The 55,158-nt window shown below is 52.2% G+C and carries 71 protein-coding genes, 1 rRNA gene and 1 other annotated feature (1 of these 73 only partly in view); of the genes, 68 read left to right on the top strand and 4 right to left on the bottom strand.

The window, feature by feature from the left end; genetic code table 11:
• From gltX to tuf, 22 genes are all read left to right on the top strand, one after another.
• On the top strand, nt 1-1,297 hold the 3' portion of the coding sequence (gltX, locus tag FPZ45_RS23155; protein ID WP_144706975.1) for a glutamate--tRNA ligase. Its footprint begins 167 nt before the window's first position; 1,297 of the gene's 1,464 nt are visible here — the last part of the coding sequence; its start codon lies off the left edge, out of view; it ends in the stop codon at nt 1,295-1,297.
• A gap of 624 nt (nt 1,298-1,921) precedes the next feature.
• Complete coding sequence (cysE, locus tag FPZ45_RS23150) at nt 1,922-2,749, top strand: serine O-acetyltransferase (protein WP_246120555.1); 828 nt, start codon at nt 1,922-1,924, stop codon at nt 2,747-2,749.
• 6 nt (nt 2,750-2,755) lie between these two features.
• Nucleotides 2,756-4,168, top strand: coding sequence for a cysteine--tRNA ligase (gene cysS, locus FPZ45_RS23145; RefSeq protein ID WP_144706973.1), 1,413 nt, complete (start codon nt 2,756-2,758; stop codon nt 4,166-4,168).
• Nucleotides 4,165-4,602 (top strand): Mini-ribonuclease 3, encoded by a 438-nt coding sequence (locus FPZ45_RS23140; RefSeq protein WP_144706971.1) that lies wholly within the window; start codon nt 4,165-4,167, stop codon nt 4,600-4,602. The genes cysS and FPZ45_RS23140 overlap by 4 nt, the downstream gene beginning before the upstream one ends.
• Before the next feature lie 19 nt (nt 4,603-4,621).
• Complete coding sequence (gene rlmB, locus FPZ45_RS23135; RefSeq protein ID WP_144706969.1) at nt 4,622-5,530, top strand: 23S rRNA (guanosine(2251)-2'-O)-methyltransferase RlmB; 909 nt, start codon at nt 4,622-4,624, stop codon at nt 5,528-5,530.
• Nucleotides 5,523-6,071, top strand: a complete 549-nt coding sequence (locus FPZ45_RS23130) for an NYN domain-containing protein (protein WP_246120554.1) — start codon at nt 5,523-5,525, stop codon at nt 6,069-6,071. The genes rlmB and FPZ45_RS23130 overlap by 8 nt, the downstream gene beginning before the upstream one ends.
• Before the next feature lie 172 nt (nt 6,072-6,243).
• Nucleotides 6,244-6,891, top strand: a complete 648-nt coding sequence (gene sigH, locus FPZ45_RS23125; RefSeq protein WP_144706965.1) for an RNA polymerase sporulation sigma factor SigH — start codon at nt 6,244-6,246, stop codon at nt 6,889-6,891.
• A gap of 115 nt (nt 6,892-7,006) precedes the next feature.
• The gene (locus FPZ45_RS23120; protein WP_246120553.1) at nt 7,007-8,434 is read left to right on the top strand and encodes an aldehyde dehydrogenase family protein; all 1,428 of its coding nucleotides are present in this window, start codon (nt 7,007-7,009) and stop codon (nt 8,432-8,434) included.
• Nucleotides 8,435-8,758: 324 nt separating this feature from the next.
• Nucleotides 8,759-8,908: a 50S ribosomal protein L33 gene (gene rpmG, locus FPZ45_RS23115; RefSeq protein WP_094050645.1), complete on the top strand. Its 150-nt coding sequence runs from the start codon at nt 8,759-8,761 to the stop codon at nt 8,906-8,908.
• Between the two features lie 18 nt (nt 8,909-8,926).
• The gene (gene secE, locus FPZ45_RS23110) at nt 8,927-9,136 is read left to right on the top strand and encodes a preprotein translocase subunit SecE (RefSeq protein ID WP_144706961.1); all 210 of its coding nucleotides are present in this window, start codon (nt 8,927-8,929) and stop codon (nt 9,134-9,136) included.
• Nucleotides 9,137-9,161: 25 nt separating this feature from the next.
• Entirely contained in the window at nt 9,162-9,695 is a 534-nt protein-coding gene (gene nusG / locus FPZ45_RS23105; RefSeq protein WP_144706959.1) for a transcription termination/antitermination protein NusG, read from the top strand.
• An 86-nt stretch (nt 9,696-9,781) separates the two neighbouring features.
• Nucleotides 9,782-10,207, top strand: coding sequence for a 50S ribosomal protein L11 (gene rplK, locus FPZ45_RS23100; protein WP_144706957.1), 426 nt, complete (start codon nt 9,782-9,784; stop codon nt 10,205-10,207).
• Between the two features lie 124 nt (nt 10,208-10,331).
• Nucleotides 10,332-11,024: a 50S ribosomal protein L1 gene (gene rplA, locus FPZ45_RS23095; RefSeq protein ID WP_144706955.1), complete on the top strand. Its 693-nt coding sequence runs from the start codon at nt 10,332-10,334 to the stop codon at nt 11,022-11,024.
• A gap of 68 nt (nt 11,025-11,092) precedes the next feature.
• Nucleotides 11,093-11,315: a sequence feature (ribosomal protein L10 leader region), on the top strand.
• Between the two features lie 53 nt (nt 11,316-11,368).
• On the top strand, nt 11,369-11,869 hold the full coding sequence (gene rplJ / locus FPZ45_RS23090; protein ID WP_144706953.1) for a 50S ribosomal protein L10: 501 nt from the start codon (nt 11,369-11,371) through the stop codon (nt 11,867-11,869).
• Nucleotides 11,870-11,927: 58 nt separating this feature from the next.
• Nucleotides 11,928-12,293, top strand: a complete 366-nt coding sequence (rplL, locus tag FPZ45_RS23085) for a 50S ribosomal protein L7/L12 (protein ID WP_144706951.1) — start codon at nt 11,928-11,930, stop codon at nt 12,291-12,293.
• A 108-nt stretch (nt 12,294-12,401) separates the two neighbouring features.
• A complete protein-coding gene (locus FPZ45_RS23080) occupies nt 12,402-13,016 on the top strand; it encodes a class I SAM-dependent methyltransferase (protein ID WP_144706950.1) in 615 nt (204 codons plus the stop codon).
• 245 nt (nt 13,017-13,261) lie between these two features.
• Nucleotides 13,262-16,807, top strand: coding sequence for a DNA-directed RNA polymerase subunit beta (gene rpoB / locus FPZ45_RS23075; protein ID WP_144706948.1), 3,546 nt, complete (start codon nt 13,262-13,264; stop codon nt 16,805-16,807).
• Between the two features lie 125 nt (nt 16,808-16,932).
• Nucleotides 16,933-20,556 carry a DNA-directed RNA polymerase subunit beta' gene (gene rpoC, locus FPZ45_RS23070; RefSeq protein WP_144706946.1) on the top strand — a complete coding sequence of 1,208 codons (3,624 nt, stop codon included), beginning with the start codon at nt 16,933-16,935 and terminating at the stop codon, nt 20,554-20,556.
• Between the two features lie 682 nt (nt 20,557-21,238).
• Complete coding sequence (gene rpsL / locus FPZ45_RS23065) at nt 21,239-21,661, top strand: 30S ribosomal protein S12 (RefSeq protein WP_144706944.1); 423 nt, start codon at nt 21,239-21,241, stop codon at nt 21,659-21,661.
• 59 nt (nt 21,662-21,720) lie between these two features.
• Nucleotides 21,721-22,191, top strand: coding sequence for a 30S ribosomal protein S7 (gene rpsG / locus FPZ45_RS23060; protein WP_144706942.1), 471 nt, complete (start codon nt 21,721-21,723; stop codon nt 22,189-22,191).
• Between the two features lie 38 nt (nt 22,192-22,229).
• On the top strand, nt 22,230-24,302 hold the full coding sequence (fusA, locus tag FPZ45_RS23055; RefSeq protein ID WP_144706940.1) for an elongation factor G: 2,073 nt from the start codon (nt 22,230-22,232) through the stop codon (nt 24,300-24,302).
• A gap of 101 nt (nt 24,303-24,403) precedes the next feature.
• Nucleotides 24,404-25,597: an elongation factor Tu gene (gene tuf, locus FPZ45_RS23050; protein ID WP_144706938.1), complete on the top strand. Its 1,194-nt coding sequence runs from the start codon at nt 24,404-24,406 to the stop codon at nt 25,595-25,597.
• 64 nt (nt 25,598-25,661) lie between these two features.
• Here the strand turns inward: tuf and FPZ45_RS23045 are convergent, their stop codons facing one another.
• Complete coding sequence (locus tag FPZ45_RS23045) at nt 25,662-26,240, bottom strand: YitT family protein (RefSeq protein WP_246120556.1); 579 nt, start codon at nt 26,238-26,240, stop codon at nt 25,662-25,664.
• A gap of 164 nt (nt 26,241-26,404) precedes the next feature.
• Nucleotides 26,405-26,611: a DUF1657 domain-containing protein gene (locus tag FPZ45_RS23040; protein WP_144706935.1), complete on the bottom strand. Its 207-nt coding sequence runs from the start codon at nt 26,609-26,611 to the stop codon at nt 26,405-26,407.
• Nucleotides 26,612-26,806: 195 nt separating this feature from the next.
• Here FPZ45_RS23040 and FPZ45_RS23035 point away from each other — a divergent pair, with 195 nt between their 5' ends.
• The 42 genes from FPZ45_RS23035 (at nt 26,807) to FPZ45_RS22830 (ending at nt 51,204) form a co-directional block, all read left to right on the top strand.
• A complete protein-coding gene (locus FPZ45_RS23035; RefSeq protein ID WP_144706933.1) occupies nt 26,807-27,667 on the top strand; it encodes a DUF421 domain-containing protein in 861 nt (286 codons plus the stop codon).
• Between the two features lie 12 nt (nt 27,668-27,679).
• Complete coding sequence (gene spoVAC / locus FPZ45_RS23030; protein WP_144706931.1) at nt 27,680-28,165, top strand: stage V sporulation protein AC; 486 nt, start codon at nt 27,680-27,682, stop codon at nt 28,163-28,165.
• 2 nt (nt 28,166-28,167) lie between these two features.
• On the top strand, nt 28,168-29,184 hold the full coding sequence (gene spoVAD, locus FPZ45_RS23025) for a stage V sporulation protein AD (RefSeq protein ID WP_144706929.1): 1,017 nt from the start codon (nt 28,168-28,170) through the stop codon (nt 29,182-29,184).
• A complete protein-coding gene (spoVAE, locus tag FPZ45_RS23020) occupies nt 29,181-29,531 on the top strand; it encodes a stage V sporulation protein AE (protein ID WP_144706927.1) in 351 nt (116 codons plus the stop codon). The genes spoVAD and spoVAE overlap by 4 nt, the downstream gene beginning before the upstream one ends.
• A 288-nt stretch (nt 29,532-29,819) precedes the next feature.
• Nucleotides 29,820-30,128, top strand: coding sequence for a 30S ribosomal protein S10 (rpsJ, locus tag FPZ45_RS23015; RefSeq protein ID WP_116065558.1), 309 nt, complete (start codon nt 29,820-29,822; stop codon nt 30,126-30,128).
• A gap of 41 nt (nt 30,129-30,169) precedes the next feature.
• Nucleotides 30,170-30,796 (top strand): 50S ribosomal protein L3, encoded by a 627-nt coding sequence (rplC, locus tag FPZ45_RS23010; protein WP_144706925.1) that lies wholly within the window; start codon nt 30,170-30,172, stop codon nt 30,794-30,796.
• A 31-nt stretch (nt 30,797-30,827) separates the two neighbouring features.
• Nucleotides 30,828-31,451, top strand: a complete 624-nt coding sequence (gene rplD, locus FPZ45_RS23005; RefSeq protein ID WP_144706923.1) for a 50S ribosomal protein L4 — start codon at nt 30,828-30,830, stop codon at nt 31,449-31,451.
• Nucleotides 31,451-31,744, top strand: a complete 294-nt coding sequence (gene rplW, locus FPZ45_RS23000; protein WP_144706921.1) for a 50S ribosomal protein L23 — start codon at nt 31,451-31,453, stop codon at nt 31,742-31,744. The genes rplD and rplW overlap by 1 nt, the downstream gene beginning before the upstream one ends.
• Before the next feature lie 29 nt (nt 31,745-31,773).
• Nucleotides 31,774-32,604, top strand: coding sequence for a 50S ribosomal protein L2 (gene rplB / locus FPZ45_RS22995; RefSeq protein ID WP_144706919.1), 831 nt, complete (start codon nt 31,774-31,776; stop codon nt 32,602-32,604).
• A gap of 61 nt (nt 32,605-32,665) precedes the next feature.
• Nucleotides 32,666-32,947 (top strand): 30S ribosomal protein S19, encoded by a 282-nt coding sequence (gene rpsS / locus FPZ45_RS22990; protein WP_135153599.1) that lies wholly within the window; start codon nt 32,666-32,668, stop codon nt 32,945-32,947.
• A gap of 85 nt (nt 32,948-33,032) precedes the next feature.
• Nucleotides 33,033-33,371, top strand: coding sequence for a 50S ribosomal protein L22 (gene rplV / locus FPZ45_RS22985; protein WP_094050623.1), 339 nt, complete (start codon nt 33,033-33,035; stop codon nt 33,369-33,371).
• 13 nt (nt 33,372-33,384) lie between these two features.
• Entirely contained in the window at nt 33,385-34,047 is a 663-nt protein-coding gene (gene rpsC / locus FPZ45_RS22980) for a 30S ribosomal protein S3 (protein WP_144706917.1), read from the top strand.
• A 2-nt stretch (nt 34,048-34,049) separates the two neighbouring features.
• A complete protein-coding gene (rplP, locus tag FPZ45_RS22975) occupies nt 34,050-34,487 on the top strand; it encodes a 50S ribosomal protein L16 (RefSeq protein ID WP_144706915.1) in 438 nt (145 codons plus the stop codon).
• The gene (gene rpmC, locus FPZ45_RS22970) at nt 34,474-34,671 is read left to right on the top strand and encodes a 50S ribosomal protein L29 (protein ID WP_144706913.1); all 198 of its coding nucleotides are present in this window, start codon (nt 34,474-34,476) and stop codon (nt 34,669-34,671) included. Before rplP ends, rpmC begins: the two co-directional genes overlap by 14 nt.
• 23 nt (nt 34,672-34,694) lie before the next feature.
• Nucleotides 34,695-34,958: a 30S ribosomal protein S17 gene (gene rpsQ / locus FPZ45_RS22965; RefSeq protein WP_144706911.1), complete on the top strand. Its 264-nt coding sequence runs from the start codon at nt 34,695-34,697 to the stop codon at nt 34,956-34,958.
• 34 nt (nt 34,959-34,992) lie between these two features.
• Nucleotides 34,993-35,361: a 50S ribosomal protein L14 gene (gene rplN / locus FPZ45_RS22960; RefSeq protein WP_135153603.1), complete on the top strand. Its 369-nt coding sequence runs from the start codon at nt 34,993-34,995 to the stop codon at nt 35,359-35,361.
• Nucleotides 35,362-35,406: 45 nt separating this feature from the next.
• A complete protein-coding gene (rplX, locus tag FPZ45_RS22955) occupies nt 35,407-35,760 on the top strand; it encodes a 50S ribosomal protein L24 (RefSeq protein WP_222430805.1) in 354 nt (117 codons plus the stop codon).
• 35 nt (nt 35,761-35,795) lie between these two features.
• Nucleotides 35,796-36,338, top strand: coding sequence for a 50S ribosomal protein L5 (rplE, locus tag FPZ45_RS22950; protein ID WP_144706909.1), 543 nt, complete (start codon nt 35,796-35,798; stop codon nt 36,336-36,338).
• A gap of 51 nt (nt 36,339-36,389) precedes the next feature.
• Nucleotides 36,390-36,575, top strand: coding sequence for a type Z 30S ribosomal protein S14 (locus tag FPZ45_RS22945; protein ID WP_027087364.1), 186 nt, complete (start codon nt 36,390-36,392; stop codon nt 36,573-36,575).
• A 30-nt stretch (nt 36,576-36,605) separates the two neighbouring features.
• On the top strand, nt 36,606-37,004 hold the full coding sequence (gene rpsH, locus FPZ45_RS22940) for a 30S ribosomal protein S8 (RefSeq protein ID WP_115995324.1): 399 nt from the start codon (nt 36,606-36,608) through the stop codon (nt 37,002-37,004).
• A gap of 30 nt (nt 37,005-37,034) precedes the next feature.
• Nucleotides 37,035-37,577, top strand: a complete 543-nt coding sequence (gene rplF / locus FPZ45_RS22935; protein WP_144706907.1) for a 50S ribosomal protein L6 — start codon at nt 37,035-37,037, stop codon at nt 37,575-37,577.
• 55 nt (nt 37,578-37,632) lie between these two features.
• Nucleotides 37,633-37,998, top strand: a complete 366-nt coding sequence (rplR, locus tag FPZ45_RS22930; RefSeq protein ID WP_144706905.1) for a 50S ribosomal protein L18 — start codon at nt 37,633-37,635, stop codon at nt 37,996-37,998.
• Nucleotides 37,999-38,028: 30 nt separating this feature from the next.
• Nucleotides 38,029-38,526, top strand: coding sequence for a 30S ribosomal protein S5 (gene rpsE / locus FPZ45_RS22925; RefSeq protein WP_094050613.1), 498 nt, complete (start codon nt 38,029-38,031; stop codon nt 38,524-38,526).
• 13 nt (nt 38,527-38,539) lie between these two features.
• Nucleotides 38,540-38,719: a 50S ribosomal protein L30 gene (gene rpmD, locus FPZ45_RS22920; protein WP_144706903.1), complete on the top strand. Its 180-nt coding sequence runs from the start codon at nt 38,540-38,542 to the stop codon at nt 38,717-38,719.
• Nucleotides 38,720-38,761: 42 nt separating this feature from the next.
• Nucleotides 38,762-39,205 carry a 50S ribosomal protein L15 gene (gene rplO, locus FPZ45_RS22915; RefSeq protein ID WP_144706902.1) on the top strand — a complete coding sequence of 148 codons (444 nt, stop codon included), beginning with the start codon at nt 38,762-38,764 and terminating at the stop codon, nt 39,203-39,205.
• Complete coding sequence (gene secY / locus FPZ45_RS22910; protein ID WP_144706900.1) at nt 39,205-40,503, top strand: preprotein translocase subunit SecY; 1,299 nt, start codon at nt 39,205-39,207, stop codon at nt 40,501-40,503. Before rplO ends, secY begins: the two co-directional genes overlap by 1 nt.
• 27 nt (nt 40,504-40,530) lie before the next feature.
• Nucleotides 40,531-41,175, top strand: a complete 645-nt coding sequence (locus tag FPZ45_RS22905) for an adenylate kinase (protein WP_144706898.1) — start codon at nt 40,531-40,533, stop codon at nt 41,173-41,175.
• Between the two features lie 6 nt (nt 41,176-41,181).
• On the top strand, nt 41,182-41,934 hold the full coding sequence (gene map, locus FPZ45_RS22900) for a type I methionyl aminopeptidase (protein ID WP_144706896.1): 753 nt from the start codon (nt 41,182-41,184) through the stop codon (nt 41,932-41,934).
• Between the two features lie 9 nt (nt 41,935-41,943).
• A complete protein-coding gene (locus tag FPZ45_RS22895; protein WP_144706894.1) occupies nt 41,944-42,288 on the top strand; it encodes a KOW domain-containing RNA-binding protein in 345 nt (114 codons plus the stop codon).
• Between the two features lie 61 nt (nt 42,289-42,349).
• A complete protein-coding gene (gene infA / locus FPZ45_RS22890; protein ID WP_035121186.1) occupies nt 42,350-42,565 on the top strand; it encodes a translation initiation factor IF-1 in 216 nt (71 codons plus the stop codon).
• 34 nt (nt 42,566-42,599) lie between these two features.
• Complete coding sequence (gene rpmJ, locus FPZ45_RS22885; RefSeq protein ID WP_003333770.1) at nt 42,600-42,713, top strand: 50S ribosomal protein L36; 114 nt, start codon at nt 42,600-42,602, stop codon at nt 42,711-42,713.
• A gap of 23 nt (nt 42,714-42,736) precedes the next feature.
• On the top strand, nt 42,737-43,105 hold the full coding sequence (rpsM, locus tag FPZ45_RS22880) for a 30S ribosomal protein S13 (RefSeq protein ID WP_144706892.1): 369 nt from the start codon (nt 42,737-42,739) through the stop codon (nt 43,103-43,105).
• A gap of 18 nt (nt 43,106-43,123) precedes the next feature.
• Nucleotides 43,124-43,522 carry a 30S ribosomal protein S11 gene (rpsK, locus tag FPZ45_RS22875; RefSeq protein WP_094050605.1) on the top strand — a complete coding sequence of 133 codons (399 nt, stop codon included), beginning with the start codon at nt 43,124-43,126 and terminating at the stop codon, nt 43,520-43,522.
• A gap of 169 nt (nt 43,523-43,691) precedes the next feature.
• A complete protein-coding gene (locus tag FPZ45_RS22870; RefSeq protein WP_144706890.1) occupies nt 43,692-44,636 on the top strand; it encodes a DNA-directed RNA polymerase subunit alpha in 945 nt (314 codons plus the stop codon).
• 21 nt (nt 44,637-44,657) lie between these two features.
• Entirely contained in the window at nt 44,658-45,023 is a 366-nt protein-coding gene (gene rplQ, locus FPZ45_RS22865) for a 50S ribosomal protein L17 (RefSeq protein ID WP_144706888.1), read from the top strand.
• Nucleotides 45,024-45,134: 111 nt separating this feature from the next.
• A complete protein-coding gene (truA, locus tag FPZ45_RS22860) occupies nt 45,135-45,968 on the top strand; it encodes a tRNA pseudouridine(38-40) synthase TruA (RefSeq protein ID WP_144706886.1) in 834 nt (277 codons plus the stop codon).
• 286 nt (nt 45,969-46,254) lie between these two features.
• Nucleotides 46,255-46,692, top strand: coding sequence for a 50S ribosomal protein L13 (gene rplM, locus FPZ45_RS22855; RefSeq protein WP_144706884.1), 438 nt, complete (start codon nt 46,255-46,257; stop codon nt 46,690-46,692).
• A 17-nt stretch (nt 46,693-46,709) separates the two neighbouring features.
• Nucleotides 46,710-47,102: a 30S ribosomal protein S9 gene (rpsI, locus tag FPZ45_RS22850; RefSeq protein WP_144706882.1), complete on the top strand. Its 393-nt coding sequence runs from the start codon at nt 46,710-46,712 to the stop codon at nt 47,100-47,102.
• A 172-nt stretch (nt 47,103-47,274) separates the two neighbouring features.
• Nucleotides 47,275-47,967, top strand: coding sequence for a phosphoadenylyl-sulfate reductase (locus FPZ45_RS22845; protein WP_144706880.1), 693 nt, complete (start codon nt 47,275-47,277; stop codon nt 47,965-47,967).
• 45 nt (nt 47,968-48,012) lie between these two features.
• Nucleotides 48,013-49,191: a sulfate adenylyltransferase gene (gene sat / locus FPZ45_RS22840; protein ID WP_144706878.1), complete on the top strand. Its 1,179-nt coding sequence runs from the start codon at nt 48,013-48,015 to the stop codon at nt 49,189-49,191.
• A gap of 120 nt (nt 49,192-49,311) precedes the next feature.
• Complete coding sequence (cwlD, locus tag FPZ45_RS22835; RefSeq protein ID WP_144706999.1) at nt 49,312-50,049, top strand: N-acetylmuramoyl-L-alanine amidase CwlD; 738 nt, start codon at nt 49,312-49,314, stop codon at nt 50,047-50,049.
• Nucleotides 50,050-50,085: 36 nt separating this feature from the next.
• A complete protein-coding gene (locus FPZ45_RS22830; RefSeq protein ID WP_144706997.1) occupies nt 50,086-51,204 on the top strand; it encodes a P-loop NTPase in 1,119 nt (372 codons plus the stop codon).
• Between the two features lie 54 nt (nt 51,205-51,258).
• Here FPZ45_RS22830 and gerD read toward each other — a convergent pair whose 3' ends face one another.
• On the bottom strand, nt 51,259-51,942 hold the full coding sequence (gene gerD / locus FPZ45_RS25450) for a spore germination lipoprotein GerD (RefSeq protein ID WP_186438528.1): 684 nt from the start codon (nt 51,940-51,942) through the stop codon (nt 51,259-51,261).
• Nucleotides 51,943-52,076: 134 nt separating this feature from the next.
• On the opposite strand from gerD, the gene FPZ45_RS22825 reads away from it, so the two are divergent.
• Nucleotides 52,077-52,691, top strand: a complete 615-nt coding sequence (locus tag FPZ45_RS22825) for a KinB-signaling pathway activation protein (protein WP_144706876.1) — start codon at nt 52,077-52,079, stop codon at nt 52,689-52,691.
• Here the strand turns inward: FPZ45_RS22825 and pdaB are convergent.
• On the bottom strand, nt 52,684-53,484 hold the full coding sequence (gene pdaB, locus FPZ45_RS22820) for a polysaccharide deacetylase family sporulation protein PdaB (protein ID WP_144706874.1): 801 nt from the start codon (nt 53,482-53,484) through the stop codon (nt 52,684-52,686). The two genes, FPZ45_RS22825 and pdaB, sit on opposite strands and share 8 nt — an antisense overlap.
• A 310-nt stretch (nt 53,485-53,794) precedes the next feature.
• Between pdaB and FPZ45_RS22815 the strand changes: the two genes are divergently transcribed.
• The 3 genes from FPZ45_RS22815 to FPZ45_RS22805 form a co-directional block, all read left to right on the top strand.
• Nucleotides 53,795-54,406, top strand: coding sequence for a stage II sporulation protein M (locus FPZ45_RS22815; RefSeq protein ID WP_144706872.1), 612 nt, complete (start codon nt 53,795-53,797; stop codon nt 54,404-54,406).
• A gap of 111 nt (nt 54,407-54,517) precedes the next feature.
• Nucleotides 54,518-54,748 carry a hypothetical protein gene (locus FPZ45_RS22810; protein ID WP_144706870.1) on the top strand — a complete coding sequence of 77 codons (231 nt, stop codon included), beginning with the start codon at nt 54,518-54,520 and terminating at the stop codon, nt 54,746-54,748.
• A 295-nt stretch (nt 54,749-55,043) separates the two neighbouring features.
• Nucleotides 55,044-55,158, top strand: a 16S ribosomal RNA gene (locus FPZ45_RS22805); the annotation flags it as partial.

The raw sequence follows: 55,158 nt of genomic DNA, 5'->3' as shown, positions 1-55,158 counted from the left end.
AGAAAGCCAGCTTAAATACTTGAAATGGCTAGGAGTCGATTGGGACGAGAGTGTCGACCGCCCGGGAGAATACGGTCCGTACCGGCAGACCGAGCGTCTGGACATCTACCGTGCGCACACGCAGCAGTTGCTTGACAGAAAGCTGGCGTATCCTTGCTATTGCACGGAAGAAGAACTGGAGAAGGAACGCGAAGAGCAATCGGCACGCGGCGAGACACCGAAGTATTCGGGAAGATGCCGCCATCTCAGCGCCGAAGAACGGGCGAAGTTCGAAGCGGAAGGCCGCGTGGCAAGCACTCGGTTTACCGTTCCGGCCGATCGGACGTATACGTTCCATGACATCGTGAAGGGCGAAATTTCTTTCCGTTCGGATGATTTCGGCGACTTCGTTATCGTCAAGAAAGACGGAATTCCAACCTATAACTACGCAGTAGCTGTGGACGACCATCTGATGGAAATCTCGCACGTGCTGCGCGGCGAGGACCATATTACGAATACGCCTCGTCAGTTGATGATCTATGAAGCTTTCGATTGGGCGCCTCCGCAATTCGGGCATATGACGCTGATCGTGAACGATCAGCGCAAGAAGCTGTCCAAGCGCGACGAGTCTATCGTGCAATTCATCCAGCAATATGACGATCTGGGTTATTTGCCGGAAGCGTTGTTCAACTTCATCACCTTGCTGGGCTGGTCGCCCGAAGGGGAAGAAGAGATTTACGGTCGCGAACAGTTGATCGAAATCTTCAACGAGAACCGGCTTTCCAAGAGCCCGGCCGTATTCGATACTGCCAAGCTGAGCTGGCTTAATCAGCACTACTTGAAGCAAGCGGAGGCGGAGCGGGTAATTAGGCTTTGTATTCCGCATTTGCAATCGGCCGGCCGCATCTCGTCGGAGCCGAGCGAACGGGAGCTGGAATGGTCGACTGCGCTAGTGACGCTATTCCGCGATCATTTGCGGTTCGGGGCGGAGATCGTGGCGCAGTCGGATTTGTTCTTCCAGGAATCGTTGGCGTTCGACGACGAAGCGAAAGCCGTGCTAGCGGAAGAAACGGTTCCCGCTGTTCTAGGCGCTTTCCTGAAGGAGATCGAGGGCGCCGGCGAGGAAGGCTTCTCCATCGACAACATGAAGAGTTTGATCAAAGCGGTGCAGACCGCGACCGGCGTCAAGGGCAAAGGCTTGTTCATGCCGATCCGCGTCGCCTTGACGGGACAAACCCACGGGCCGGATCTGAACGGCACGATCTGGCTGCTCGGCCGCGACAAAGTGCTGAAGCGGCTGAAGGAGCAGCTCGCTTGAGGAAAGCGCGAGCATAGATAGGCTCCCGCGCAGATGGCTGGTCTTCTCTTGTCACCTATGCGGGGTTCGGCTATACTTGAGCTATATCGAAAACGTGCGACGAACAGGAAAAGTAAGTTTGGCGAAGGAATGCCCAGAGAGGGCGGACACGGCTGAGAGCCGCCTCATTCCCGCGAAACCGAAATGCGCCTGGGAGCCGCGCCGCCGAGCGGACAACCGACGGTACCGCGAATTTCCTCGCGATACGGAAGGCAGATGCCGTTAAGCGGCGCCGGGGGGAACCCGTTACCATCCCTAGAGGGGCCAGGCGAGATTTCCGACGCCGGCTCGAGCAGAGTGGGACCACGTCAAGACGTCTCTGCAGCATTTGCTGCAGGGACTTTTTTTATTTAACGATGAAAAACATCGCTATCAAGCGGGGGAGTCCTGAACAGCAGGCCGATAACGATGAAGAACATCGTAATTAGCGTCGCCAACGTGGACAGGAGACCTGGTTTCCCGCTAATAACGATGTAAAACATCGCTTCTGCAGGAACAAAACGGGTAAACGATTAGATTAGCGATGTTAAATATCGTTATTCACGAAGTCGCGTCTTAAAGAGAGAGAGACAGGGGGGAAGGAACATGGGAGTATGGAGAACGGTCAAATTGGATATCGAAGCGGTCTTTGAGAATGACCCCGCTGCCCGAAGCTGGTTCGAAGTGGTGTTTACGTACGCGGGGTTGCACGCGATCTGGGCACATCGTATAGCTCATTTCTTCTATCGCCGCAGATTCTTTTCCATTGCCCGCGTCATTTCGCAGATCAGCCGATTTTTTACCGGTATCGAGATTCACCCCGGAGCACGAATCGGCAAGAAGCTGTTTATCGATCACGGGATGGGCGTTGTCATCGGCGAAACGTGCGAGATCGGCGACGAAGTCGTCATCTACCAAGGCGTCACGCTTGGCGGTACGGGTAAGGAAAAAGGCAAGCGCCACCCGACGATCGGCAACCGGGTCGTCATCGCTTCCGGGGCTAAAGTACTCGGATCGTTCACGGTGGGGGATTACTCTAATATCGGCGCCAATTCCGTCGTGCTTCGCGAAGTTCCGGCCAACAGCACCGTCGTCGGCATCCCCGGCCGCATCGTCAAGCGCAACGGCAAGAAAATCGGGGACCGTCTTGACCACACGAGTCTGCCGGACCCGGTCATTGAGACGTTCCGTTTCATGCAGAAGGAAATCAACGAGCTTAGAGACGAGATCGAAGCGCTTAAAGGAAATGATATTAGCGGGAGCAGAAAGCACGGATCGGGGCTGGCGGGTCAGCATGACAATCCGACGCCAGAGATTCCGACCTGCGTGGCCGAGCATCCGGAATTCGCCGCCAAGCATCGGTCGAATCCCCCCGCAACGGAAGAGAAGAATGAGTCCGTCAACGTGCCGGAACTCGAAAATAAAAGGAGCTAACGTAACGTGAACTTGAAAATCTACGATAGCATGACCCGGGATCTCCAACCTTTCGTTCCTCGCGAACAGGGAAAGGTGAATATGTACGTATGCGGGCCGACCGTATACGACTATATCCATATCGGAAACGCGCGTCCGGTTATCTTCTTCGACGTCGTCAGACGCTACTTGGAAGCGGTCGGATTCGATGTCAATTACATCGTGAACTATACGGACGTCGACGACAAAATGATCCGCAAAGCGGCGGAGATGGGAATCACCGTGCCCGAGCTAGCGGAGAAGTTCATCGCCGCCTTCAAAGAAGACCGCGAAGCGCTAGGTGCCAAGACGCCTACTGTGGCGCCTAGGGTCACCGAGACGATCGAGGAAATCGTAGCGTTCATCGGCGAGCTGGTGGAACAGGGCAAAGCTTACGAAAGCGGTGGGGACGTCTATTTCCGCACGAGCACATTTCCGGAATACGGCAAGCTCTCCCACAAAAACCTGGACGAATTGCAATACGGCATCCGGATCGACGTCGACGAGCGCAAGGAGAATCCACAGGACTTCGTGCTCTGGAAAGCAGCCAAACCAGGCGAGATCCATTGGTCCAGCCCATGGGGCGAAGGACGTCCCGGTTGGCATATCGAATGCTCCGCGATGGTTCGCAAATTCGCGGGCGACACGCTCGATATTCACGGCGGCGGACACGATCTGCAGTTCCCGCATCACGAGTGCGAGATCGCCCAATCCGAATCGCTCACTGGCGAACCGTTATCCCGCTATTGGATGCACAACGGATTCGTCAATATCAATAACGAGAAAATGTCGAAGTCGCTCGGCAACGGCATAAACGTAAGGCAATTGTTGAAAAATACGAGCCGTTACGCGATTCGATATCTGATGCTGGCGACACACTACCGCAGCCCGCTGAACTTCAGCGACGAGACAATCCGGCAAGCGAACAACAGCGTGGAAAGATTGACGAACAACCGCGACAACGTAAAGCACCGGCTTTCGACCGTGGCTAAGGGGAGCTTATCCCTACCGGCAAACGAGGGTCTTCGTTCGCGCCTAGAGCAGCATAGAGCGGATTTCCATTCCCGCATGCAGGACGACTTCAGCACACCGGACGCGATTACGGCCTGGTTCGGCGTCGTATCCGAAGTTAATGCGTATTTGCAGCGGGAAGCGGTCAGCGAGTCGGACCTGCTGTTCATTCTCGACTTGATCGCGGAGATGAACGGCGTCCTCGGCTTGTTGCCTTCGGAAGAGGAAGCGGGCCTGTTGGACGAAGAGGTGGACGCGCTGATCGCCGAGCGGACGCTGGCCCGCGCCAACCGCAATTTCGCCCGGGCGGACGAGATCCGAGATCTGCTCGCGGAACGGGGCATTCTGCTCGAAGACACGCCGCAAGGCATCCGTTGGCGGCGCAAATGACGGAACGTGCAGTGAGTCCAGCTCAGCCGCCCGTTATTTCGCCTGTCGTTCCCGAGGACGTTCCCGTCCATTTGCTGTCTCCAATCGTTCTGGCGTATGTCGGAGACGCGGTTTTCGAGATCTATATCCGGCAGCGGCTCGTGGCGGGCTATAACCGAAAGCCCCACGAGTTGCACCGGGCAGCCACCGGCTACGTGTCCGCCGCCGCTCAGGCGAAGCTTCTTCAACGCTGGATGCCTCATCTCACAGAGGAGGAATCGGACATCGTCCGCAGGGGGCGGAATACGAAATCCGGCCAGCCGCCGAGAAACGCCGACCCCGGCGACTACCGCCATGCGACCGCTTTGGAATGCTTGGTCGGCTACTTGTACTACAAAGGAGAAAAAGAGCGCTTGGAGCAGCTGATCGATATGGCCTTCTCCGAAGCGCATTAAACGATAAAGGAAGATGAACATGGGCAATAATCATCCGAGATCGCCGGGCGGCAACCGTTCCTCCGGCAACTCGAAACCGCATGCCAAGGGCGATCGTAAACACGACGAGCCATTCGTGGAACCCTATTCGGAGGGCTCTGCCGAAGAGTACGTGGCCGGCAAGCATCCTGTGCTAGAGGCTCTCAAGGCAGGCCGCTCGATCAACAAAATATTTATGTCCAATCAAGCGCAGCGTTCACTCGTGCAGCCGATTATGGACGAGGCGAAAGCCCGGGGCATCGTCGTGCAGCAAGTGGATAAGAGCAAGCTAGACCGGCTAGTTCCGGATATGCAGCACCAGGGCGTGGTCGCGCAAGCGGCGGCGGTCTCCTATGCGGACGTGGACGAGCTGCTGGCACGAGCGGCGGAGCGGGGCGAAGATCCCTTGATCGTGCTGCTCGACGAGATCGAGGACCCTCATAACTTGGGCTCGATTCTTCGTACAGCCGATTGCACCGGCGTACACGGCGTGATCGTTCCAAAGCGCCGCAGCGCGGGGCTGACGGCGGTCGTCGCCAAAACGTCGGCCGGAGCGGTGGAATACGTGCCGGTCGCGAGAGTCGCGAATCTGGTGCAAACGATGGAGAAGCTGAAGGAAGCGGGCTTGTGGATCGCAGGCGCGGATGTCGGCGCCAAGGAAGGCTTCTATGAGTCGAACCTGACCGGACCGCTCGCTATCGTCATCGGCAACGAAGGACAGGGCCTATCCAGGCTCGTTAAAGAAAGATGCGATTTTATTTTGTCGCTTCCGATGGTCGGACAGATCAACTCGCTGAACGCTTCCGTCGCGACCGGCGTCATCTTGTACGAGGTCGTTCGCCAGCGTCAGCAGGCTGCTCTGAAGAAAAGAGGCGCGGCGCAGGCGGGTATCGAATCGGATCATGCGTGACCGGAGAATGTTCCAGAAGGAAGACGTTCTGCTCGTCGACGGCTACAACATGATCGGAGCTTGGCCGGAATTGGCCGAACTCAAGGAAGAGAAGCTGGAAGATGCGAGAGATCGGCTGCTGGACATGCTTTCCGATTATCAGAGTTACGCTGGGCTTATCCTGATTGTCGTTTTCGACGCCTTCCGCGTATCCGGGGCGGGCGTGGAATATCGACATCGGAAGAAATTCAGCGTCGTATACACTCGCGAGCGCGAGACCGCGGACGAATGCATCGAACGGTTGGTCGGAGAGTGGACGTCGGTGAAGCGCGATATATACGTGGCCACTTCCGATCTGGTCGAACAGCACGTGGCGTTCGGACGCGGAGCTCTCCGCGTCTCGGCGCGCGAGCTTTTTCATGCGGTTAAGCAAAGCCGGACAGATATCCAAACGGCCATCAAGAACGATAAACAATTGAAAAAAAATCCGCTTGAAGGCGTTCTTCCCGAAGACGTGCAGCAACGACTGGAACGCATGCGGAGAGGACTTGGGGATTCCTGACAGTCTGTGTTGGATTATGTCGAAATGTGGATTCCGATTACATTTTTACCATTCTGGTCGCGGGGGCGCCAAGCTCAAATTGATTGACGCTATGCGCTAGATCAAGTATATTGATTATAAGTTTGGTAGAGTAAGAGGTTCCAGTACGCCATTGCAGACCGGAGGGATGTTCGTGAGCGTCGACTTGGAGAGGCTGGCAACGCTTGATTACGACTTCAAGGCCGACGAGGACATCGTTGAGTTCGTTCGTTTGGGCGATAGCGGAGCGTTGGAGTACCTCATTAACAAATATCGTAATTTCGTGCGGGCCAAAGCGCGTTCTTATTTTCTTATCGGAGCGGAACGGGAAGATATCGTACAAGAAGGAATGATCGGCCTTTACAAGGCGATTCGCGACTTCAAGGGAGATAAGCTCGCTTCGTTCAAGGCTTTTGCCGAGCTGTGCATCACCCGGCAGATTATTACGGCGATCAAGACGGCGACCCGCCAGAAACATATTCCTTTGAACTCCTACGTATCTTTAGATAAACCGATCTACGACGAAGATTCCGACCGAACGCTTCTGGATGTCATTTGCGGTTCGAGAGTATGCGATCCTGAGGAAATGATCATCAATCAAGAGGAATTCTACGGCCTTGAGGATAAGATGACCGAGATTCTTAGCGATCTCGAGCGCAAGGTGCTAATGCTATACTTGGACGGACGCTCGTACCAGGAGATTGCCGTTGATCTCGACCGTCATGTGAAGTCGATCGACAACGCTCTCCAACGGGTGAAACGCAAGCTCGAACGGTATCTTGAAGTGCGGGACATCGTATAAGCAGATATATAGGACTGAACAAGACGGCAGCCGCCCTACGAGCTGCTTTTTTAATTTTTATTAGGGAAACTACATTCTGTTCCCAGGCCGTTGCGAAATAAGGAGGAGGGAGCTCGTGAGAAAGCATTTGTTTATCGGGGGAGAATGGCGCGAGGCGAAGAAATATCAATCGCTGCGTTCTCCGTATACGGGGGAGACCCTCGCCGAGATTCCCGTCGCGGACGAAGAGGAAACGGACGAAGCGATTCTAGCAGCCTATGAAGCCAGAGCCGTTATGGCGCGCATGCCGGCTCATGAAAGAGCCGCGATCCTGGAGAAGCTCGCCTCGTTGTTGGAGATAAGATCGGACGAAGCGGCGCGCCTGCTTGCGCTCGAGGCGGCGAAACCCGTTACGACGGGTAAAGCCGAGATCGCCCGCACCGTGCAGACGTACAAGTTCGCCGCCGAAGAAGCCAAAAGAATCCACGGCGAGACGATTCCGATGGATGCCGCTCCGGGGGGAGAAGGCAGAATAGCATACACCGTGCGAGAGCCGACAGGCGTGATCGGGGCGATTACGCCTTTCAACTTCCCTTTTAATCTGGTCGCCCACAAGATCGGTCCAGCGATCGCGGCTGGCAACACGATCGTATTGAAGCCGGCTTCGCAGACGCCATTGTCCGCCTATTTCATCGCCGAGCTCCTGCAGGAGGCGGGGTTGCCGGCGGGCGCGCTGAATATCGTTCCCGGGCCGGGCGGCGTCGTCGGCAACCGGATCGTGGAGGACGATCGGGTTGCGATGGTGACCTTTACGGGAAGCCCCGAAGTGGGCATCGGCATCCGCAACAAAGCGGGGCTTAAACGGGTTACGCTGGAGCTGGGCTCGAACGCGGCCCTGATCGTCGACAAGGACGTCGATCCGGATGCGATCGTGCCGCGATGCGTAACGGGGGCGTTCTCCAATCAGGGGCAAGTCTGCATTTCCTTGCAGCGCATTTACGTGCACGAAGAAATTTACGAGAGTTTCGTAAGCAAGTTCGCCGAAGCGGCCGGCAAGCTCAAGCAAGGCGATCCCCTCGATCCGCTGACCGATCTGTCCGCGCTCATCTCCGGCAGGGAATCGGAACGGGCTTTGTCATGGATCGAAGAAGCGGTCTCCGGCGGCGCCCGCGTTCTGACGGGCGGAACGATCAAAGACGGCGTGCTAGGGCCGACGGTCATTACGGAAGCGGCCCGCGAGCTCAAGGTCGTCTGCCGGGAGGCGTTCGCGCCTATCGTCGTGATCGGCAAAGTCAAGTCCGTGGAAGAGGCGATCGATCAGGTGAACGATTCGAGATACGGACTTCAGGCCGGCATCTACACGAAAGATCTGAATACCGCACTGTTCGCGGCTGAGCAGCTGCGCGTAGGCGGCGTGATCATCAATGACATTCCGACTTTTCGGGTCGATCATATGCCTTACGGCGGCGTGAAGGAAAGCGGAACGGGACGGGAAGGCGTCAAGTACGCGGTCGAGGAAATGACAGAGATGAAACTTGTCGTCATTAACAAGCAACGGCTATAAAGAAGAATCCTCTCTATCGGAATTCATCGGCTGCAAAAGTATTTTGGGTGCGAATGGTTAAATAGAGCGTAATTTGGAAGAATGGTATTAGGCGGGTTGCGACGGTTTTCGTTGACATCGATTTCCCCCTGTGATAAATTATTTTAGTAACCTTAACGTGGTTTCTTATGCGCTGGCTCTGAATCATCGGCGAAACACCAGGAATTGTTGTCTTGATGGCGTGCCATTGGGACGCAATTTCAAACTCAGCCTTGGTTCGCCAAGCTGGAGTTTCCGCCGAATGGTTGTATTTTTATGAAGTCATGATCCCGGGAGGTGGAAGGGATGCGGGTGATCATCACGCTGGCTTGCACAAGCTGCAAGCAACGGAACTACACGTCGAGCAAGAATAAACGGACTCACGCCGATCGCATCGAGTTGAAGAAGTTCTGCAAATTTTGCAATGAACATACTCCTCATCGCGAAACGCGCTAACTCCTAGGAGGTATGAACGTGACTTTCCTGGCCAAAATGAAACAAAACTTTGGGTCCTTTTTTTCGTTTTTTGCCGATAGCTGGAACGAACTAAAGAAAGTCCGTTGGCCCAACCGGAAAGAACTCGTTAGCTACACAGTCATCGTCATCGTGACCGTGATTCTGGTAACGATCTACTTCTGGGTGCTGGACATCGGTATTTCATCCCTCGTCGATATGATCATCTGACGCAGGAACCAAAGGTGGCTTTTCCATGGAGAAGAGATGGTATGTAGTGCACACGTACTCCGGATACGAGAACAAGGTTAAAGCGAATCTGGAGAAACGCGTGGAATCTATGGGTATGCAAGACAAAATCTTCCGCGTGCTTGTTCCGATGGAAGAAGAGATCGTCAACAAGGACGGCAAGAAAAAGTCGGTTATGCGCAAAGTATATCCTGGCTATGTTCTTGTGGAGATGATCCAAACGGACGATTCTTGGTATGTGGTGCGCAACACTCCGGGCGTAACCGGATTTGTCGGCTCCACAGGTTCGGGATCGAAACCGACGGCTCTGCTGCCGGATGAAGTGGAAGGCATTCTGCGTCATATGGGCATGGACGAGCCAAAGCCGGTCGTCGAGTACGAACTGAAAGAGAACGTTCGCGTCAAAGTCGGACCTTTCGCTAATTTCGTCGGGTCCATCGAAGAGATTCTGCCCGACAAGAGCAAGCTTAAGGTTCATGTCAACATGTTTGGCAGGGAAACCCCGGTTGAGTTGGATTTCACTCAAGTGGAGAAGGTATAAGTATCTTTGAAGTATTGGGTTTCTTGAAAGAGCGGGAGGAACGAGAGTTCCGTTAAACCGCATTATGGGTCAGGGAGGTGTGCAACATGGCAAAGAAAGTCATCAAGCTGGTAAAGTTGCAAGTTAATGCGGGTAAAGCGAACCCTGCGCCGCCGATCGGTCCTGCGCTTGGTCAAGCTGGCGTTAACATCATGCAATTCTGTAAAGAGTTCAATGCTCGCACTGCGGATCAAGCGGGTCTGGTCATTCCAGTCGTTATCTCCGTATTCGAGGATCGTTCCTTTACGTTCGAGACGAAGACGCCTCCGGCAGCGGTATTGCTTCGCGTCGCAGCAGGTATCCAAAAAGGATCCGGCGAGCCGAACAAGAAGAAAGTCGCTACTGTGAAACGCGCCAAAGTACGCGAAATCGCTGAGCAAAAAATGCAAGACTTGAATGCGGCATCCGTTGAAGCGGCTATGCGCATGGTCGAAGGTACTGCCCGCAGCATGGGCGTTACGATCGAAGACTAATCGTCGCTGTCCTTGAGATAGCGCGGAGCGGTTCGCTTGAACCGCGCGTGGGAGGAGATCCTGTCGTTCCCGTTCCCGGGAACTTGGATTGAAACCGTTAAAACCACAAAAGGAGGAGAACAACTTGGCTAAACACGGTAAGAAGTACAATGAGTCCGCAAAGCTGATCGACCGCGACGCAACCTACGAATCGTTGGAAGCGATCGAGCTCGTGAAGAAAGCGGCAACGGCCAAATTCGACGAAACCGTCGAAGCTGCCGTCCGTCTCGGCGTCGATCCGAGAAAGCAAGACCAAGCAGTGCGTGGCGTAGTCGTCCTGCCTCACGGCACCGGCAAAACGCAACGCGTCCTCGTATTCGCAAAAGGCGAAAAGCTGAAAGAAGCTGAAGCTGCTGGAGCGGACTACGTAGGGGATGCCGACCTCATCAACAAAATCCAACAAGGATGGTTCGAGTTCGACGTCTGCGTCGCTACTCCGGACATGATGGGCGAAGTTGGTAAACTCGGCCGTATTCTCGGGGGTAAAGGTTTGATGCCTAACCCTAAGGCGGGCACCGTAACGAACGATGTTGCGAAAGCAATCGCCGAGATCAAAGCCGGTAAAATCGAATACCGTCTGGATAAGCAAGGACAAATTCACGCTCCGATCGGCAAGGTATCGTTCGACGCTGAGAAGCTCAACGACAACCTGAAAGCTCTGATCGACGCGTTGAACCGCGCAAAACCAGCATCCTCCAAAGGTATTTACCTGAAGAACATCGCGGTATCCTCGACGATGGGACCAGGCGCTCGCGTTAACGCGGCGGCATATCGCTAATCCTTCCGGATAGCTGGCAACAAACGGTCTTTGACATTGGATGGCCTTCGTGGTAATCTGATGGAGTTGACAAATGAATATGGATACCGTAGACCGTAGGTGCTATCGTGCTACCGCTACCCGGCGTCGATCGACGCGTGTCGGTAGTCACAGGGGCATGAGAGCTTAATTTCCTACCGAGGTGTGTGAATAGAGCTTTTCTTGTATGCCGGGCGTCATGTGCGCCCCTGCGTAGAAGCGAGATCGTGCCATGCCTCCGCAACGTCTGCGGAGGCATTTCTTATGTCTTCGGGAACGAGCGGGACAACATACGGTTCTATTCTAATCTATAGGAGGTGTACACAATGGCAAATGCGAAAATCATTCAAGCGAAACAGCAGGAAGTCGATGCGATCGCAACGAAACTGCGCGAAAGCAGCAGCACTGTTGTGGCCGACTATCGCGGCCTGAACGTCGCGGAAGTGACCCTACTTCGCAAGCAATTGCGCGAAGCCGGCATTGAATTCCAAGTGTTGAAAAACTCCTTGGTTAGCCGTGCTGCGGCAAGCGCCGACTTGAACGATCTGGATTCCGTTCTGACAGGCCCTACAGCCGTTGCTTTCAGCAGCGACGCAGTAGCTCCTGCCAAAATTTTGAGCGACTTCGCTAAGAAGAACGACGCGCTCAAAATCAAAGGCGGTATCGTAGATGGGCGTTTCTATGACGCTGCTGAAATGAAGGCTCTTGCAGAGCTTCCTTCCCGCGAAGGCTTGCTCTCCATGTTGCTTAGCGTTCTGCAAGCTCCAGTTCGCAACTTCGCGCTCGCTGTCAAAGCGGTGTCGGAGAAGAACGAAGCAAGCGCGTAATTCAATCAATCATCAAAATAAGAAGATCATATGATCTCAATACATGGAGGAATATCAAATGAGCAAAGAGCAAATCTTGGAAGCCATCAAAACGATGACTGTTCTTGAACTGAACGATCTGGTAAAAGCAATCGAAGAAGAATTCGGCGTAACGGCTGCAGCTCCTGTTGCTGTAATCGCAGGCGGCGGAGCTGGTGAAGCTGCTGCTGAACAATCCGAGTTCGACGTTATTCTTACGGATGCTGGCGCATCCAAGATCAACGTTATCAAAGCAGTTCGCGAAATCACAGGCCTTGGTCTGAAAGAAGCGAAAGACCTCGTAGACAACGCACCAAAACCGATCAAAGAAAAAGCTTCTAAAGAAGAAGCAGAAGCTCTTAAAGCTAAGCTTGAAGAAGCTGGCGCTAAAGTAGAAGTGAAGTAAGAAGCGGATCGTCAAACCCCTTGAAGATTTTCTTCGAGGGGTTTGTTCATATGGAAACTTGATCATGCTTAATAAAGGGCATCCTATCAGAATTGTGGAGGAGCTTGGGTGAACGATCATTACTATTCAGCTAAGCCTAAGTCGGCAAGCAACCGACAGGCGTTCGAGACAGAGCTTCGTGCAAATCGTTTGCGATTGACGTCGGACGCTGGCGTGTTTTCGCGGGACGGGGTGGACTACGGCAGCCGGGTGCTCATCGAGCACATGGAGATTCCGCGCGATGCGCGGGTACTCGACATTGGTTGTGGATACGGTCCGATCGGATTGATCGCTGCCCGCCTTGCGCCGCAAGGACATGTAAAGCTGATCGACATTAACGAGCGTGCCGTCGAACTGGCGAGGTTAAACGCGGAAGCGAACGGAATACGGAACGTCTCCTTCGCGCAGAGCGATCTGTACCGCGCGGTGGAAGACGAGACCTTCGACGCGATTCTGTCCAATCCGCCGATAAGAGCGGGGAAAGCGGTCGTGCATCAATTGTTCGCGGAAGCCTGGGACCGGCTCAATCCGGGAGGATCGCTCTGGATCGTCATCCAGAACAAGCAAGGAGCTCCTTCGGCAAGGGCAAAACTGGAAGAAATTTTCGGTGAGGAAGAAGTCCGCGAAGTCGCTAAGGATAAGGGATTTCGGATTTATAGAGCGATAAGGAAAAATGGGAATTAAAAAATTTGACTTGACATTTTCGCTGTGGTATTATTAAAAAATGTCAGTATTAGGATGGGCTAATTGTCTTCAACACAATAAACCAGTAAGCCCCTGTTTTTTCCCAGGAATAAATTCATGTCGGTTGGCGTATAATGGGTTTGTTTTGGGGTTGAGGCAGGGTGAGGTGCCATTGTGCCGCCTACCGGCGCATAAGGGCTTTTCTTTATTTATGTGTTGAAGCAGACTTAAGGGGTGAGGTTAAGTTGGCAGGACATCTTGTTCAGTATGGCCGTCGTACGCGGCGCAGCTACGCCCGCATTAATGAAGTGTTGGACGTTCCGAACTTGATCGAGATCCAGCAGCAATCGTACCAGAAGTTTTTGGACGAGGGTTTGCGGGAGATTTTTCAGGACATTTCGCCGATCTCGGATTTTACCGGAAATCTGGTGCTTGAGTTTATCGACTACAGCCTTGGCGAACCGAAGTATTCGGTCGACGAATCGAAGGAACGCGACGTCACTTATGCGGCTCCGCTTCGCGTTAAAGTTCGGTTATTTAATAAAGAAACCGGCGAGGTTAAGGAACAGGAAGTATTCATGGGCGACTTCCCGCTCATGACCGAGACGGGCACGTTCATTATCAATGGCGCGGAACGCGTTATTGTCAGTCAATTGGTGCGCTCCCCGAGTGTCTACTTCAGTACGAAGGTTGACAAGAACGGTAAGAAGAATTACACGGCTACTATCATTCCGAATCGCGGCGCATGGCTTGAGCTTGAGACGGATGCTAAAGATATCATATACGTACGGATCGACCGTACGCGCAAGATTCCGGTAACGGTACTTCTTCGCGCGCTCGGATTCGGAACCGATGCGGAAATTTTGGAATTGCTCGGACAAGACGAGTATATCCGGAATACGCTTGAGAAGGACAACACGGACTCGACCGAGAAGGCGCTGATCGAGATCTACGAACGCCTTCGTCCGGGCGAACCGCCGACGCTCGAGAACGCGCGCAGCTTGCTGATCGCCCGTTTCTTCGATCCTAAGCGATACGATCTAGCTAACGTTGGCCGTTACAAAGTCAACAAAAAATTGCACATCAAGAACCGCTTGTTTAATCAGCGTCTCGCGGAAACGCTCGTCGATCCTTCGACGGGTGAGATCATCGCCGAAGCCGGTCAGATGATCGACCGCAGGCTGCTCGATCAAATTCTTCCGATGCTGGAGAAAAACGTCGGCTTCAAGAACTATCGCGTCGCAGGCGGTATCTACGAAACCGAAGATATTCCGTTGCAAGCGATCAGCGTGTTCTCGCCGATTGAAGACGGCAAGGTCGTCAAAGTTATCTCCAACGGCATCATCGATAAATCGGTGAAGAACATTACGCCGGCGGATATCATTTCGTCGATCAACTATTTCATGAACCTGTTGCAGGCAATCGGCAACACGGACGACATCGACCACTTGGGCAACCGTCGTCTTCGTTCCGTCGGCGAACTGCTGCAGAACCAGTTCCGTATCGGATTATCCCGTATGGAACGTGTCGTTCGCGAACGTATGTCGATTCAGGATCAGAACGCGATCACGCCGCAAGCGCTGATCAATATTCGTCCTGTTATCGCGGCCATTAAGGAGTTTTTCGGATCTTCCCAATTGTCCCAGTTCATGGACCAGACGAACCCGTTGGCTGAATTGACGCATAAGCGCCGTCTGTCTGCGCTCGGGCCTGGTGGTTTGACGCGTGAACGCGCGGGCTTCGAAGTCCGGGACGTTCACAACTCCCACTATGGACGCATGTGTCCGATCGAGACGCCGGAAGGACCGAACATCGGTCTGATCAACTCCTTGTCTTCGTTCGCGAGAATCAACGAGTACGGCTTCATCGAAGCACCGTATCGTAAAGTAGATCCTAATACGAACCGGGTTACGGAAGAGATCGTTTATATGACCGCGGACGAAGAGGACAACTACATTATCGCGCAAGCGAACGCGAGGTTGAACCCGGACGGCTCGTTCGAAGATGAGACTACTATCGTTCGCTACAACAAGCAAACGGATAATATCTTGACGATGCCGAGCGATCGGGTCGACTACATGGACGTATCTCCTAAGCAAGTCGTATCGGTTGCGACCGCGATGATCCCGTTCCTCGAGAACGATGACTCCAACCGCGCGCTCATGGGATCGAACATGCAACGTCAAGCCGTTCCGCTGCTCATCCCGGAAGCGCCGTTCGTCGGCACGGGCATGGAGCACAAGTCCGCGAAGGACTCTGGGGTATGTATTGTATCCAAATATGACGGTTATATTGAACGAGTTTCTGCCAATGAAATCCAACTGCGTCGCGTCGAGACGATCGACGGCAAGGAAGTCAAAGGCGATATCGTGAAATACAAGCTTCAGAAATTTATGCGTTCCAACCAAGGAACGTGCATTAACCAAAGACCGCTCGTTCGTCGCGGCGACGTCATCAAGAAAGGTGACATTATGGCCGACGGTCCTTCCACAGACACAGGCGAATTGGCGCTCGGACGCAACGTCGTCGTCGCCTTCATGACTTGGGAAGGTTACAACTACGAGGATGCGATCCTGCTGTCCGAGAAATTGGTTCGCGAAGACGTCTACACTTCGATTCACATCGAAGAATACGAGTCCGAAGCGCGCGATACGAAGCTCGGGCCTGAAGAAATTACACGCGACATCCCGAATGTCGGCGAGGACGCGCTTCGCAACCTCGACGAGCGCGGCATCATCCGCGTGGGCGCGGAGATCAGTGCCGGTGATATCCTCGTAGGCAAAGTCACTCCGAAAGGGGTAACGGAGCTGACGGCGGAAGAACGCTTGCTGCACGCCATCTTCGGAGAGAAAGCTCGCGAAGTTCGCGATACTTCCCTTCGCGTACCGCACGGTACGGACGGAATCGTTGTCGACGTGAAAGTGTTCACGCGCGAGAACGGCGACGAATTGCCGCCTGGCGTTAACCAATTGGTTCGTGCTTATATCGCTCAGAAGCGTAAGATTTCCGAAGGCGATAAGATGGCCGGACGCCATGGTAACAAAGGGGTTATCGCTCGTATTTTGCCGGAAGAGGATATGCCTTTCCTGCCGGATGGAACGCCTGTTCAAGTCGTTCTGAACCCGCTGGGGGTTCCTTCCCGGATGAACATCGGTCAAGTGCTTGAAGTTCACTTGGGAATGGCGTGTAAGCTGCTCGGCATTCATGCCGCTACGCCTGTATTCGACGGAGCGACAGAGTTCGACGTCTTCGATACGATGGAAGAAGCCGGCATGGCTCGTAACGGCAAATGGCGCCTGCGCGACGGACGCACGGGCGAATTGTTCGAACGCGAAGTTACGGTCGGCGTCATGTATATGATCAAGCTGGCTCACATGGTCGACGACAAAATCCATGCCCGTTCTACGGGGCCATACTCGCTCGTTACGCAACAGCCTCTGGGCGGTAAAGCCCAGTTCGGCGGACAGCGCTTCGGGGAGATGGAAGTATGGGCGCTCGAGGCCTACGGCGCAGCCTACACGCTGCAAGAAATATTGACCGTCAAATCCGATGACGTCGTCGGTCGCGTCAAAACCTACGAATCGATCGTCAAAGGCGAGAACGTACCGGAGCCGGGCGTTCCGGAATCGTTCAAGGTTTTGATCAAGGAGCTTCAAAGCTTGGGCATGGACGTGAAAATCTTGTCCGGCGACGAGCAAGAGATCGAAATGAAGGAAATGGACGACGAAGACGATGCCGCGGGAGATAAGCTGAATCTGAACCTCGAAGGTTCCGAAGTCGGTGTCGAATAAGGTTATCGGCCCGGCGCATCACTGATGTCGCCGGGCGGTAATTACAATACCAGTCGCATACGCCGGGCCTGCGGGGCCGTCGTTAAGATCCGAAATCTTAGCAACGATGAAGGAGGGCTTGCTCCTTGTTAGACGTCAATAACTTTGAGTTTATGAAGATCGGCTTGGCTTCGCCTGACAAAATCCGTTCCTGGTCGAGAGGCGAAGTCAAAAAACCGGAAACGATAAACTACCGGACGCTGAAGCCGGAAAAAGAAGGCTTGTTCTGCGAGAAGATTTTCGGACCAACTAAGGACTGGGAATGTCATTGCGGCAAGTATAAGAGAGTTCGTTATAAAGGCGTCGTCTGCGACCGCTGCGGCGTCGAAGTGACGCGCGCGAAGGTTCGCCGCGAACGGATGGGCCACATTGAGCTCGCCGCTCCGGTATCGCATATCTGGTACTTCAAAGGGATTCCTAGCCGCATGGGTTTGGCGCTCGATATGTCTCCGCGTTCTCTCGAGGAGATTATCTACTTCGCATCCTATGTCGTTACAGATCCGGGCGATACGCCTCTTGAGAAAAAACAATTGCTCTCCGAGAAAGAATATCGCAGCTATCGCGACAAATACGGTTACGCATTCCATGCTGGCATGGGCGCGGAAGCTGTTAAGAAGCTGCTGCAGGATATCGATCTCGACCGTGAGTTGGACACCCTTAAGGAAGAACTTCGCACGGCTCAAGGCCAACGCCGCAACCGCGCGATCAAACGTCTGGAAGTCATCGAGTCTTTCCGCAACTCCGGCAACTTGCCGGATTGGATGATCCTCGATGTGCTTCCAGTTATCCCTCCGGAATTGCGTCCAATGGTTCAATTGGACGGCGGACGTTTCGCGACGAGCGATTTGAACGACCTCTATCGTCGCGTTATTAACCGGAACAATCGGTTGAAGCGTCTGCTCGATCTCGGAGCTCCTGACATTATCGTTCAGAACGAGAAACGGATGCTCCAAGAAGCCGTTGACGCGTTGATCGACAACGGTCGCCGAGGCCGTCCGGTAACGGGTCCGGGTAACCGTCCTTTGAAATCTCTCAGCCATATGCTGAAAGGGAAACAAGGACGTTTCCGTCAGAACTTGCTCGGTAAACGGGTCGACTACTCTGGCCGTTCCGTTATCGTCGTAGGTCCGAGCCTCAGAATGTATCAATGCGGTCTTCCGAAGGAAATGGCACTTGAGCTGTTCAAACCTTTCGTTATGAAAGAGCTCGTGCTTAAAGGACTTGCGCATAACATCAAGAGTGCGAAACGCAAAGTCGAACGCGTCAGCCCGGAAGTCTGGGACGTGCTAGAGGAAGTCATCAAAGAACATCCGGTGCTTCTGAACCGTGCGCCAACGCTTCACAGGCTCGGCATCCAAGCTTTCGAACCGATTCTGGTCGAAGGCCGCGCGATCAAGCTTCACCCTCTCGTCTGTACGGCGTATAATGCCGACTTCGACGGAGACCAGATGGCGGTTCACGTTCCGCTGTCCGCAGAAGCTCAAGCGGAAGCTCGCTTGCTAATGCTCGCTGCGGGCAACATCTTGAACCCTAAAGACGGTAAGCCTGTCGTCACTCCGTCCCAGGATATGGTACTCGGTTGCTATTATCTGACGATGGACAACAATAAGGCATACGGTACCGGGATTCGCTTTACGAACGTCAACGAAGCGATCTCCGCTTACCAACGCGGCACCGAGGGAATTTCCCTTCACGCTCGCGTCGTCATTCCGGTAAGAGAGCTTAAGAAGAAAACCTTCACGCCGGAACAGCAGGAAGCTCTGATCGTGACGACGATCGGTAAAATCATCTTTAACGAAATTTTCCCGGATACGTTCCCTTACATTAACGAGGCGACGAAAGAAAACCTCATTAAAGGTACGCCGGATAAATATTTCATCTACGAAAAAGGCGCCGACATCTCGAAGTTCATCGAAGATCCGGCCATCCCTGGAGCCGTGGGCAAAGAATATTTGGGCAACATCATCGGCGAATGCTTCCGCATTTACCATACGACCCAAACCTCGGTCATCCTGGACAACATCAAGCAACTCGGATTCACGTACTCGACTCGTGCCGGCATCACCATCGGCGTATCCGACGTAATCGTTCCTCAGGAAAAAGAAGAAATCCTGAAGAAATCCGAAGAGCGCGTTAAAGTCGTGACGACGCAATACCGTCGCGGTCTGATCACGAACGAAGAGCGTCGTGACCGCGTTATCGAGATCTGGAGCAAGACGAAGGACGAGATTACGGACATTCTGATGAAGTCCATGGATCGTTACAACAGCATCATGCTGATGGTAGATTCCAAAGCGCGGGGTAACAAATCGCAAATCACCCAACTGGGCGGAATGCGGGGCCTGATGGCCAACCCGTCCGGACGGATCATCGAGTTGCCGATCAAATCGAACTTCCGCGAAGGCCTCACCGTATTGGAGTACTTTATCTCCACGCACGGAGCGCGTAAAGGTCTGGCGGATACGGCGCTTCGGACAGCTGACTCGGGTTACTTGACTCGTCGTCTCGTCGACGTCGCGCAAGACGTAATCGTTCGCGAGGACGATTGCGGCACGGATAAGGGTATTACCGTCGCTCGGATCGAAGACGGCAAGGAAGTCATCGAGGACCTGTTCGACCGTATCGAAGGCCGTTACGTATTCGAGACGGTGCGTCATCCGGAGACGAAAGAAATTATCGCGCATCGCAACGATCTGATCGACACGCCGTTAGCGGAAGAGATCATACGCGCGGGAATCAAGAGCATTCAGATCCGTTCCGTGCTTAGCTGCCGCGCTCGTCATGGCGTATGTAAGCTTTGCTATGGACGCAACCTGGCAACCGGTAAAAAAGTCGAGATCGGCGAATCCGTCGGCATTATCGCCGCTCAGTCGATCGGCGAACCGGGAACGCAGCTCACGATGCGTACGTTCCACACCGGCGGTGTTGCCGGAGACGATATTACGCAAGGTTTGCCTCGTATTCAGGAGCTGTTCGAAGCCCGGAATCCGAAAGGTCAAGCGATCATTTCCGAACTCGACGGCGTCGTCAAGGAAATTCGCGAGACGAAGGACCGCCGCGAGATCGAGCTCCAGGGCGAATCGGAATCGAAGATCTATCCTGTCAGCTACGGATCGCGTATTCGCGTCGTACAAGGCCAACATGTCGAAGCCGGCGACGAACTGACGGACGGTTCTATCGATCCGAAAGAGATGCTGCGCATCAAAGGCATCCGCGGCGTACAGAACTATATTCTGCAAGAAGTTCAGCGCGTTTACCGTAACCAAGGCGTTGAAATCAACGATAAGCATATCGAAGTCATGATCAAGCAGATGCTGCGCAAAATCCGCATCGTCGATCCAGGCGACACAACCTTGTTGCCGGGCGCGTTCGTGGATCTTCACGAATACGAAGCGGCTAACCGCGAAGCAATCCTTTCCGATAAGGAACCGGCGGTCGCACGTCCGGTACTGCTCGGGATCACGAAAGCGTCGCTTGAAACCGACTCGTTCCTGTCTGCGGCGTCTTTCCAAGAGACGACTCGTGTTCTGACCGATGCAGCCATCAAAGGCAAAGTCGACAGATTGCTCGGTCTCAAGGAGAACGTTATTATCGGGAAACTCATTCCGGCAGGTACGGGGATGGCACGTTACCGCAATATCAAAGTCGTATCGCCGTTTGACGAACCGACAGATGAAGCGGCCGAGCTTGAGCCAGTTGGCGCGGAATAAGATATGTGAAAATGGCGGTACAGGGAGTTATCCCTGTACCGCTATTTTGTTATAATGGACCGGGTACCGGCGCTACTTCGGCTTTCATCCCGCGTAAGGGTCTGTCAGACCGTAAGAGCGATGAAACTCCGCCATTCGTCCCTCGTAAGGGTCTGTCAGACCGCATCGGCGTAACAGAACTAGGAGTCGTCGCATAGACAATTCGAGCAAAATCGGCAGCAAGAGCAAATAATGACGAAATGAAGGACAAGTGGATAACTCATGCGCATTTACCGCCAACATTCGCGAGAATAGACGTCTTTTTGCTACCGCATTGAAGATCTTATGAGAAAAGTTTATCTCAAAAAAAGAACGGCGAATTTCGTAGTTTTGGGTTCTTGACACACCCATATCGAAGTGATAATATGTTCTAGTGTGTGCCAGACGTACGTCGTTCTGACGTGCGAGGATACGGTGCGGACCTAGACGAAGAGTGCGACATGAGATCGTTGCGGCTTACGCCATAACGATTGGAGAATAGGATAGACGGGTTTGATTCGGCATAGTCTCTTGAGGGAAGGTGTCGGTCGAGCCCTTTCTCGTCTCTTAAAATGAACCACCTGGATCTGTGGGCTTCGCAGCTGAGTATCGATCAGATCGTTTACTCATTCTTTTTTACCCATCATGGGAAGGGGGTGGCAGCATGCCAACAATTAACCAACTCGTTCGTAAAGGCCGTCAATCGAAGGTCGTGAAATCGAAATCGCCTGCACTTCAAAGAGGATTCAATGCTCTCAAACGCGTAGAAACCGACTTGAGCGCCCCGCAAAAACGCGGTGTTTGCACTCGTGTAGGAACGATGACGCCGAAAAAACCGAACTCCGCACTTCGTAAATATGCGCGTGTACGCTTGACTAACCGTGTAGAGGTTACCGCTTATATCGGCGGTATCGGACACAACCTGCAAGAGCACAGCGTCGTTCTCGTGCGCGGAGGCCGGGTTAAGGACCTTCCGGGTGTTCGTTATCACATCGTTCGCGGAGCATTGGATACCGCTGGTGTTAACAACCGGATGCAAGCTCGTTCCAAATACGGTACGAAAAGACCGAAAGCAAAAAAATCCTAATAGGCGGAAAAGCGATCTAATCGCCTGAAGCCGATACGAATGAGAAAGGAGGAACCTTGATGCCACGCAAAGGACCGGTTCCGAAACGGGATGTACTCCCGGACCCGCTATACAATAGCAAGCTTGTGACTCGCCTTGTTAACCGTATTATGATCGACGGTAAAAGAAGCGTAGCGCAACAATTGCTGTACGATGCATTCAAATTGATTCAAGAGCGCTCCGGCAAAGATCCGATGGAGGTCTTTGAAGCAGCGATCAAGAATATTATGCCGGTACTTGAAGTTAAAGCACGCCGCGTAGGTGGTGCCAACTATCAAGTTCCGATCGAAGTTAAGCCTGAACGTCGCACGTCCCTAGGACTGCGCTGGCTCGTCAACTACTCCCGCAACCGCGGCGAGAAGACGATGGAAGAGCGTTTGGCTGCTGAAATTCTGGATGCTTCCAACAACACTGGAGCAGCCGTCAAAAAACGTGAGGACACTCACAAAATGGCGGAAGCGAACAAAGCGTTCGCTCACTACCGCTGGTAGGATCACGAAGCTATACATTTTGAAGGGAGACTATATTTATGGCTAGAGAGTTCTCCTTGAAAAATACGCGCAACATCGGGATTATGGCGCACATTGATGCGGGTAAAACCACGACGACTGAACGGATCTTGTTCTTTACCGGTAAGACTCACAAAATCGGAGAAGTGCACGAAGGCGCTGCGACGATGGACTGGATGGAACAAGAGCAAGAGCGCGGCATCACGATCACGTCTGCCGCGACGACCGCTCAGTGGAATGGCCACCGTATCAATATTATCGACACACCGGGTCACGTAGACTTTACGGTCGAAGTCGAGCGCTCCCTGCGCGTATTGGATGGGGCCGTTGGCGTTTTTAGCGCCAAAGAAGGCGTAGAGCCGCAATCCGAGACGGTATGGCGTCAAGCTGACCGTTACGGCGTACCGCGGATCGCGTATGTCAACAAAATGGATATCATCGGTGCAGACTATCTCAACGTTATTAACGCCATGAGAGAGCGTTTGAACGCGAATGCTGTAGCGATTCAGTATCCAATGGGTGCGGAAGATTCGTTCGTGGGCATGATTGACATTATCGAGCGCGTAGCTTACAAGTACACGGACGATAAAGGCAAGGCTCCGGACGAAATCGAAATTCCTGCAGAATATGCGGATAAAGTCGAAGAGCTGCGCAACATTCTCGTAGAGAAGGTTGCTGAGCTTGACGAAGAGCTGACGATGAAGTATCTGGAAGGCGAAGAGCTTACCGTTGCTGAAATCAAAGCTGCTCTGCGTAAAGGCGTCTGCGAAGTGAAAATCTTCCCGGTCGTCTGCGGTACTTCTTATCGTAACAAAGGAATTCAGCCGATGCTGAATGCCGTTGTCGACTACTTGCCTGCTCCAATCGACGTTCCGGACATCAAGGGTATCCTTGACGACGGTACGGAAACGACTCGCAAGTCTTCCGACGATGAGCCGTTCTCGGCTCTCGCATTCAAAATCATGACTGACCCTTATGTGGGTCGTCTGACTTTCTTCCGCGTTTACTCCGGCGTGCTGAACTCCGGTTCCTACGTCATCAACGCGACGAAAGGCAAACGCGAGCGTATCGGACGTATTCTCCAAATGCACGCGAACAGCCGTCAAGAGATCGACATCGTATACTCCGGAGATATTGCTGCGGCAGTAGGTCTGAAAGATACGACGACTGGCGACACGCTGTGCGACGAGAAGAACCCGGTTATTCTCGAGTCCATGAACTTCCCAGAGCCGGTTATCCAGCTCGCGGTTGAGCCGAAAACAAAAGCTGACCAAGACAAAATGGGTATCGCTTTGCAGAAGCTGGCTGAAGAAGATCCTACCTTCCGTGCACATACGGATGAAGAGACTGGTCAAACGATCATCTCCGGGATGGGTGAGCTTCACCTTGAAATTCTCGTAGACCGTATGCTTCGCGAATTCAAAGTCGAGACGAACGTCGGTAAGCCACAGGTTGCTTATCGCGAAACGTTCCGTCAAACTGCGAAAGTCGAAGGCAAATTCGTTCGTCAATCCGGCGGACGCGGTCAATACGGCCACGTCTGGATCGAGTTCGAGCCATTGGAGCCGGGTACCGGTTTCCAATTCGAGAACAAGGTCGTCGGCGGCGTCGTACCGCGCGAATATATCGCTCCGGTACAAGCGGGTATCGAAGAGTCGATGAAGAACGGCGTAATCGCTGGCTTCCCACTCGTAGATATCAAAGCAACGATTTTCGACGGATCTTACCACGACGTCGATTCCTCGGAGATGGCGTTCAAAATTGCCGGATCGATGGCGCTTAAAGCAGCGAAGGACAAATGTAATCCTGTGTTGCTTGAGCCAATCATGAAGGTTGAAGTAACGGTTCCCGAAGAGTACTTCGGCGATGTTATGGGCATGCTGAGCTCCCGCCGCGGACGCATCGAAGGATCAGATATGCGTTTCGGCGCACAGATCGTTCGTGCGAAGGTGCCGTTGGCAGAGATGTTCGGATACTCCACAACTCTTCGTTCCGGTACGCAAGGACGCGGCGTATTCTCGATGGAGCTGTCGCACTACGAGGAAGTTCCTAGATCGATCTCCGAAGAGATCATTTCGAAGAGCAAAGGCTAATTGTTCGCTGAAAGTGGACGGGGCGAGGAGCGCCTAGCGCGACCCTCCCGCGTCATCAAATAAAATTAAATCCTTTTTCCTATTAAGGAGGAACAGTAACCATGGCTAAGGCTAAGTTCGAACGTAATAAACCGCATATTAACATCGGTACGATCGGTCACGTTGACCACGGCAAAACGACGACGACGGCTGCGATCACTTCCGTATTGAACAAAAAATACGGCAGCGGTGCTGCTGTAGCATTCGACCAAATCGACAAAGCTCCAGAAGAGCGCGAGCGCGGAATCACGATCTCCACAGCTCACGTTGAGTACGAGACGCCTAACCGTCACTACGCTCACGTTGACTGCCCAGGACACGCTGACTATGTTAAAAACATGATCACGGGTGCTGCTCAAATGGACGGCGCTATCCTGGTTGTATCCGCTGCTGACGGCCCAATGCCGCAAACGCGCGAGCACATCCTGCTTTCCCGTCAAGTAGGCGTTCCTTACATCGTCGTATACCTGAACAAATGCGACATGGTTGAAGATGACGAGTTGCTTGAACTGGTTGAAATGGAAGTTCGTGACCTGTTGACTGAGTATGAGTTCCCAGGCGACGACACTCCAATCATCCGTGGTGCTTCCCGTGAAGCTTTGGCTAATCCGGACGGCCCTTGGGCTGACAGAATCGTTGAGCTGTTCGAAGAAATCGAGAAGTACATCCCGGTTCCAGAGCGCGCAACTGACAAGCCTTTCTTGATGCCAGTCGAGGACGTGTTCACGATCACTGGTCGTGGTACAGTTGCTACTGGCCGTGTTGAGCGTGGTATCATCAAAGTCGGCGACGAAGCTGAAATCATCGGTTTGCAAGAAGAAACTCGCAAATCCGTTGTTACAGGCGTAGAAATGTTCCGTAAATTGCTCGACCAAGCTCAAGCTGGCGACAACATCGGCGCATTGCTTCGCGGCGTTGACCGTAAAGATATCGAGCGTGGTCAAGTTCTGGCAAAGCCAGGTTCCGTTAAGCCTCACACGGAATTCACTGCTCAAATCTACGTTCTGACACAAGCAGAAGGTGGACGTCACAAGCCTTTCTTCACAGGCTACCGTCCTCAATTCTATTTCCGTACGACTGACGTTACGGGTATCATCAACCTGCCGGAAGGCACGGAAATGGTTATGCCTGGCGATAACATCACGGTTACGGTTCAACTGATCTCCCCAATCGCAATCGAAGAAGGAACTCGCTTCTCGATCCGCGAAGGCGGCCGTACTGTAGGCGCTGGAGCAGTTGCTTCCATCCAAAAGTAATAGGCATTACGCCAAAAACCGTTCAGCTCTTGCTGAACGGTTTTTTTTGCTTTTTGCAGCGATCTCAATAATCGAAAAACCTGCTCGTATATAAACTCGTAGCCAAACCGCCGGTCGTGACCGTGGCAATGGAAAGGAAAAAAGTATCCAAGGAAAAGATCAAGCCGCCGATTCCGACCACTATCGCGTCCATTATGAGGATCAGCACCCCAACGTTAAGTCGCAGTCGAGGAGCGAGCAGTTTCGCTAGAAGATCGATACCGCCAGCGCTCGTGTCGTTTCTTAATAAGATGCCGAACCCGATTCCGATCAAGACGCCTCCTACCATTGCCGCCGCGTACGGGTGATCGTGAACGATGGGTCCCAAAGGCTCGTAAGGTTCGAATAAGTCGATCAAATACGAGAGAAACACCATGCCGAATAGGCTGTGAAAGAACATACCGCGAGCTCTCATCCATGTATAAATAAAAACGGGAAGGCTTAACGATATCAGAATCATCCCGGGTCTCGCTTTGAATAGATAGTTTCCGATAAGCGCCAAACCGATAAAGCCTCCGTCTAATGCCTTGATCGGCATGACGAAGAAATCGATCCCGATTGCGATAAGCAAGCACCCAATGAAGATCGTAACGATTTTATGCATGGACAACAAGCCGGACCACTCCTCCGAGACAAGGCCTGTCTTATCTATATGGCAGAAAGATTGGCTTGATGAACAGTCTCTTGAGCGGATGAACAGGAAAATAAAAAGGAGGGCTCGCGCCCTCCGGAATTTTCAATATGAGTTAAGCGACCGAACGTGGAGCCTCAGAAGCCTTTGTACTGAGGTTCTTCGCTTTCCAACTGCTGAATTCGGCTTTCGACTTGCTGCACGATTTGCTCGGCTTGTCCTGCCGCGTTCGTGAATAACGTTTTTGCCTCCTGATTTTGCGTTGACAAGGCAAAAGTTTCAAGACTTGCTTGTGCGCTTTTCAGCGAAGCGAGGCATGTTTTTACGTCGGATGCTACTGTCAAGGGTATCACCTCCAATCTGAAATGAACGTGTATATTATCCATATCGGGATCCGCTTTTATTCATCGACGGGTCAGCTAATTGTTTCATTTTTTATCCTCTAGAGGAAATCGATTACTCTTCGTCCTGTTCATAATACAGGCGTTTTTAACAAACAATTGATAACGTTAAAGCCTTTGGACAGAGGAGGATTAGACGTGGCGGACGGACTTCAAATCGCGATACGGACCTTGTTGGCCGTAGTCGTGCTTTTCACCATTACGAAAATATTGGGCAAAAGACAGGTTTCACAGCTTTCCCTGTTCGAGTACATTACCGGAATCACGCTGGGAAATCTCGTTGCTTACGTGTCCATGGATCTGAATACCGAATGGTACTTAGGCCTCATCGCGTTGGGGGTATGGTCTCTTGTATCTCTCGGCATAGAGTTTCTGCAATTGAAAAGTAAGAAAATGCGCGATTTCCTGGAAAGCAAAGGCCGCGTGCTCATAAAAGACGGTAAAGTGCTCGAAGACAATCTGAAGAAGGAACGGCTGACGACCGACGAACTGATGGAGCAGTTGCGTAAAAAGATGGCGTTCCGAGTCGCGGATGTCGAATTCGCGATTATGGAATCGAGCGGGGATATCAACGTGCTGCTGACCCGCGAGAATCAACCGATCACCGCCAGGCATCTCGGAATTAAGGTCGGGCCGGAACAGGAACCTCAGGCGGTCGTTATGGATGGCAAAGTTATGGACGAGCCATTAGCGACGATGGGGCTGAGCCGGGAATGGCTGAACAAGGAGATGGAGAAGATTGGCGTAACCGTAGAGAACATCTACTTGGGACAGGTTGATACGTATGGCGAATTCTACGTGGATTTGTATGACGACCAGATCAAAGTGCCCATCCCACAAGAAAAAGCGTCTCTGTTCTCGATTTTGAAAAAATGCGAAGCCGATCTGATGTTGTTCGGATTGACGACTAGGAATAAAAAGGCCAAAGAGATGTACGAACGATGCGCTGCGCAGATGGTGGGGATTATAGAGGATCTTAGACCCGTACTTCAGCGGTAGAGGAGCGTATTTATGTCGAACAACAAAAAAAAGAAACTCACTCCCGTCCAACAGGAGTACAAAGAGCTTTCCGATAAGCGGGAACCGGCACGACCCGTTTTGAAAAACTGCGTTCGCGCCTTTCTCGTTGGCGGAACGATCTGCCTGATCGGTCAAGCGATAACGGATATGTTCGTGCGTTGGGGAGGGTTCGATAGAGAGAAGGCGGCTAACCCAACGGTGGCGGTATTGATATTGTTATCCGTCATTTTAACCAGCCTAGGCATCTACGACAAAATCGCGCAATGGGCTGGCGCGGGTACTGCCGTTCCAGTAACGGGATTCGCCAATTCGATGGCTTCAGAAGCCATCGAATCTCGCAGCGAAGGGATAGTGCTCGGCGTCGGAGGGAAAATGTTTACGCTGGCAGGTCCCGTCATCGTATTCGGCACCGTGGCCGCGTTTGTCGTCGGGATTCTGCATTTCATATTTAATCCGAATGGGGCGGGAGGACATTAAGGATGCTGCAAGGCCACCAAAGCTGGGTATTCGAGAATCGTCCGAGGATTAAAGGCACGGCGACGGTCGTCGGGCCATTCGAAGGACAAGGCCCGCTCGCGAACGATTTCGATATCATTCACGGCGAGCCCACTCTGGGACAGGATAGCTGGGAGAAAGCGGAGAAGACGCTGCTGGAGGAGGCCTCCAAACTAGCGATGGAGAATGCGGGGGTAACAGCCGGCCAGGTGCAGTTCTTTATCGGCGGGGACTTGATGAACCAAATCATCAGCACAAGCTTCGCGGCCCGAACGCTGTCTATTCCTTATCTCGGAATTTTCGGCGCTTGCTCGACTTCGATGGAAGGTCTGGCTATCGCGGCTAATCTCGTCAATTCGGGTTCGGCCAAGCACGCGCTCGCTACCGCTTGCAGCCATAACTCCTCCGTCGAGAAGCAGTTTCGTTATCCGACCGAATACGGGTCGCAAAAACCACCGACCGCGCAATATACGGTCACGGGAGCAGGAGCTTGCGTATTGTCCCATGAGGGAGATGGGTTTGCGGTCACTTCGGCGACGATCGGAAGGGTCATTGACATGGGGCTTACCGACCCCTTCAACATGGGTGCCGCGATGGCGCCTGCCGCGGTTGATACGATCCAGGCGCATCTGCGCGACATGAGAATCGAGCCGGGGTATTATGATTTGATCGTCACCGGCGATCTCTCCAAGATCGGATATGAGATAGCATGCGATCTGTTCGCCAAGCACAAGGTTCCAATGCATCAGACGACTTTTTCCGACTGCGGCATGATGATCTACAACTACGATCACCAGCAAGTTCAGGCTGGCGCAAGCGGCTGCGGCTGTTCCGCGGTGGTCACCTATGGACATCTATTGAACCGCATGCGTAAGGGTGAATTGAAGCGAATACTTGTCGTCGCAACGGGAGCGCTGCTGTCCCCCTTGTCCTTCCAGCAAGGTGAAACGATACCCTGCATCGCTCATGCGGTATCCATCGAGAGCGAGGGAACGTTATGATCTATCTCTGGGCCTTCGTGATCGGCGGCGCAATCTGTATTATCGGTCAAATCTGTTTCGACGTCATCAAACTGACGCCCGCCCATACGATGTCGCTACTAGTTGTGCTCGGAGCGGTGCTGGACGGCGTTGGCCTGTACGAGCCGCTGATTAAATTTGCCGGCGCCGGAGCGACCGTGCCGATCACGAGCTTCGGTAATGCGCTTGTACACGGTGCGTTGGAGGAACTGCAGAAGGACGGCTGGATCGGAGTCATCACCGGAATCTTCAAAGTGACCAGCGCAGGAATATCCGCGGCGATCATCTTCTCGTTCTTCGCGGCATTGTTAGTCAGACCCAAAGGTTAGAAAGCTTCATTATATAGTGCCGGTTTCCTTATTTAATGAAGGAAGCCGGCACTTTTGCCGTGCGCGGATAGGTGCATGAATAAAAATGAAAAAAGCAGAAAATTATTTGTTGCAATCGTGTAGGCAGATCGCTATAATAGTGAATGTTGGTCTGTGACTGTGCGATGATGCGAGAGGTTGCCGACACACCCGGCCCCTTTGCCATTAAGGGAGCTAACAAGTGAAGTTGGGTTATTCTCGTGGAGTATGTCCGATTCCAAAATTGGGCGAATGAAGGAGGGAATTCTTATGGCAAAGCAAAAAATCCGTATCCGTTTGAAAGCCTACGATCACCGTGTGCTGGATCAATCCGCGGAGAAAATCGTAGAAACGGCAAAACGTACTGGTGCAGGTGTCTCCGGTCCGATTCCGTTGCCGACTGAAAAGCAGATCATCACGATCCTGCGTGCGGTCCACAAATACAAGGACTCGCGTGAACAGTTCGAAATGCGTACGCACAAGCGTTTGATTGATATCGTCAATCCAACGCCGCAAACGGTAGACGCGCTGATGCGTCTGGATCTGCCGTCTGGCGTCGATATCGAAATCAAACTGTAATAGTGCTTTAAATTAGATCGATCAAGAAAAGAGGTGTCAACATGTCAGGAATCTTGGGACGTAAACTCGGAATGACGCAAATCTTCGCAGCTGACGGAAGTGTAGTGCCTGTTACTGTAGTCGAAGCGACTCCGAACATCGTTTTGCAAAAGAAAACTGTGGATAACGACGGATACGAAGCAGTTCAGCTCGGCTTCGCGGACAAACGCGAAAAGCTAGCTACCAAACCAGCCATCGGTCACGCTAAAAAAGCGGGCACGGCACCCAAGCGCTTCATCCGTGAAGTTAGCGGACTTACGCCAGCAGAAGTTGAAGTTGGTCAAGAACTTAAAGTTGACCAATTCTCCGAAGGCGATATTGTTGACGTGACGGGGATTTCCAAAGGTAAAGGAACCGCAGGTGCGATTAAACGCTGGGGCTTTGCTCGCGGTAAAATGACGCACGGTTCGAAATTCCACCGCGGTAACGGCTCGCTCGCGACGATTCGCGACGCAAACCGCGTACCAAAGGGTAAAAAAATGCACGGTCGCATGGGCGGCGAGACGATCACGGTTCAAAACCTGGAAGTCGTCAAAGTCGACTTGGAACGCAACGTGCTGCTGATTAAGGGCTCCGTACCGGGCGCTCGCAAAGGCTATCTCGAAATCCGCACAGCGGTGAAGAAATAATTCGTAACGTAAGAGGAAAGGAGGACCACTCATGCCGAAAGTATCCGTATTTAACGTAGACGGCAAAGAAGTCGGACAATTGGATCTGGCGGAAGGAGTATTCGGTCTCGAGCCGAACGTTCACGTTCTGCACAGCGCCGTATTGCTTCAACAAGCTGCTGCTCGTTCCGGCACGCACGACACGAAAGGTCGTTCGGAAGTGCGCGGCGGCGGACGCAAGCCATGGAAACAAAAAGGAACTGGCCGTGCTCGCCAAGGTAGTATTCGTTCGCCACAATGGAAAGGCGGCGGTATCGTCTTCGGACCGACTCCGCGCAGCTATGGCTTCAAATTGCCTCGTAAAGTTCGTCGTTTGGCTATTAAATCGGCTTTGTCCAGCAAAGTTGTGGAAAACCAACTTATCGTTCTGGATCAGCTGAGCCTGGCCCAACCGAAAACGAAGGAATTTGCAAAAATCTTGAATAACCTCAAAGTATCCCGCAAAGCGCTTATCGTAACCGCGGACTTTGAGCAGAACGTGGCCTTGTCCGCGCGTAACATTCCCGGCGTGAAGTTCGTTTCTGCCGAAGGAATCAACGTGCTTGACGTGATGAAGCATGATCAACTGATCATCACGAAGGACGCTGTCGCCAAAGTTGAGGAGGTGTTCGCGTAATGAAGAACCCCCGCGATTTGATCAAACGGCCGGTCATTACCGAACGTACGAGCGAGTTCATCGAACAGCGCAAATACGTATTCGAAGTTGATTTGAAAGCCAACAAAACCGAAATCAAACAAGCCGTCGAACAAATCTTCAAAGTGAAGGTTGTCGGCGTCAATACGCTCAGAATGCCTGCTAAGCCGAAGCGCTACGGCAGACACAGCGGATATACGTCCGAATGGAAAAAAGCGATTGTGACGCTTTCCGAAGACAGCAAACCGCTGGAATTCTTTGAAGCTTCCGTATAATCATTCTCTAAAGTAAGGAGGGAAACCCATTGCCAGTTCAAAAGTTTAGACCGACAACGGCAAGCCGTCGTCAAATGACGATCGCTACGTTCGAAGAGATTACGACAAACGAGCCGGAGAAATCCTTGCTCGCGCCGCTCTCCAAACGCGCCGGACGCAATAACCAAGGTAAAATTACCGTTCGTCACCACGGCGGCGGACATAAGCGTAAATATCGGATTATCGATTTCAAGCGCACGAAGGACGGCATTCCCGGACGCGTGGCTACGATCGAATACGATCCGAACCGTACGTCTTATATCGCCCTGATTCACTACGTAGACGGCGAGAAAGCCTACATCATCGCGCCTAAAGGACTTAAAGTCAACGACGTGATCTTGTCCGGCCCTGCAGCCGACATTAAAGTTGGTAACGCGCTTCCGCTGGAAAACATTCCAGTTGGTACAGTTATCCACAACATCGAGTTGAAGCCTGGCAAAGGCGGCCAATTGGTTCGTGCAGCAGGCACGAGCGCGCAATTGCTCGGTAAAGAAGAAACGTATGTTACGATCCGTTTGACTTCCGGCGAAATTCGCCGTATTCTCAAAACTTGCCGCGCAACGATCGGTACGGTCGGTAACCAAGACCACGAGCTGATCAACATCGGTAAGGCTGGACGTAAACGTTGGTTAGGCAATCGCCCGGTTGTCCGTGGTGTCGTCATGAACCCGAACGATCACCCGCACGGCGGTGGCGAAGGACGCGCGCCTATCGGTCGCAAATCCCCGCTTTCTCCATGGGGCAAACCGACTCTGGGTTACAAAACACGCAAGAAGAAAAAAGCTTCGAGCAAATATATCGTTCGTCGCCGCAGCAAGTAATCTTGCTTGCATTGCGGCATGAACGCAAACTCTCAAGTTGCGTTGAAGGGAGGAGCATTCCATGGGTCGCAGTTTGAAAAAAGGACCTTTCGTGGACGGTTATCTGCTTAAGAAAGTAGAAGAGCTGTCCGGTTCGAATAAAAAAGTCGTGATCAAGACTTGGTCGCGTCGCTCGACGATTTTCCCGCAATTCGTGGGTCAAACGTTCGCGGTATACGACGGACGCAAGCACGTGCCGGTATACGTGTCTGAGGACATGGTCGGTCACAAGCTCGGCGAATTTGCGCCGACGCGCACGTTCAAAGGTCACACAGACGACGATAAGAAAACGGGCAAGCGCTAATATAACCCTACGAAGTGCGGTTGATCAAGGCGCTCCCGCGTCGGCTTAATCGTCACGAGACGTACGTAAGGGAGGAGGTACACCGATGTCTCAGCAAGCGAAAGCTGTTGTGAATAACATTCGCATTCCGGCTCGTAAAGTCCGCCTGGTCGTAGACCTGATCCGCGGCAAGAAAGTCGGCGATGCAATTGCGATTCTGCGTCACACGCCGCGTTCGGCATCTCCGGTTCTGGAGAAGCTGCTGAACTCCGCAATTGCGAACGCTGAACACAACTACCAGCTCGACGTGAACAAATTGGTCGTTTCCGAAGCCTTCGTTAACGAAGGTCCTACCATGAAACGGTTCCAACCTCGTTCCCAAGGTCGCGCATTCAGTATTTTCAAACGCTCCAGCCACATTACGCTGGTCGTATCTGAGAAATAAGGAGGGACAACGTGTGGGTCAAAAAGTAAATCCCGTCGGTCTTCGCATCGGCATTATCCGTGATTGGGAATCCAAATGGTATGCTGACAAAGATTTCGGCTCCCTTCTGATCGAAGATGTCAAAATCCGCGAATTCCTTAAGAAGAAGTTGAAAGAAGCTGCGGTTTCCAAAGTCGAAATCGAACGTGCGGCCAACCGCGTCAACGTTACGATTCATACGGCTAAACCAGGTATCGTAATTGGTAAAGGCGGCGCTGAAGTTGAAGTGCTTCGCGGCCAACTGACCAAACTTACGAACGGCAAGAAAGTACACATCAACATCTCCGAGATCAAAAACCCGGAATTGGACGCTATCCTCGTTGCCGAGAGCATCGCGCAACAACTGGAACGTCGTGTTTCTTTCCGCCGCGCGATGAAACAAGCGATTCAACGTACGCAACGCGCTGGCGCAAAAGGAATCAAAACTTCCGTTAGCGGTCGTCTGGGCGGAGCGGAGATTGCTCGTCAAGAAGGATACAGCGAAGGAACGGTGCCTCTGCATACGCTTCGCGCTGACATCGACTATGGAACAGCGGAAGCACATACGACTTACGGCCGTATCGGCGTAAAAGTATGGATCTACCGCGGCGAAATCCTTCCGACGAAGAAAAGAGCTGCTGAGGAAGGAGGCAACTGATCATGTTGGTCCCTAAACGCGTTAAACACCGCAAAGTACACCGCGGTAAAATGAAAGGTCGCGCAAAAGGCGGCACTGAAGTGCACTTCGGCGAATTCGGCCTGCAAGCGCAGGAAGCTTCCTGGGTGACGAACCGTCAGATCGAAGCTGCCCGTATCGCGATGACCCGTTATATTAAACGGGGCGGTAAAGTCTGGATCAAAATCTTCCCTTCGAAACCGATTACCCAAAAGCCTCTCGAGGTTCGGATGGGTAGCGGTAAAGGTAACGTAGAAGCTTGGGTTGCCGTTGTGAAACCGGGCAAAGTACTGTTCGAACTCGCAGGGGTATCCGAGGAGATCGCACGCGAAGCAATGCGTCTTGCCGCGCACAAGCTGCCGATCAAGACGAAGTTTGTGAAACGTGAAGAACTGGGTGGTGAAGCAAATGAAGGCCAGTGAATTTCGCAACCTGACATCGGCGGAACTCGAACAGAAGATCGCCGGCTTCAAGGATGAACTGTTCAACCTCCGCTTCCAACTGGCTACCGGCCAAATGGACAACCCGCATCGCCTTGGCGATCTGCGGAAAGAAATTGCTCGGGCTAAAACCATTTTGCGCGAGCGTGAACTCGGCATCGGCTAATACCCGGGAAAAGGAGGATGACCATGAGCGAACGCAACAATCGTAAAGTACAGATTGGTAAAGTCGTCAGCGATAAAATGGACAAAACGATTGTGGTAGCCGTTGAAACGTACAAGAAACACAGCCTGTACCACAAGCGGATTAAATACACGAAGAAATTCAAAGCACATGATGAAAACAACGACGCGCAAATCGGCGACACTGTGAAAATCATGGAGACCCGCCCACTGTCGAAAGACAAAACATGGCGCCTGGTCGAAATCGTCGAGAAAGCCGTATTGGCCTAAGCGACTCACCCGTTACTGAAAGGAGGACCTTGCGATGATTCAACCGTTTACGCGTCTGCATGTTGCCGACAACTCCGGCGCGAAAGAATTGATGTGCATCCGTGTGCTTGGTGGTACGGGACGCCGCGTAGGACATATCGGTGATATGATCGTATGCTCCGTTAAACAAGCAACACCAGGTGGCGTTGTCAAAAAAGGCGACGTAGTCAAGTGTGTTATCGTTCGTACGAAACGTTCGGTACGCCGTAAAGACGGATCCTATATCGCGTTCGACGAGAACGCTGCAGTAATCGTTAAAGAAGACAAGAGCCCGCGCGGCACCCGTATTTTCGGACCAGTTGCCCGTGAGCTTCGCGAACGTGACTTCATGAAAATCATTTCCCTGGCACCGGAAGTTCTGTAAGACTCCGGAACGCACCGATGGAGAAACACTCAAGGAGGTGTACCCATGCCCCGTCTGAAAAAAGTGCTTGAATCGCACAACAATAAACTGCACGTGAAGAAAGACGATAATATCATCGTCATCTCCGGCAAAGACAAAGGCAAGAAAGGCCGCATCATCGCAGCTTACCCGCGCGAAAATCGCGTTCTTGTCGAAGGCGTCAATATGGTAAAACGCCATACTCGCCCGAATCCACAAAACCAACAAGGCGGTATCATTGAACGCGAAGCGCCAATTCACGTTTCGAACGTCATGCATATCGATCCTAAGAGCGGCAAACCAACTCGCATTGGTTACCAGACGCTCGACAACGGCAAAAAAGTCCGGGTTGCAAAACGTTCCGGAGAATTGATCGACTAATCGCAGTAAGAACGGAAAGGAGGTCACTGTGACTCATGGCAGCAAGAATGAAGGAACGTTATCTGAATGAAATCACTCCTGCTCTGATGCAGAAGTTTAGCTACAAATCCGTCATGCAAGTGCCTAAGATCGAGAAAGTCGTCATCAACATGGGTGTCGGCGAAGCGGTCTCCAACTCTAAAATCATCGATTTTGCGGTTGAAGACATGCAGAAGATTGCCGGTCAAAAACCGGTCGTCACTCGCGCTAAAAAATCGATCGCAGGCTTCCGCTTGCGTGAGAACTTGCCGATCGGTGTCAAAGTTACACTGCGCGGCGAACGGATGTATCATTTCCTTGACAAGTTGTTCAACATTTCTCTTCCTCGCGTGCGCGACTTCCACGGCGTGTCGACGAAATCGTTCGACGGTCGCGGCAACTACACGCTCGGCCTGAAAGAACAACTGATCTTCCCGGAAATCGAATACGACAAGATCGATAAAGTTCGCGGGATGGACATCGTCATCGTAACGACTGCACAATCGGACGAAGAAGCGCGTGAGCTGCTCACCCAATTGGGTATGCCGTTTGCGAAGTGACGATAACCCGGTCAATTAGCAAAAGGTTACCTAATGGAGGTGTGAAAGCAAGTGGCAAAAACGTCGATGAAAATCAAGCAACAACGCGCGCCGAAGTTTAAAGTCCAAGCTTACACGCGTTGCGAACGTTGCGGTCGTCCGCATTCCGTTTTGCAAAAATTCAAGATCTGCCGGATCTGTTTCCGCGAGTTGGCATATAAGGGCCAGATTCCTGGCGTTAAAAAGGCGAGCTGGTAATCAACCTAGTTCGGGAAGGAGGTTTACCCCATGGTTATGTCTGATCCAATTGCAGATATGTTGACGCGCATTCGCAACGCGAATCTGGTGCGTCATGAGTCGGTGGAATTGCCTGCGTCTACGGTGAAGAAGCAAATTGCTGAAATCCTGAAACGTGAAGGCTTTATCCGCGACGCTGAATATGTCGAAGATAACAAGCAAGGTTTGATCCGCATTTTCCTGAAATACGGACCGAACAACGAGCGCGTTATCACGGGTCTTAAACGCATTAGCAAGCCTGGCTTGCGCGTATACACGAAATCTACTGAAGTACCGCGCGTGTTGGGTGGCCTCGGCATCGCGATCATTTCCACATCCAAAGGCATCATCACCGACAAGGAAGCCCGTCAAGGGAAATCCGGCGGCGAAGTGCTTTGCTACGTTTGGTAATTTAACTGTCACACGATTGGAGGTGTACCCATGTCCCGTATTGGACGCAAACCGATTCAGGTGCCTAACGGCGTGAACGTGAACCTGGACAGCAACGTCATTACGGTCAAAGGACCGAAAGGAACTTTGTCCCGCACGCTTCACAGCGATATGAAAGTCACATACGAAGCCGACGTCATCACTGTTGAACGTCCTTCCGACAATAAACTTCACCGTGCGTTGCACGGAACGACTCGCAGCGTCGTTGCGAACATGGTCAACGGCGTAACCGAAGGTTATGCTAGAAACCTTGAACTGGTCGGGGTAGGTTACCGCGCAAGCAAATCCGGCGAGAAGCTGGTATTGAACGTTGGTTACTCCCATCCGGTTGAGTTTGTTCCTGAGAGCGGCATCGAATTCGACGTTCCTGCTCAGAACAAAATCATCGTTAAAGGCATCGACAAGGAGCTTGTCGGCGCAACTGCGGCTAAGATCCGCTCCGTACGCGAGCCTGAGCCTTACAAAGGTAAAGGAATCAAGTACGAAGGCGAGCGCATTATCCGTAAAGAAGGTAAAGCAGGTAAGAAGAAGTAAGCTTAACGCGGCTTAAAGCCGCTTAAGTCAAATTTGAAGGGAGTGAACAATGCGGATGATTACGAAAGCCGATAAGAACAAAGCGCGTCTGAAAAGACACCTTCGGGTACGTAAGAAAATCAGCGGGACAAGTGAACGTCCACGTCTGTCCGTGTTTCGTTCTTCCAAGCATATCTATGCTCAACTGATCGATGACGTTCAAGGCGTCACGCTGGCAAGCGCATCGACGGTTGACAAAGAACTTGCTGGAATCGGAAACGGCGGCAACGTGGAATCTGCGCGTAAAGTTGGCGAGCTGATCGCTAAGCGCGCTAAGGATAAAGGACACGAGAACGTCGTGTTCGACCGTGGCGGTTACCTGTATCACGGACGTATTCAAGCACTGGCGGATGCTGCACGCGAAGCCGGTTTACAGTTTTAATTCACTTTTGAGCACAAGGAGGTAAACGACTTGCGTGTAGATCCGAACACATTGGAACTTACGGAGAAAATGGTGCAAATCAACCGTGTCTCCAAAGTCGTCAAGGGCGGACGTCGCTTTAGCTTTAGCGCACTCGTCGTTGTCGGCGACGGCAAAGGCTGGGTTGGCGCGGGCATCGGTAAAGCTTCCGAAGTTCCTGACGCAATCCGCAAAGGCGTCGATGACGCTAAGAAAAATCTTGTTTTCGTACCACTCGTTGGAACAACCATTCCGCATGCCGTTACGGGAAGTTTCGGCGCCGGCAAAGTGTTGCTGAAACCAGCATCTGAAGGTACGGGCGTTATCGCGGGCGGTCCTGTCCGCGCGGTGCTCGAACTGGCTGGAGTCGGCGATATTTTGACGAAATCGCTGGGATCCTCCAACTCCATTAACATGGTCAATGCGACGTTGGAAGGGTTATCCCGCCTCAAACGCGCTGAAGACGTAGCGAAACTGCGCGGCAAAACCGTAGCAGAGCTATTCCGTTAAGGAGGGGAAACAGATGGCACAGCTTCAGATTACCCTCGTTCGCAGCTTGATCGGCCGTCCAGAGAATCAACGCCAAACGGTGAAATCTCTTGGACTCGGAAAGCTGCATTCGTCCGTAGTAAGAGAAGACAATGTCGCGACTCGCGGCATGATCAATACGGTTAGTCACCTGATTCAAGTTAAAGAAGTTTAAGAAGATTAATCCAGCATAATTCTCAAGGAGGTGCGACGTACGATGAAATTGCATGAGCTATCTCCGAACGAAGGCTCCAAGTTTACACGCAAACGTGTGGGACGCGGCGCCGGCAGCGGTCTCGGCAAAACATCCGGTCGCGGTCACAAAGGGCAAAACGCTCGTTCCGGAGGCGGAGTTCGTCCCGGTTTCGAGGGTGGTCAAAACCCGTTGTACCGTCGGGTACCTAAGCGCGGATTCAACAATGACCGTTTCGCAACGGTATTCGCGATCGTTAATCTTGATCAGTTGAACCGTTTTGCGGCCGGTACGGAAGTAACACCAGAATTGCTTCTGAGCGAAGGCATACTGAAAAATCCGAAAGACGGAATTAAAATTCTGGGCAATGGCGATTTGAACGTGCAGCTGACTGTTAAAGCTCATAAGTTCTCTCAGTCTGCAGCAGATAAAATTCAAGCCGCCGGCGGTAAAACCGAGGTGATCTAATGTTCGCGACCGTAACAAACATTTGGAAAGTCGAGGACCTTCGTAAGAGGATCCTCTTCACTCTTTTCATCCTGTTCGTATATCGAATCGGTTCCTTTATTCCGGTCCCGAACATTAACAAGGACGTTCTGACGATGGCCAACGAACAGGGCACAAACCTGTTCGGCCTTCTGAACACGTTCTCCGGTGGTGCGTTGTTTAACTTCTCCATCTTTGCTCTTGGCATTACCCCGTACATCACGGCATCGATTATCGTTCAGCTCCTTTCCATGGACGTTATTCCGAAGTTCTCGGAATGGCAGAAAGAAGGCGAGAACGGCAAGCGGAAGCTGGCTCAAATTACTCGTTACGGTACGATTATTTTGGGACTTATCCAAGCTTTCGCTACGGCGATCGGCTTTAACCGGATGTACAGCTACGAAATGGTCATCGATCCGAACGTCGCAACGTATCTTATGATTGCGATCGTATTGACGGCTGGTACCGCGTTCCTCATGTGGATGGGAGAACAGATCAACGAGAAAGGTATCGGCAACGGTATCTCGATCTTGATCTTCGCGGCGATCGTCGCGGCTATTCCAAAACATGCACGCGATATCTATGCAAGCCAATTCGTGGATGGGGATCAAGTGTTCCTGAACATCGTGAAGATGATCATTATCTTGTTGGTAATCATCCTGATTATCGCAGGCGTCATCTTCATCCAACAGGGCGTTCGCAAGATTCCGGTACAGTACGCGAAACGGGTAGTCGGACAGAAAATGTACGGCGGCCAATCGACGCACATTCCGCTTAAAGTGAATGGCGCCGGCGTAATCCCGGTCATCTTCGCAATATCGCTTCTGATGTTCCCGGTTACGATTGCTGGATTCTTTGCCAATCAGCCTTGGGCTCATTGGATCATCACGAACATGAGTTACAGCAAACCGCTTGGTATGGTGTTGTACGTTCTATTGATCATCGGTTTCACTTTCTTCTACACCTTCGTTCAGTTCAATCCTCAGCAGTTGGCGGACAACATGAAGAAAAACGGCGGTTACATCCCGGGCATTCGTCCAGGTAAACCGACGCAGGGATTCCTGACAAGAGTCATCACGCGCATCACGTTAGCGGGTGCGATGTTCTTGGCGATTATCTCTGTCATTCCAATCTTCTTCGGTACGCTTGCCGGATTGCCTGACTCGGTGAAAGTGGGCGGTACGTCGCTGCTTATCGTCATCGGGGTTGCTCTGGAGACGATGAAACAAATCGAAAGTCAATTGATCAAACGCCACTACAAAGGGTTTATCAATAAGTAATCTACGAGACGGACAGGAGGAACAGCAATGAACATTTTGTTTATGGGGCCTCCTGGCGCCGGTAAAGGAACGCAAGCAGAACGGATCGTCGAGCAATTCGGCATCCCGCACATCTCGACCGGTGATGCGTTTCGTTTAGCCATGAAACAAGGCACTCCGCTCGGGCAAAAGGCTAAGGAGTACGTCGACCAAGGCCTGCTTGTTCCGGACGAAGTGACGAACGGCATCGTGCGGGATCGTCTCGCGGCGGATGACTGTGCCAACGGTTTTCTGTTGGACGGGTTTCCCCGGACGATCGCGCAAGCCGAAGCGCTGGACGGCATGCTTGCCGATATGGGTCGCAAGATCGATCATGTCATCAACCTCAAAGTGGATCGCGGCTTCTTGCTCGCCCGCTTAACAGGAAGAAGGATTTGCAAAACTTGCGGCACAACGTATCATGTCGTTTTCAACCCGCCTAAGCAGGAAGGCGTCTGCGATAAAGACGGGGGCGAGCTGTATCAGCGTTCCGACGATACGGAAGAAAAAGTAGGTACGCGACTTGATGAATATACTAGCAAGACGGCACCGCTTCTGACGTATTACGGCGACAAAGGTTTGCTCCGCGAAGTAGATGGGGAGAAGGAGATCGATTCGGTTACGGCCGATATCGCTTCTCTTCTCAGAGGGTAATCGGCCATGATCGTAATCAAGTCTGAGAAAGAGTTAAACTTGATGCGCGAGGCGGGACGGATTGTGGCGGAGACGCATCGCTTGATGAAACAAGCGATCGTTCCCGGGATCACAACCGCCGAACTGGACCGGATCGCCGATTCGTTCATTCGAAGCCAAGGTGCCGTTCCCTCTTTCAAAGGTTATAACGGTTTTCCCGCCAGCATATGCGCTTCTACGAATGAGGAACTCGTTCATGGGTTCCCCGGTCCACGGAAGTTAGTAGAAGGCGATATCATCAGCATCGACATCGGCGCACAGTACCAAGGTTATCATGGAGATTCCGCATGGACATACGGAGTCGGACAAATATCCGACGAAGCGCAGCGGCTACTCGACGTAACGGAAGCTTCCCTCTATGCAGGTTTGGAGCTTGTACGTCCCGATGTGAGGCTGTTCACCGTATCTCATGCGATTCAGAAAGTGATCGAAGAGGCGGGATTCTCGGTTGTGAGGGAGTATGTCGGACACGGCGTAGGAGCCGAACTTCACGAGGAACCGCAAATTCCGAACTACGGATCGCCCGATCGCGGGCCGCGTCTTAAACCCGGAATGACTCTGGCAATCGAACCAATGGTTAATATAGGAGAACGTTACGTGAAGACTCTATCCGATAACTGGACAGTCGTCACGGTGGATGGATCCCTGTGCGCGCATTTCGAGCATACGGTTGCCGTAACCGAAGACGGGTACGAGATTCTAACTCGTGCGTCAAGCTAGGTGAATGATATGACGGTAAACGTGAAGCTAACGCCCGGAGATATCGTGAGAAGCCGGCGCGGAAGAGACGAAGGGGAGCTAGCGATAGTCATCGCCTTGGTCGAAGAACGATTTGCGCTTGTAGCCGACGGCGATAAACGCCGGTTCGATCGGCCCAAACGCAAAAACGTGCTGCATCTCGAACCGCTCGGCACCCGAAGCGAAGAGGTCGCGAACAGTCTTCGCGAAACCGGCCGCGTAACGAATGCAAAAATTCGGCACGCGATCGGCCAAATCGAACAGAGGCTTGCTCAGGCCGAGATGCAAGAGCACGACTCCGCAGCATCGATCTCGCGCGTGACAACCGACTCGTGATCGCACAACGACGCACAGCCGGGCGCACTGAAATGCATGCTGTAGAGAAAGGAGAATGACGGTGGCCAAAGAGGACGTCATCGAGGTAGAAGGAACGGTCATTGAACCGCTGCCGAATGCCATGTTCAAGGTGGAACTCGAGAACGGACATCAAATCCTTGCGCATGTTTCCGGTAAACTCCGGATGCATTTCATACGGATTCTGACGGGGGATAAAGTTGTTATCCAACTGTCACCTTATGATTTGACGCGGGGCCGTATCACTTACCGCAAATAAGTTCGTTCGCTCCACAATTAAGGAGGGTATTATCATGAAAGTGAGACCGTCGGTCAAGCCGATTTGCGAAAAATGCAAAGTCATTCGTCGCAAAGGCAACGTGATGGTGATCTGCGAGAACCCGAAGCACAAACAAAAACAAGGCTAATATAGAAGGAGGTGCCCCCATTAATGGCACGTATATCTGGTGTTGACCTCCCGCGCGACAAGCGCGTGGAAATCGCTCTGACGTACATCTTCGGAATCGGTAAATCCACTTCTCAGAAGGTTCTGACGTCCACGGGCGTCAATCCCGACACTCGCGTTCGCGATCTGACGGAAGATGAGCTGGCTCGTCTTCGCGAAACGATCGACAAAGAAGTGAAAGTCGAAGGCGACCTTCGTCGCGAGATTGCACTAAACATCAAACGGCTGATTGAAATCGGCTGCTATCGAGGCATCCGTCACCGCCGCGGTCTGCCGGTTCGCGGACAACGTTCGAAGACGAACGCACGTACACGCAAAGGTCCGCGTCGTACGGTAGCGAACAAGAAGAAGTAATAAGGGGGGTTAACAAACATGGCACAAAAGGGCAAAAAAGTCGTTCGTACCAAGCGTCGTGATCGGAAGAATATTGATTCCGGCGTGGCACATATCCGTTCCACGTTTAACAATACAATCGTGACGATTACGGATCCGCATGGAAACGCGGTTTCCTGGGCTAGCTCGGGTAACCTTGGCTTTAAGGGCTCCCGTAAGAGCACGCCGTTCGCTGCACAAATGGCAGCCGAATCTGCAGCCCGCGCTGCAATGGAACACGGCATGCGTTTGGTTGAAGTGTCCGTTAAAGGTCCTGGCGCAGGCCGCGAAGCCGCGATTCGTTCGTTGCAAGCTGCAGGTCTTGAAGTCAGCATGATCCGTGACGTCACTCCAATCCCGCATAACGGATGCCGTCCTCCGAAGCGCCGCCGCGTATAACATCGTTGCTGTTGTGGTATCAAACAAGAACAACTTGAGAATAATGGTTGTAACGGTTAGGCATACTACACGGTTTACCCCATAAACATTTCTCCTTGTTAAAGGCCGGGTCAATTGGCCTGGGTGTACAATGGGCAACGTCAGCGACGTTTTGAAGGAGGTTTTGGTTATGATAGTGATCGAGAAACCAAAAATCGATTCGGTGGAAATTCAGGACGATAAGAGATACGGGCGTTTCGTCGTAGAACCGCTGGAACGCGGATACGGCATGACGCTCGGCAACTCTTTGCGCCGCATTCTGCTGTCGTCCTTACCGGGCGCAGCCGTCGTGTCGGTTCAGATTGACGGCGTTCTCCATGAATTTTCCACGATTCCGGGAGTTATCGAGGATGTCACTCAGATCATTCTCAATCTGAAGCGTCTATCGCTGAAGATTCACTCCGATGAGGAAAAAGTGCTCGAGATCGATGCGGAAGGCGATGGCATCGTTACGGCTGGCGACATTCGCGCGGATAGCGACGTAGAAATTCTGAATCCGGATCTGCATATTGCGACCCTGGCTTCGGGAGCTCGTCTGCACATGCGCATTTTCGCCAGAGTCGGACGGGGTTATGTCCCTTCGGATCGGAACAAGAAGGAAGATCAACCGATCGGCGTCATTCCGGTCGACTCGATCTATACCCCAATTACTCGCGTGAACTATCAGGTCGAGAATACGCGCGTCGGTCAAGTTACAAACTATGACAAGCTTACGCTTGAAGTTTGGACCGATGGCAGTATCCGTCCTGAAGAAGCGGTGAGCTTGGGCGCGAAGATCCTTACCGATCACTTATCCTTGTTCGTGGGGCTCACGGATGAGGCTAAAGATACCGAAACGATGAAAGAAAAAGAAGAGGACAAGAAAGAGAAAGTGCTCGAGATGACCATCGAAGAGCTCGATCTTTCCGTTCGCTCTTACAACTGCTTGAAACGCGCCGGTATCAATACCGTGCAAGAGCTGATCACGAAAACCGAAGAAGACATGATGAAGGTTCGCAACTTGGGCCGCAAGTCTTTGGAGGAAGTACAAGAGAAGCTGGAAGAGCTCGGATTGGGCTTGCGTTTCGAGGAATAGCAACGAGGAGGGGAAAAACAAATGGCCTATCAAAAACTGAGTCGTGACTCCAGCGCGCGGAAAGCTCTTTTTCGCGATCTGACGACCGACCTGTTCCTGTACGAGCGCATTCAAACGACCGAAGCGAAAGCCAAGGAAGTTCGCTCTATCGCAGAACGTCTGATCACGCTGGCGAAACGCGGCGACTTGCACGCGCGCCGTCAAGTGTCGGCATTCGTTCGTCGCGAAAGCCTAGATGGCGAACAAGACGCCATCCAGAAACTGTTCTCCGAGATCGCTCCGCGCTACGCGGAACGTCCAGGCGGATATACTCGCATCTTGAAACTCGGACCTCGTCGCGGAGATTCGGCTCCGATGGTGTACCTCGAGCTCGTGGATCGCGCGTAAGAACGGAGCAAAGAAGGATGGACCGAATCCCGCATTCGGATCATCCTTTTTTTGTGGTCAGCGACAGCCGGCGTAAGACCGGCGATTCCGTTATGCTTGGAGGGTGAGCCTGTGCGTAATATCGCTCTCGTCGTCAGCTACGACGGCACGGACTACCAGGGATTTCAATGCCAACCCGGAGGCCATACGATTCAGGATAAGCTGGAGGCGGCGATCTATCATTTGTCCGGGGAGCATGTGAAGTTAATGGGCTCCGGCAGGACGGACGCAGGAGTGCACGCCAGATGCCAAGTCGTTAACTTCCTCACGTCATCGAGTATCCCGATCGAACGGTGGGCAATCGCGCTCAATACGCGGCTGCCGGGAGATATCGTCGTTCAGAGCGTCTATGGCGTTCCCGACGAATTTCACGCCAGACATCATGCTTTGAATAAAACGTATCGATACACGATCAATTGCAACCGAACGCCGGATCTCTTTCGCAGACGTTACGAGTTCCATCATCCGACGCCGCTGGATATCGAAGGAATGAAGGCAGGGCTGGCTTGCTTAATCGGCGAACATGACTTCACGTCGTATACGTCGCCGTTATCGACCAAACCGAGCCACGTACGGACGATTCTAAAGGCCAGTCTCGAGCTCGAGAGTGGATCGGAGGAGAGTCTGTACGCTAACCCGATATACGGGCGCGCTTGGGATGAGATTCATTATGTCGGAAAGCAGCGCGGCGTCGTTCATTTGTACGTGACGGGAACGGGATTTCTTTATAATATGGTGCGAATCATTGCCGGCACGCTAGTTCAAGTCGGGGAAGGCAAGAGAACTCCGGAGGATATGGCGCGCATTCTAGCCGCTCGGGATCGTTCGAAGGCAGGACCGACGGCCATGCCGCAAGGTCTCAGTCTATGGGAAGTCGTCTATGAGGCGCTTCCTTTAAGTGAGTAAGTTGGGACGATTGAACGGAGCTGAGCCTGCAAATCTTTGCTTGCATAACACTCCGCTTTGATGTACAATAAATTTTGTGCTTTCTGCGTGGCTACCCACGGCCCCAGCGCAGAAATGTCGCGCTTTTGGTGTGTTTGAAGGAGACGGCTTCGATCGTTCTCCAACATCCAAGTCAAACACGTCGCACCAGGCAATACCCCAACAAGATAAATCAAACATGAACGATAATCGAATGCGATTAACGTTCCATATAAAAGCAGGGAAATTACCCGAAGGAGGATGTTTCATGCGTACAACTTACATGGCTAAGCCGCTTGAAGTCGAGCGCAAATGGTACGTGATCGACGCCGAAGGCAAGACTCTCGGTCGTCTGGCCAGCGAAGTCGCAGCTTTGATCCGCGGCAAACATAAACCGGAATTTACTCCTCACATCGATACTGGCGATTTCGTCGTCGTTATCAATGCAGAGAAGATCGTTCTGACAGGCAAGAAGCTGCAACAAAAGAAATACTACACGCACTCCCACTATCCAGGCGGATTGAAAACAACGACCGCTCAGGAAATGCTGAACAGAAAGCCTGCCCGCATTATCGAGTTGGCTGTATACGGCATGCTTCCTAAGAACAAGCTGGGACATCAACTGCAAGGCAAACTTAAAGTGTACGCAGGCAGCGAACATCCACATCAAGCCCAACAACCTGAAGTTTACGAACTTCGCGGATAATAAAGGAGGTCTTTCGAATGGCTCAAGTGCAATATTTAGGAACGGGTCGCCGCAAGCACTCCGTAGCGCGAGTTCGCCTCGTGCCGGGTGAAGGCCGCATCGTCATCAACAAACGCGAAATCAACGACTACTTCGATGTAGAAACGTTGAAGCTGATCGTAAAACAACCGTTGAACCTGACCGAGACGACAGGCAAGTACGACGTGCTTGTACTCGCTCACGGCGGCGGTACGTCCGGCCAAGCCGGCGCGATCCGTCACGGAATCTCCCGCGCTCTTCTTAAAGCGGATCCAGAGCTTCGCTCTGCGCTCAAGAAAGCTGGATTCCTGACTCGTGATCCTCGTATGAAGGAACGTAAGAAATACGGCTTGAAAGCCGCTCGTCGCGCTCCGCAATTCTCGAAACGTTAATATCGTTCCGGCAGAAACGCCTTTCTCCCATACTATATGGAGAGAAAGGCGTTTTTTTGTTGCCCTAGTATCAAACTTGGCGTCATAAGTATAGATTGAACTATTACGTCTATGAGCGTATAATATGGTGTATTCATACTTAAATACTAGGGTTTAAGCGGAGGGTGTTGTCATGAACTTAATCGAGAAGGAAAACCTGATTCGCGCGAAAGCGGAGGAATTCGAGAACGCTTCGCCCGAAACGGTCATTGCTTGGGCGATCGAGACGTTCCCGAACATTACGTTCGCGTGCAGTTTCGGAGCGGAAGACGTCGTACTCGTGGACATGATTCAGAAAATCAGCCCATCTACCGACATTTTCTACCTGGACACGGATTTCCACTTCAAAGAAACGTACGAAACGCGCGATCGTATGGCAGAGAGATACAACATGAAGTTCGTCGAAGTCAAATCGAAGTTAACCCCAGAGCAGCAAGAGGCAGAGCATGGGCCGGAACTGTGGAAGAGCGACCCTACCGCCTGTTGTAATCTGCGCAAAGTCGAGCCGCTTACGCGCATTCTATCCCAGTACGAGGCTTGGATTACCGGCATTCGCCGCGATCAGGCGCCGACTCGCGCGAACGCGAAGAAAGTGGAATACGACACGAAGTTCGGCCTTGTGAAGTTTAATCCACTGGCTGCTTGGACATCTGAAGATGTCTGGAATTATATTCGAGCCAACGATATCATCTACAATCCGCTTCACGATCAGAATTATCCGAGCATCGGCTGCGAATATTGCACGAAGAAGGTTATGCCGGGCGAAGATCCTCGTTCGGGACGCTGGGCAGGCAACGAGAAGACAGAATGCGGACTGCATAAATAATTTCGGGAACGGGATATATACAGCGAAAAAGGAGCTACTCAGATCATGAGCGCAATTTTACCGCATGGCGGAACACTGATTAACCGGATTGTCGAGGGACAAGAGCGCGAAGCACTGTTATCCCAAGCTGCCGAATGGGTGTCCATCCCTGTCAATGCATGGACGATATCCGATTTGGATCTTATCGGAGTAGGCGCTTTCAGCCCGCTCACCGGGTTTATGAACGAAAATGATTATTTATCTGTTGTCAACAATACTCGTCTGACAAGCGGAGTGATCTGGAGCATTCCGATTACGCTGGCCGTAACGGATGATCAAGCGCGTCAACTAACGGTCGGTCAGAAGGCCGCGCTCGTTGGCGAGCAAGACGGCGTCATCTACGGCGTGATCGACATTGAGAGCATTTATAAGGCGGATAAGCGCCACGAGGCTGTACAGGTGTTCAAAACAGACGATCTGGAGCACCCTGGCGTCGTGAAGTTGTTCGACCGTCCGGATACTTACGTCGGGGGAGCCATTCAAGTGCTGAACCGTCCGGTACCGGAGAAATTCAATGAGTTTTATTTTGACCCTACGGAAACTCGGCGCCTGTTCGCGGAGAAGGGCTGGAAAACGGTCGTCGGATTCCAAACCCGCAATCCTGTGCACAGGGCGCATGAATATATCCAGAAAGCGGCCATGGAGATCGTGGACGGATTGTTCCTCAATCCGCTCGTAGGCGAGACTAAATCCGACGACGTGCCGGCGAACGTCCGGATGAAGAGCTACTTGGCGTTGCTGGAAAACTATTACCCGCAAGACCGCGTATTCTTGGGCGTGTTTCCGGCGGCCATGCGTTATGCGGGTCCTCGGGAGGCGATCTTCCATGCAATCGTACGCAAAAACTACGGCTGCACGCATTTCATCGTCGGCCGAGACCATGCCGGCGTCGGCGATTATTATGGTACGTACGAAGCGCAGGATCTGCTGAAGTCGTTCGCTCCGGAAGAATTGGGGATTACACCTCTTTATTTCGAGCACAGCTTCTTCTGCACTAAATGCGGAAATATGGCCTCGAGCAAAACATGCCCGCATAGCAAAGAAGATCATCTGACTCTGTCAGGAACGAAAGTACGCGCGTTGCTTCGCGACGGAATTTGCCCGCCTCCCGAATTTTCGCGGCCTGAAGTTGCGTCGATCTTGATCGAAGGAATGGCGGAAGCCAGCAAATCTTATTCGATCTAAATCATAAAAGTCCACCTTGTCCCATATGATGTAGGGAGTTTTCCCGGGGCGAGGTGGATTTTATTGTTTAAACATGGACAGCGCAATCAATGGCGAGGGCGATTGATCGGACGAAAACGCATGGTCATATGGATGACCCGGCAAGCGATGATCAGAATCGGAATCGTAGCATGCCTTATTTTGTTTACCGCCGTCATATTTCTGAACGAGATTCCGTCTTCGAGGACATGGACGCATTGGACACTTCCGTTATCCGGCAAGGTGATCGCGCTCGATGCCGGGCACGGCGGAGCGGACGGGGGCGCGGTAAGTCGCAGCGGAGTAATTGAGAAGGATTTGAATCTTGCGATCGTGCTTTATCTAAGAGATTACCTGCAGCAGTCAGGCGCGATCGTGTTGCTGACGCGTGAAGGGGATTACGACCTGGCTCTTCCGGAAACGAAGGGGTATGCGCGGCGCAAGACGGAGGATTTGTTGAAAAGAGCCGATCAAGTCAGCAATCAGCGGGCGGATCTGGCAATCAGCATCCATATGAACAGCATTCCGTCCCCGCGTTGGTCGGGAGCTCAAACGTTCTACTCCACCGAAAATGCCGAAGGCAAGCGCTTGGCGACTGATATTCAGTCCGAGCTTCGCAGTATGCTCGGGAATACGGAGCGGATTGCCCAGAAGGCAGACACTGTTTATCTACTCAAAACATTAAAGATGCCAACCGCATTAATTGAAGTCGGTTTTCTATCGCACCCGAAGGAAGCGAATTTGCTTGCGGACGAAGAATATCAGCGGAAAGTCGCCGCATCCATCTATCGTGGAATTCTTAAGTTTGCTTCCGGTCAATCGGATAAGCCTGTGTTATAATAGGTTGGATGTGAACATCAAATGGGGGTCGTAATCGTGGTCACCAAGGAAAACGTACTAGAGGCTCTTCAGCCCGTGAAGGAACCAACGCTTAAACAAAGCCTGACCGACCTCGGTCTGGTTCGCGATATGATGATCCGGGAATCGTCCGTATCGATGTCCGTCGTGCTTCATCCGGACAGCATCGGCCAATCCTCCGAAGTGGAGAGAGTTATCGCGCAGGCCCTGTCCGGCCTAGCCGTATCCGTGCCGAATCTGCGCATTCGCGCCATGAACGAGCACGAGTTGTCCGAGGTATCGGCCAAACTATCCGGAGCATCGGGCAAATCGGCCGAGAAGCCGAAGGAAGCGCCGGTCAGAGGCCATGGAGCCGGTCTGGAACAGGATACGATTCTGCATCCGGATAACGGAGTGGAATTCATCGCCATCGCCAGCGGCAAAGGCGGCGTCGGCAAATCGACCGTAACCGTCAACCTAGCGGTAGCGCTCGCCAGGAAGGGCAAGCGCGTCGGATTGATCGACAGCGATATATACGGCTTCAGCGTCCCGGATATGATGGGAATCGAGGAGAGGCCGGAGCAGGTCGGGGATAAAATCAAACCGATCGAGCGTTTAGGGGTTAAAGTCATGTCCATGGGCTTTTTCGTCGAGGACAACAGTCCGATCGTATGGCGAGGGCCGATGCTTGGCAAAATGCTTCGCAATTTCTTCGCGGAGATCGATTGGGGCGAGCTCGATTATTTACTGCTTGATCTCCCGCCGGGAACGGGCGACGTCGCACTCGACATCCATCAGATGATTCCGCAGAGCAAGGAGATTATTGTCACTACGCCGCACGCCACGGCTGCCTTCGTTGCAGCGCGCGCGGGAGCGATGGCGATCAAGACGAATCACCAGATTATCGGCGTCGTCGAGAACATGTCCTACTTCGAGAGCAAAGAAACGGGAAATCGCGAATACGTATTCGGACGCGGCGGTGGGGGCAAGCTTGCCGAGACGCTTAATACCGAATTGCTCGCGCAATTCCCGCTTGGCGCCCCGGACAATCATCCGTCGGAACCGGATTTCTCGCCATCGGTGTACAAGGCGGATTCCGATATCGGGAAAGAATATTTAGTGCTTGCGCAATCCGTAATCGAACGCTGCGGCAAATAAAGAAACGGTTGAACGGGATTACTCCGTTCAACCGTTTTTTTACGAAAGACGGTGTTAACTGCCACCGCCTCCACCGCCACCGCCTTGACCGCCGCCTTCTCCACCACCGCCTTCTCCGCCTTCGCCCTCGCCCTCCCCGCCTTTTCCGCCTTTTTCCGATTTCGGAGTTAGTTCTTCCTTAACCGCGCTCTGAAGAAGCTTCATGATTTCGAGTTTGAAGATCGGATTCTGCATCTGCTCGGTGACCGAGTTCATGATCACTTTGCGAACGTCGGGGTTTTTCAATGAATCGGTAATGACTTTGGTTAATTCAGGTGTTTTGAATACATCGACGAGTTCCTTTTGATAAGCCGGATCTTTCATAAGATCTTTATGAATTTGTTTGTTATCCTTGCTCACCGCTTTGGCGAATTCCCCGGCGAATTTCGGGTCCGACATGATCTTCTGGAGCACCGATGAATATTCCGGCGCCGTAAGAACGTCTTTCACGGCGAGTCTGACTTGCGCTTGATCCGAAGGGGTCATGCTCTTCATCTGCAGCGTGCTTTCGCCATACTGGGCATTGGAGGCTTTCTCCATCGCTTTCTGGGCTTCCTCCGAGCCGAGAATGTCGATCACCATGGATTTGACATCTTTATAACTCATCTGCCCGCCGCTGCTGCCTCCGGACTCTTGTCCGCACGACGAGAGCAGAAGGGACGCTCCTAATAAACTCCCGAACAATAATCGGGACCGCATACCGACCAGCTCCCTTTCTATAGGGTAATGGCTGTAGTATGCTTCGACAGGCTAGTGAATATAAGGAGTTATTCATGGCTTTTTATGTTGTTCATGGTAAAATGGTTTTGACGACTTAGAGGAGGTTTCTGGATTTGAATTTACGTAAATGGATGAAATTATTCGGTACAACGATCTTGATCGGAGCCATCGTAACCGTAATCGGCAGCGTATGTATTCAATTGTTCAACCCCGATTTCCGCAATGTGGAGGCAAGCGGTTGGTTATCTTACGTCTTAATGATGGCTTTAATCGGAATGACGTTCGGCGCTTTTGCTCATATGGGCTTTTTCGCCTATCTGATGCTGAACTACATAGCAAGAAGCATTTTCAAGCGTCCGTATTCCTGGGTAGCCATACAGGGTTTTCTAGCGTTGTTCGTTCTGGTGGAAATCGCCTATTGGACGTATGACACGAATTTTCCGGCGGTTACATTCTGGCTGGTACCGCTCGCGCTGCTCGCTGCCTCGGTTCTGGTCGCCTGGCTGAAGGTTAGTCAAACTTCCGCCGGAGCTTGGATTCCGACGATTTTCTTCATGGTGGCGATCACAGTCATGGAATCGATCCCGGTGTTCAGAACCGGAGACATCTCGTCTTTGATGTATCAAATGGTGCCATTATATATCTGCAACGCTTATCAGATCATGCAATTGCACAAAATATTAGGCAAACCTGCAGGTGCTCAAGCAGCCCCGGCGGCTGCTAAGTGAAATAAGGCGAAGCTAGCTCGTTCCAAGCGGAACGGTCCTGAACGGTTTTGCCTTGGGTTTCAGTTTGGCTGATCAGTTGGGAGACGGTAGCGAATTCGAAACCTTTGGCACGCAATTGATCGATGATGATCGGAAGAGCTTCGTGCGTCTGCTTGCAGGAATCACTCGCGTGCAGCAGGATAATGTCCCCGGGATGGGCTTTGTTCACGACACGATCGACGATCGTCTCGACGCCTGGATTTTTCCAGTCCAAGGAGTCCGTATCCCACTGGATGACTTTATAGTTCATATTTTCGGCAATTTGAAGCACGCGTTTGTCGAAATCTCCATTGGGCATCCGGATCAATTTAGGCGATTTGCCGGTCATATCTTTAAGAATACCGTCGGCGATCGTAATTTGCTTACGAATGTCTTCCTCGCTATATTGGCTGTAATTGTCGTGCTTATGACCGTGGCTTCCGATCTCATAACCGGCTTCCGATATTTTCTTGACGATATCCGGATGAGCCTTGCTCCAGGGAGAAGACAGGAAAAATGTGACGTTGCTTACGTCCTTGTTTTTCAGAATATCGATAATGGGCTCCGCGCGTTTCTCTCCCCAACTGATATCGAACGTAAGGGCGACAACTTTGCGTTCTGTCGGGACGTTATAGACGGCTGCGGGAGGGTGAGGGGCGAACACGTTGAGATTGTTTTTCTCCACCCAGATGACGGAAATGGACAGAATGGCCGCGACCGTAAGAAAAAATACTTTCTTAATGCGCCGTCCATTAAAAACGAAAAAATGATTCATGGAAATCATCGGCTCCTTCCGGGATTAACGCTTGACGGCTGATGGAATTCCGGACAGCCGCAGGCTTGGATACTATCAATGTATGCTTGACCCATAGACTTATATGCTCCGAGATATCAAGGCTCCGAGATATCGACTCCTTATCTCCGATGCCCGTTCATTACAAGGCTCCCGTAGCCGGGCGCAGTAACGCACGTGCATGAGTCGAACGGAGCCGATATCTCTACGCATGGGATTAATAAAACCGTACATAGGACTGAAATAACGCAAAATCTAGGATCAATAGTTGGTCAAATGGGGGGAAAGCCGCATGTTCTCGCGTCAGGGACTGTTGCAAACGTGGAAGGAAATTCGTCCGTACTTTATTTTCTCGGCGATGCTGTTTTTCGCGGGGGTGGTTATCGGAGGTACATCTGGTGCGCCTGCGGATTTTCTGGAACAGCAGATAAAAGGAGTGAAGGCGATCTCGGATTCGATTGTGAAGTCCGAAACTCCGGAATGGACGGCATTTCTGCTGATCACGGCGAACAATATTTTTAGCACCCTTATGGTAATGGGACTTGGCATTATTGCCGGAATTATGCCGCTTGTGATGCTAGTCTCCAATGGAATGATCCTGGGATACATGTTATCCATACTTTCCGACAAGGGCGAAAATATGTTTCTTCTAATCGTAAAGGGGATTCTGCCGCACGGAATATTCGAATTGACGGCGGTTTTTCTAGCTTGTGCGTTCGGGTTGCGGTTTGGGATGACCTTGATTAAAGGGATATTCGGATCGGCCTTCGGTAAAAAGGAGCCTTGGCAGCCGTTCGTGCGGACGGCGACGGGAGCGGTGCCCGCCCTCATCGTAGTCGTTGTATTACTGTTGCTGGCTGCCGCTGTCGAAAGTACGATTACTTTATGGTTATCTAAATCTTAGAGACATAAAGAAGGCAAAAAAGGAGCATAACAGTAGGACGATGCCAGGCGAATCGCTCTAACGGGCGACGCGGGGCTCGACGCTGCCTATTCACAGGAGGGGCTCCCCTTTATGCTCGGAATGATGTTTACGGATAAGGAATGCAAGGAATTCGATTATTTATTGCGCAAGGAAATGGACGAAATGTTGTTCGATCTAAACGATCGGCGGCTTGACGCCTCCGTGAAGGAGGCGATCTCCAGGCGCTATAAGATTATCTTTCGAATGTATGCACGCATAGCTCCGCCGCGGGAATTATCACGTTATGCTCTTGGATTAAAGTCGCAAAGCAATAAAACTTAATCAAAATCGAAATAAATTAAAATAAATGCTTGACCTTATCGTAGAATATGTGTTAAATTAGCTTTCGCCCCGCTTTTCGAGGGCAGTAGCGGACGAAGTAAAACGAGGCAAACAAGGTAACCAAAAAATACCTGTTGCCAAACACTAGTCAGCTGTGATATATTATAAAAGTCGCCGTTAGCGCGGACGACAAAAACGAAACACCGATTGTTCTTTGAAAACTGAACATTGAGCGTAAGAAACAAAAACGTCGAAAGACGAAACCAGCAATACAGATTGAGCCTTCTGGCTCTCTATTATGGAGAGTTTGATCCTGGCTCAGGACGAACGCTGGCGGCGTGCCTAATACATGCAAGTCGAGCGGAGTTGTTTAGGAGCTTGCTCCTGAATAACTTAGCGGCGGACGGGTG

Origin of the sequence: Cohnella terricola, from assembly GCF_007786475.1 — a bacterium.
Lineage (GTDB): Bacteria > Bacillota > Bacilli > Paenibacillales > Paenibacillaceae > Cohnella > Cohnella terricola.
Note: the sequence above shows the minus strand (reverse complement) of the source record. Positions and strands in the feature narration are given on the sequence as shown.

Excerpts from the sequence above, each read along its gene's own strand:
- cysE (WP_246120555.1), top strand. The coding sequence starts at position 1,922 with ATGGGAGTATGGAGAACGGTCAAATTGGATATCGAAGCGGTCTTTGAG.
- FPZ45_RS23140 (WP_144706971.1), top strand. The coding sequence starts at position 4,165 with ATGACGGAACGTGCAGTGAGTCCAGCTCAGCCGCCCGTTATTTCGCCT.
- rlmB (WP_144706969.1), top strand. The coding sequence starts at position 4,622 with ATGGGCAATAATCATCCGAGATCGCCGGGCGGCAACCGTTCCTCCGGC.
- FPZ45_RS23130 (WP_246120554.1), top strand. The coding sequence starts at position 5,523 with ATGCGTGACCGGAGAATGTTCCAGAAGGAAGACGTTCTGCTCGTCGAC.
- rpmG (WP_094050645.1), top strand. The coding sequence starts at position 8,759 with ATGCGGGTGATCATCACGCTGGCTTGCACAAGCTGCAAGCAACGGAAC.
- nusG (WP_144706959.1), top strand. The coding sequence starts at position 9,162 with ATGGAGAAGAGATGGTATGTAGTGCACACGTACTCCGGATACGAGAAC.
- rplK (WP_144706957.1), top strand. The coding sequence starts at position 9,782 with ATGGCAAAGAAAGTCATCAAGCTGGTAAAGTTGCAAGTTAATGCGGGT.
- rplJ (WP_144706953.1), top strand. The coding sequence starts at position 11,369 with ATGGCAAATGCGAAAATCATTCAAGCGAAACAGCAGGAAGTCGATGCG.
- rplL (WP_144706951.1), top strand. The coding sequence starts at position 11,928 with ATGAGCAAAGAGCAAATCTTGGAAGCCATCAAAACGATGACTGTTCTT.
- rpsL (WP_144706944.1), top strand. The coding sequence starts at position 21,239 with ATGCCAACAATTAACCAACTCGTTCGTAAAGGCCGTCAATCGAAGGTC.
- rpsG (WP_144706942.1), top strand. The coding sequence starts at position 21,721 with ATGCCACGCAAAGGACCGGTTCCGAAACGGGATGTACTCCCGGACCCG.
- fusA (WP_144706940.1), top strand. The coding sequence starts at position 22,230 with ATGGCTAGAGAGTTCTCCTTGAAAAATACGCGCAACATCGGGATTATG.
- tuf (WP_144706938.1), top strand. The coding sequence starts at position 24,404 with ATGGCTAAGGCTAAGTTCGAACGTAATAAACCGCATATTAACATCGGT.
- FPZ45_RS23045 (WP_246120556.1), bottom strand. The coding sequence starts at position 26,240 with ATGCATAAAATCGTTACGATCTTCATTGGGTGCTTGCTTATCGCAATC.
- spoVAC (WP_144706931.1), top strand. The coding sequence starts at position 27,680 with ATGTCGAACAACAAAAAAAAGAAACTCACTCCCGTCCAACAGGAGTAC.
- spoVAD (WP_144706929.1), top strand. The coding sequence starts at position 28,168 with ATGCTGCAAGGCCACCAAAGCTGGGTATTCGAGAATCGTCCGAGGATT.
- spoVAE (WP_144706927.1), top strand. The coding sequence starts at position 29,181 with ATGATCTATCTCTGGGCCTTCGTGATCGGCGGCGCAATCTGTATTATC.
- rpsJ (WP_116065558.1), top strand. The coding sequence starts at position 29,820 with ATGGCAAAGCAAAAAATCCGTATCCGTTTGAAAGCCTACGATCACCGT.
- rplC (WP_144706925.1), top strand. The coding sequence starts at position 30,170 with ATGTCAGGAATCTTGGGACGTAAACTCGGAATGACGCAAATCTTCGCA.
- rplD (WP_144706923.1), top strand. The coding sequence starts at position 30,828 with ATGCCGAAAGTATCCGTATTTAACGTAGACGGCAAAGAAGTCGGACAA.
- rplW (WP_144706921.1), top strand. The coding sequence starts at position 31,451 with ATGAAGAACCCCCGCGATTTGATCAAACGGCCGGTCATTACCGAACGT.
- rpsS (WP_135153599.1), top strand. The coding sequence starts at position 32,666 with ATGGGTCGCAGTTTGAAAAAAGGACCTTTCGTGGACGGTTATCTGCTT.
- rplV (WP_094050623.1), top strand. The coding sequence starts at position 33,033 with ATGTCTCAGCAAGCGAAAGCTGTTGTGAATAACATTCGCATTCCGGCT.
- rplP (WP_144706915.1), top strand. The coding sequence starts at position 34,050 with ATGTTGGTCCCTAAACGCGTTAAACACCGCAAAGTACACCGCGGTAAA.
- rpmC (WP_144706913.1), top strand. The coding sequence starts at position 34,474 with ATGAAGGCCAGTGAATTTCGCAACCTGACATCGGCGGAACTCGAACAG.
- rpsQ (WP_144706911.1), top strand. The coding sequence starts at position 34,695 with ATGAGCGAACGCAACAATCGTAAAGTACAGATTGGTAAAGTCGTCAGC.
- rplN (WP_135153603.1), top strand. The coding sequence starts at position 34,993 with ATGATTCAACCGTTTACGCGTCTGCATGTTGCCGACAACTCCGGCGCG.
- rplX (WP_222430805.1), top strand. The coding sequence starts at position 35,407 with ATGCCCCGTCTGAAAAAAGTGCTTGAATCGCACAACAATAAACTGCAC.
- rplE (WP_144706909.1), top strand. The coding sequence starts at position 35,796 with ATGGCAGCAAGAATGAAGGAACGTTATCTGAATGAAATCACTCCTGCT.
- rpsH (WP_115995324.1), top strand. The coding sequence starts at position 36,606 with ATGGTTATGTCTGATCCAATTGCAGATATGTTGACGCGCATTCGCAAC.
- rplF (WP_144706907.1), top strand. The coding sequence starts at position 37,035 with ATGTCCCGTATTGGACGCAAACCGATTCAGGTGCCTAACGGCGTGAAC.
- rplR (WP_144706905.1), top strand. The coding sequence starts at position 37,633 with ATGATTACGAAAGCCGATAAGAACAAAGCGCGTCTGAAAAGACACCTT.
- rpmD (WP_144706903.1), top strand. The coding sequence starts at position 38,540 with ATGGCACAGCTTCAGATTACCCTCGTTCGCAGCTTGATCGGCCGTCCA.
- rplO (WP_144706902.1), top strand. The coding sequence starts at position 38,762 with ATGAAATTGCATGAGCTATCTCCGAACGAAGGCTCCAAGTTTACACGC.
- secY (WP_144706900.1), top strand. The coding sequence starts at position 39,205 with ATGTTCGCGACCGTAACAAACATTTGGAAAGTCGAGGACCTTCGTAAG.
- FPZ45_RS22905 (WP_144706898.1), top strand. The coding sequence starts at position 40,531 with ATGAACATTTTGTTTATGGGGCCTCCTGGCGCCGGTAAAGGAACGCAA.
- map (WP_144706896.1), top strand. The coding sequence starts at position 41,182 with ATGATCGTAATCAAGTCTGAGAAAGAGTTAAACTTGATGCGCGAGGCG.
- FPZ45_RS22895 (WP_144706894.1), top strand. The coding sequence starts at position 41,944 with ATGACGGTAAACGTGAAGCTAACGCCCGGAGATATCGTGAGAAGCCGG.
- rpmJ (WP_003333770.1), top strand. The coding sequence starts at position 42,600 with ATGAAAGTGAGACCGTCGGTCAAGCCGATTTGCGAAAAATGCAAAGTC.
- rpsM (WP_144706892.1), top strand. The coding sequence starts at position 42,737 with ATGGCACGTATATCTGGTGTTGACCTCCCGCGCGACAAGCGCGTGGAA.
- rpsK (WP_094050605.1), top strand. The coding sequence starts at position 43,124 with ATGGCACAAAAGGGCAAAAAAGTCGTTCGTACCAAGCGTCGTGATCGG.
- FPZ45_RS22870 (WP_144706890.1), top strand. The coding sequence starts at position 43,692 with ATGATAGTGATCGAGAAACCAAAAATCGATTCGGTGGAAATTCAGGAC.
- rplQ (WP_144706888.1), top strand. The coding sequence starts at position 44,658 with ATGGCCTATCAAAAACTGAGTCGTGACTCCAGCGCGCGGAAAGCTCTT.
- rplM (WP_144706884.1), top strand. The coding sequence starts at position 46,255 with ATGCGTACAACTTACATGGCTAAGCCGCTTGAAGTCGAGCGCAAATGG.
- rpsI (WP_144706882.1), top strand. The coding sequence starts at position 46,710 with ATGGCTCAAGTGCAATATTTAGGAACGGGTCGCCGCAAGCACTCCGTA.
- FPZ45_RS22845 (WP_144706880.1), top strand. The coding sequence starts at position 47,275 with ATGAACTTAATCGAGAAGGAAAACCTGATTCGCGCGAAAGCGGAGGAA.
- sat (WP_144706878.1), top strand. The coding sequence starts at position 48,013 with ATGAGCGCAATTTTACCGCATGGCGGAACACTGATTAACCGGATTGTC.
- cwlD (WP_144706999.1), top strand. The coding sequence starts at position 49,312 with ATGGTCATATGGATGACCCGGCAAGCGATGATCAGAATCGGAATCGTA.
- gerD (WP_186438528.1), bottom strand. The coding sequence starts at position 51,942 with ATGCGGTCCCGATTATTGTTCGGGAGTTTATTAGGAGCGTCCCTTCTG.
- pdaB (WP_144706874.1), bottom strand. The coding sequence starts at position 53,484 with ATGAATCATTTTTTCGTTTTTAATGGACGGCGCATTAAGAAAGTATTT.
- FPZ45_RS22815 (WP_144706872.1), top strand. The coding sequence starts at position 53,795 with ATGTTCTCGCGTCAGGGACTGTTGCAAACGTGGAAGGAAATTCGTCCG.
- FPZ45_RS22810 (WP_144706870.1), top strand. The coding sequence starts at position 54,518 with ATGCTCGGAATGATGTTTACGGATAAGGAATGCAAGGAATTCGATTAT.